General features: G+C 61.1%; 55 protein-coding genes and 1 pseudogene (2 of these 56 only partly in view). 17 read left to right on the top strand and 39 right to left on the bottom strand.

What is annotated here, in order from left to right; translation table 11 throughout:
• The 3 genes in view from N5A92_RS06635 to N5A92_RS06625 are tightly spaced (at most 51 nt apart) and all read right to left on the bottom strand, a layout consistent with a single transcriptional unit that may run on beyond the window.
• Window positions 1–677, bottom strand: partial view of a TRAP transporter large permease gene (locus N5A92_RS06635; RefSeq protein ID WP_260901209.1) — the 5' portion only. 610 nt of this gene lie to the left of the window's left edge; 677 of the gene's 1,287 nt are visible here — the first part of the coding sequence; it begins with the start codon at window positions 675–677; its stop codon lies beyond the left edge, outside the window.
• Between the two features lie 51 nt (window positions 678–728).
• The gene (locus tag N5A92_RS06630; RefSeq protein WP_260901208.1) at window positions 729–1,712 is read right to left on the bottom strand and encodes a TRAP transporter substrate-binding protein; all 984 of its coding nucleotides are present in this window, start codon (window positions 1,710–1,712) and stop codon (window positions 729–731) included.
• Between the two features lie 28 nt (window positions 1,713–1,740).
• Entirely contained in the window at window positions 1,741–2,658 is a 918-nt protein-coding gene (locus tag N5A92_RS06625; protein WP_260901207.1) for an NAD(P)-dependent oxidoreductase, read from the bottom strand.
• 170 nt (window positions 2,659–2,828) lie between these two features.
• Between N5A92_RS06625 and N5A92_RS06620 the strand changes: the two genes are divergently transcribed.
• A complete protein-coding gene (locus N5A92_RS06620) occupies window positions 2,829–3,572 on the top strand; it encodes a FadR/GntR family transcriptional regulator (protein ID WP_260901206.1) in 744 nt (247 codons plus the stop codon).
• Window positions 3,573–3,576: 4 nt separating this feature from the next.
• A complete protein-coding gene (locus N5A92_RS06615; protein WP_260902289.1) occupies window positions 3,577–5,232 on the top strand; it encodes a thiamine pyrophosphate-binding protein in 1,656 nt (551 codons plus the stop codon).
• A 175-nt stretch (window positions 5,233–5,407) separates the two neighbouring features.
• Here N5A92_RS06615 and N5A92_RS06610 read toward each other — a convergent pair whose 3' ends face one another.
• From N5A92_RS06610 to arsC, 4 genes are all read right to left on the bottom strand, one after another.
• Window positions 5,408–6,646, bottom strand: coding sequence for an MFS transporter (locus N5A92_RS06610; RefSeq protein ID WP_260901205.1), 1,239 nt, complete (start codon window positions 6,644–6,646; stop codon window positions 5,408–5,410).
• Window positions 6,647–6,698: 52 nt separating this feature from the next.
• Window positions 6,699–7,019 (bottom strand): ArsR/SmtB family transcription factor, encoded by a 321-nt coding sequence (locus N5A92_RS06605; RefSeq protein ID WP_260901203.1) that lies wholly within the window; start codon window positions 7,017–7,019, stop codon window positions 6,699–6,701.
• 81 nt (window positions 7,020–7,100) lie between these two features.
• A complete protein-coding gene (gene arsH / locus N5A92_RS06600) occupies window positions 7,101–7,832 on the bottom strand; it encodes an arsenical resistance protein ArsH (protein ID WP_260901202.1) in 732 nt (243 codons plus the stop codon).
• 115 nt (window positions 7,833–7,947) lie between these two features.
• The gene (gene arsC / locus N5A92_RS06595) at window positions 7,948–8,370 is read right to left on the bottom strand and encodes an arsenate reductase (glutaredoxin) (RefSeq protein WP_260901200.1); all 423 of its coding nucleotides are present in this window, start codon (window positions 8,368–8,370) and stop codon (window positions 7,948–7,950) included.
• A 295-nt stretch (window positions 8,371–8,665) separates the two neighbouring features.
• Here arsC and N5A92_RS06590 point away from each other — a divergent pair, with 295 nt between their 5' ends.
• Window positions 8,666–9,016 carry a cupredoxin domain-containing protein gene (locus N5A92_RS06590; RefSeq protein ID WP_313958390.1) on the top strand — a complete coding sequence of 117 codons (351 nt, stop codon included), beginning with the start codon at window positions 8,666–8,668 and terminating at the stop codon, window positions 9,014–9,016.
• The gene (locus tag N5A92_RS06585; RefSeq protein ID WP_260901195.1) at window positions 9,016–9,528 is read left to right on the top strand and encodes a cytochrome P460 family protein; all 513 of its coding nucleotides are present in this window, start codon (window positions 9,016–9,018) and stop codon (window positions 9,526–9,528) included. Before N5A92_RS06590 ends, N5A92_RS06585 begins: the two co-directional genes overlap by 1 nt.
• On the opposite strand, the gene N5A92_RS06580 is transcribed toward N5A92_RS06585, so the two are convergent.
• The 10 genes and pseudogenes from N5A92_RS06580 to N5A92_RS06540 form a co-directional block, all read right to left on the bottom strand.
• Entirely contained in the window at window positions 9,491–9,970 is a 480-nt protein-coding gene (locus tag N5A92_RS06580) for a hypothetical protein (protein ID WP_260901194.1), read from the bottom strand. The genes N5A92_RS06585 and N5A92_RS06580 overlap by 38 nt on opposite strands.
• 72 nt (window positions 9,971–10,042) lie before the next feature.
• Window positions 10,043–10,237: pseudogene (locus N5A92_RS27440) on the bottom strand (helix-turn-helix domain-containing protein); the annotation flags it as partial.
• Window positions 10,238–10,288: 51 nt separating this feature from the next.
• On the bottom strand, window positions 10,289–10,636 hold the full coding sequence (locus N5A92_RS06575; RefSeq protein ID WP_260901193.1) for a DUF1353 domain-containing protein: 348 nt from the start codon (window positions 10,634–10,636) through the stop codon (window positions 10,289–10,291).
• A 163-nt stretch (window positions 10,637–10,799) separates the two neighbouring features.
• Window positions 10,800–11,192 carry a VOC family protein gene (locus tag N5A92_RS06570; protein ID WP_260901192.1) on the bottom strand — a complete coding sequence of 131 codons (393 nt, stop codon included), beginning with the start codon at window positions 11,190–11,192 and terminating at the stop codon, window positions 10,800–10,802.
• A gap of 167 nt (window positions 11,193–11,359) precedes the next feature.
• Window positions 11,360–11,785 carry an OsmC family protein gene (locus tag N5A92_RS06565; RefSeq protein ID WP_260901191.1) on the bottom strand — a complete coding sequence of 142 codons (426 nt, stop codon included), beginning with the start codon at window positions 11,783–11,785 and terminating at the stop codon, window positions 11,360–11,362.
• Between the two features lie 144 nt (window positions 11,786–11,929).
• Window positions 11,930–13,444 (bottom strand): malonate--CoA ligase, encoded by a 1,515-nt coding sequence (locus N5A92_RS06560; RefSeq protein ID WP_260901190.1) that lies wholly within the window; start codon window positions 13,442–13,444, stop codon window positions 11,930–11,932.
• Window positions 13,444–14,880: a malonyl-CoA decarboxylase gene (locus N5A92_RS06555; protein WP_260901189.1), complete on the bottom strand. Its 1,437-nt coding sequence runs from the start codon at window positions 14,878–14,880 to the stop codon at window positions 13,444–13,446. The genes N5A92_RS06560 and N5A92_RS06555 overlap by 1 nt, the downstream gene beginning before the upstream one ends.
• Window positions 14,877–16,193: a TRAP transporter large permease gene (locus N5A92_RS06550; RefSeq protein WP_260901187.1), complete on the bottom strand. Its 1,317-nt coding sequence runs from the start codon at window positions 16,191–16,193 to the stop codon at window positions 14,877–14,879. Before N5A92_RS06550 ends, N5A92_RS06555 begins: the two co-directional genes overlap by 4 nt.
• 13 nt (window positions 16,194–16,206) lie before the next feature.
• Window positions 16,207–16,755: a TRAP transporter small permease subunit gene (locus N5A92_RS06545; protein ID WP_260901186.1), complete on the bottom strand. Its 549-nt coding sequence runs from the start codon at window positions 16,753–16,755 to the stop codon at window positions 16,207–16,209.
• Between the two features lie 72 nt (window positions 16,756–16,827).
• The gene (locus N5A92_RS06540) at window positions 16,828–17,832 is read right to left on the bottom strand and encodes a TRAP transporter substrate-binding protein (RefSeq protein WP_260901183.1); all 1,005 of its coding nucleotides are present in this window, start codon (window positions 17,830–17,832) and stop codon (window positions 16,828–16,830) included.
• Between the two features lie 135 nt (window positions 17,833–17,967).
• On the opposite strand from N5A92_RS06540, the gene N5A92_RS06535 reads away from it, so the two are divergent.
• Window positions 17,968–18,648, top strand: coding sequence for a GntR family transcriptional regulator (locus N5A92_RS06535; RefSeq protein WP_260901182.1), 681 nt, complete (start codon window positions 17,968–17,970; stop codon window positions 18,646–18,648).
• Window positions 18,649–18,712: 64 nt separating this feature from the next.
• Here the strand turns inward: N5A92_RS06535 and N5A92_RS06530 are convergent, their stop codons facing one another.
• Genes N5A92_RS06530 through N5A92_RS06520 form a run of 3 tightly spaced genes read right to left on the bottom strand, consistent with a single transcriptional unit; the run spans window position 18,713 to window position 23,200 of the window.
• On the bottom strand, window positions 18,713–19,801 hold the full coding sequence (locus N5A92_RS06530; RefSeq protein WP_260901181.1) for a siderophore-interacting protein: 1,089 nt from the start codon (window positions 19,799–19,801) through the stop codon (window positions 18,713–18,715).
• The gene (locus N5A92_RS06525) at window positions 19,798–21,078 is read right to left on the bottom strand and encodes an MFS transporter (RefSeq protein WP_260901180.1); all 1,281 of its coding nucleotides are present in this window, start codon (window positions 21,076–21,078) and stop codon (window positions 19,798–19,800) included. Before N5A92_RS06525 ends, N5A92_RS06530 begins: the two co-directional genes overlap by 4 nt.
• A gap of 4 nt (window positions 21,079–21,082) precedes the next feature.
• Complete coding sequence (locus tag N5A92_RS06520) at window positions 21,083–23,200, bottom strand: TonB-dependent siderophore receptor (protein WP_260901179.1); 2,118 nt, start codon at window positions 23,198–23,200, stop codon at window positions 21,083–21,085.
• A gap of 512 nt (window positions 23,201–23,712) precedes the next feature.
• Between N5A92_RS06520 and N5A92_RS06515 the strand changes: the two genes are divergently transcribed.
• Complete coding sequence (locus tag N5A92_RS06515; RefSeq protein ID WP_313958389.1) at window positions 23,713–24,708, top strand: DNA topoisomerase IB; 996 nt, start codon at window positions 23,713–23,715, stop codon at window positions 24,706–24,708.
• A gap of 50 nt (window positions 24,709–24,758) precedes the next feature.
• Here the strand turns inward: N5A92_RS06515 and N5A92_RS06510 are convergent, their stop codons facing one another.
• On the bottom strand, window positions 24,759–25,541 hold the full coding sequence (locus N5A92_RS06510; RefSeq protein ID WP_260901177.1) for an NAD(P)H-dependent oxidoreductase: 783 nt from the start codon (window positions 25,539–25,541) through the stop codon (window positions 24,759–24,761).
• A 123-nt stretch (window positions 25,542–25,664) separates the two neighbouring features.
• Here N5A92_RS06510 and N5A92_RS06505 point away from each other — a divergent pair, with 123 nt between their 5' ends.
• Window positions 25,665–26,567 (top strand): LysR family transcriptional regulator, encoded by a 903-nt coding sequence (locus tag N5A92_RS06505; RefSeq protein ID WP_425248556.1) that lies wholly within the window; start codon window positions 25,665–25,667, stop codon window positions 26,565–26,567.
• Between the two features lie 17 nt (window positions 26,568–26,584).
• On the opposite strand, the gene N5A92_RS06500 is transcribed toward N5A92_RS06505, so the two are convergent.
• Together N5A92_RS06500 and N5A92_RS06495 are read right to left on the bottom strand one after the other, a co-directional pair.
• Window positions 26,585–28,045, bottom strand: coding sequence for a RimK family protein (locus tag N5A92_RS06500; protein ID WP_260901174.1), 1,461 nt, complete (start codon window positions 28,043–28,045; stop codon window positions 26,585–26,587).
• A complete protein-coding gene (locus N5A92_RS06495) occupies window positions 28,042–28,524 on the bottom strand; it encodes a GNAT family N-acetyltransferase (RefSeq protein ID WP_260901173.1) in 483 nt (160 codons plus the stop codon). The genes N5A92_RS06500 and N5A92_RS06495 overlap by 4 nt, the downstream gene beginning before the upstream one ends.
• Window positions 28,525–28,661: 137 nt before the next feature.
• Here N5A92_RS06495 and N5A92_RS06490 point away from each other — a divergent pair, with 137 nt between their 5' ends.
• Together N5A92_RS06490 and N5A92_RS06485 are read left to right on the top strand one after the other, a co-directional pair.
• A complete protein-coding gene (locus N5A92_RS06490) occupies window positions 28,662–29,102 on the top strand; it encodes a hypothetical protein (RefSeq protein ID WP_260901172.1) in 441 nt (146 codons plus the stop codon).
• Between the two features lie 118 nt (window positions 29,103–29,220).
• Window positions 29,221–29,457 carry a hypothetical protein gene (locus N5A92_RS06485; protein ID WP_260901171.1) on the top strand — a complete coding sequence of 79 codons (237 nt, stop codon included), beginning with the start codon at window positions 29,221–29,223 and terminating at the stop codon, window positions 29,455–29,457.
• A gap of 96 nt (window positions 29,458–29,553) precedes the next feature.
• Here the strand turns inward: N5A92_RS06485 and N5A92_RS06480 are convergent, their stop codons facing one another.
• A complete protein-coding gene (locus N5A92_RS06480; protein WP_260901170.1) occupies window positions 29,554–31,071 on the bottom strand; it encodes a right-handed parallel beta-helix repeat-containing protein in 1,518 nt (505 codons plus the stop codon).
• A 497-nt stretch (window positions 31,072–31,568) separates the two neighbouring features.
• Here N5A92_RS06480 and N5A92_RS06475 point away from each other — a divergent pair, with 497 nt between their 5' ends.
• Complete coding sequence (locus tag N5A92_RS06475) at window positions 31,569–32,711, top strand: ATP-binding cassette domain-containing protein (protein WP_260901169.1); 1,143 nt, start codon at window positions 31,569–31,571, stop codon at window positions 32,709–32,711.
• A gap of 11 nt (window positions 32,712–32,722) precedes the next feature.
• On the top strand, window positions 32,723–32,941 hold the full coding sequence (locus N5A92_RS06470) for a hypothetical protein (RefSeq protein ID WP_260901167.1): 219 nt from the start codon (window positions 32,723–32,725) through the stop codon (window positions 32,939–32,941).
• Between the two features lie 26 nt (window positions 32,942–32,967).
• On the opposite strand, the gene N5A92_RS06465 is transcribed toward N5A92_RS06470, so the two are convergent.
• From N5A92_RS06465 to N5A92_RS06450, 4 genes are all read right to left on the bottom strand, one after another.
• Entirely contained in the window at window positions 32,968–33,936 is a 969-nt protein-coding gene (locus N5A92_RS06465) for an ABC transporter permease (protein ID WP_260901166.1), read from the bottom strand.
• A gap of 17 nt (window positions 33,937–33,953) precedes the next feature.
• The gene (locus N5A92_RS06460) at window positions 33,954–35,459 is read right to left on the bottom strand and encodes a sugar ABC transporter ATP-binding protein (protein ID WP_425248555.1); all 1,506 of its coding nucleotides are present in this window, start codon (window positions 35,457–35,459) and stop codon (window positions 33,954–33,956) included.
• Between the two features lie 101 nt (window positions 35,460–35,560).
• Entirely contained in the window at window positions 35,561–36,511 is a 951-nt protein-coding gene (locus N5A92_RS06455; RefSeq protein ID WP_260901164.1) for a sugar-binding protein, read from the bottom strand.
• 133 nt (window positions 36,512–36,644) lie between these two features.
• Complete coding sequence (locus tag N5A92_RS06450) at window positions 36,645–37,628, bottom strand: substrate-binding domain-containing protein (RefSeq protein ID WP_260902288.1); 984 nt, start codon at window positions 37,626–37,628, stop codon at window positions 36,645–36,647.
• A 462-nt stretch (window positions 37,629–38,090) separates the two neighbouring features.
• On the opposite strand from N5A92_RS06450, the gene N5A92_RS06445 reads away from it, so the two are divergent.
• From N5A92_RS06445 to N5A92_RS06435, 3 genes are all read left to right on the top strand, one after another.
• Window positions 38,091–38,831: an ATP-binding cassette domain-containing protein gene (locus N5A92_RS06445; RefSeq protein ID WP_260901163.1), complete on the top strand. Its 741-nt coding sequence runs from the start codon at window positions 38,091–38,093 to the stop codon at window positions 38,829–38,831.
• A 7-nt stretch (window positions 38,832–38,838) separates the two neighbouring features.
• Window positions 38,839–39,861: an ABC transporter permease gene (locus N5A92_RS06440; protein ID WP_260901162.1), complete on the top strand. Its 1,023-nt coding sequence runs from the start codon at window positions 38,839–38,841 to the stop codon at window positions 39,859–39,861.
• Between the two features lie 110 nt (window positions 39,862–39,971).
• Entirely contained in the window at window positions 39,972–40,682 is a 711-nt protein-coding gene (locus N5A92_RS06435; protein WP_260901161.1) for a FadR/GntR family transcriptional regulator, read from the top strand.
• Between the two features lie 264 nt (window positions 40,683–40,946).
• On the opposite strand, the gene N5A92_RS06430 is transcribed toward N5A92_RS06435, so the two are convergent.
• Window positions 40,947–42,692, bottom strand: a complete 1,746-nt coding sequence (locus tag N5A92_RS06430; protein WP_260901160.1) for a glycoside hydrolase family 15 protein — start codon at window positions 42,690–42,692, stop codon at window positions 40,947–40,949.
• A 377-nt stretch (window positions 42,693–43,069) separates the two neighbouring features.
• On the opposite strand from N5A92_RS06430, the gene N5A92_RS06425 reads away from it, so the two are divergent.
• Complete coding sequence (locus N5A92_RS06425; protein WP_260901159.1) at window positions 43,070–44,416, top strand: dihydrolipoyl dehydrogenase family protein; 1,347 nt, start codon at window positions 43,070–43,072, stop codon at window positions 44,414–44,416.
• A 153-nt stretch (window positions 44,417–44,569) separates the two neighbouring features.
• Here the strand turns inward: N5A92_RS06425 and N5A92_RS06420 are convergent, their stop codons facing one another.
• Window positions 44,570–45,430 carry a DMT family transporter gene (locus N5A92_RS06420; protein WP_260901156.1) on the bottom strand — a complete coding sequence of 287 codons (861 nt, stop codon included), beginning with the start codon at window positions 45,428–45,430 and terminating at the stop codon, window positions 44,570–44,572.
• Between the two features lie 159 nt (window positions 45,431–45,589).
• Here N5A92_RS06420 and N5A92_RS06415 point away from each other — a divergent pair, with 159 nt between their 5' ends.
• Window positions 45,590–46,951, top strand: coding sequence for an aminotransferase-like domain-containing protein (locus N5A92_RS06415; protein ID WP_260902287.1), 1,362 nt, complete (start codon window positions 45,590–45,592; stop codon window positions 46,949–46,951).
• A gap of 43 nt (window positions 46,952–46,994) precedes the next feature.
• On the opposite strand, the gene N5A92_RS06410 is transcribed toward N5A92_RS06415, so the two are convergent.
• From N5A92_RS06410 to N5A92_RS06395, 4 genes are all read right to left on the bottom strand, one after another.
• Window positions 46,995–47,852: a sigma-70 family RNA polymerase sigma factor gene (locus N5A92_RS06410; RefSeq protein WP_260901154.1), complete on the bottom strand. Its 858-nt coding sequence runs from the start codon at window positions 47,850–47,852 to the stop codon at window positions 46,995–46,997.
• Window positions 47,852–48,322, bottom strand: a complete 471-nt coding sequence (locus N5A92_RS06405) for a carboxymuconolactone decarboxylase family protein (RefSeq protein ID WP_260901153.1) — start codon at window positions 48,320–48,322, stop codon at window positions 47,852–47,854. Before N5A92_RS06405 ends, N5A92_RS06410 begins: the two co-directional genes overlap by 1 nt.
• Window positions 48,323–48,827: 505 nt before the next feature.
• Window positions 48,828–50,780 carry a putative bifunctional diguanylate cyclase/phosphodiesterase gene (locus N5A92_RS06400; protein WP_260901151.1) on the bottom strand — a complete coding sequence of 651 codons (1,953 nt, stop codon included), beginning with the start codon at window positions 50,778–50,780 and terminating at the stop codon, window positions 48,828–48,830.
• A gap of 60 nt (window positions 50,781–50,840) precedes the next feature.
• Window positions 50,841–51,371 (bottom strand): putative pterin-binding protein, encoded by a 531-nt coding sequence (locus N5A92_RS06395; RefSeq protein WP_260901150.1) that lies wholly within the window; start codon window positions 51,369–51,371, stop codon window positions 50,841–50,843.
• Between the two features lie 612 nt (window positions 51,372–51,983).
• Between N5A92_RS06395 and N5A92_RS06390 the strand changes: the two genes are divergently transcribed.
• On the top strand, window positions 51,984–52,682 hold the full coding sequence (locus N5A92_RS06390; protein WP_260901148.1) for an FkbM family methyltransferase: 699 nt from the start codon (window positions 51,984–51,986) through the stop codon (window positions 52,680–52,682).
• Between the two features lie 147 nt (window positions 52,683–52,829).
• On the opposite strand, the gene N5A92_RS06385 is transcribed toward N5A92_RS06390, so the two are convergent.
• The 5 genes from N5A92_RS06385 to N5A92_RS06365 all read right to left on the bottom strand — a co-directional run.
• Window positions 52,830–53,774, bottom strand: coding sequence for a type II secretion system F family protein (locus tag N5A92_RS06385; protein WP_260901147.1), 945 nt, complete (start codon window positions 53,772–53,774; stop codon window positions 52,830–52,832).
• Window positions 53,775–53,786: 12 nt separating this feature from the next.
• Window positions 53,787–54,740: a type II secretion system F family protein gene (locus N5A92_RS06380; protein ID WP_260901146.1), complete on the bottom strand. Its 954-nt coding sequence runs from the start codon at window positions 54,738–54,740 to the stop codon at window positions 53,787–53,789.
• 8 nt (window positions 54,741–54,748) lie between these two features.
• Window positions 54,749–56,185, bottom strand: coding sequence for a TadA family conjugal transfer-associated ATPase (locus N5A92_RS06375; RefSeq protein WP_260901145.1), 1,437 nt, complete (start codon window positions 56,183–56,185; stop codon window positions 54,749–54,751).
• Between the two features lie 19 nt (window positions 56,186–56,204).
• Window positions 56,205–56,750, bottom strand: coding sequence for a L,D-transpeptidase (locus N5A92_RS06370; protein WP_425248554.1), 546 nt, complete (start codon window positions 56,748–56,750; stop codon window positions 56,205–56,207).
• A gap of 71 nt (window positions 56,751–56,821) precedes the next feature.
• Window positions 56,822–56,841, bottom strand: the end of a protein-coding gene (locus N5A92_RS06365) for a response regulator (protein WP_260901144.1). 1,126 nt of this gene lie beyond the right edge of the window; 20 of the gene's 1,146 nt are visible here — the last part of the coding sequence; its start codon lies beyond the right edge, outside the window — the gene reads right to left on this strand; its stop codon occupies window positions 56,822–56,824.

Raw genomic sequence — 56,841 nt, 5'->3', positions numbered from 1 at the left:
ATGACCGGCGTGAACAGCGACAGCGCGGAATCGGCAAAGCTGACAGCGATTTCGCGCAGCGAGGCGCGCGGCTCGCGCGGCATGCGCGTGAGAACAGAGACCAGATAGACCGACACCATCAGGGCGCCGGCCATCAGCAGCCCAGGAACGACGCCGGCCAGAAAGAGCTTCGTGACGGAGACACCTGTGATCGATGAATAGAGCACGAAAGGAATGGACGGCGGGAAGACGGGGCCTATGGTCGAGGAGGCGGCGGTGATGGCAGCGGAAAACTCCGGATCGTAGCCGCGATCGGTCATAGCCTTGAACTCAACCTGACCAAGGCCGGCAGCATCGGCCACCGCGGCCCCCGACATGCCAGAAAAAATCAGGCTTGCCAGCACGTTCACTTGGCCGAGACCGCCGCGGATATGCCCGACGCAGGCATTGGCGAAGCGGAAGATGCGGCGGGTGATGCCGCCCGTGTTCATCAGGTTCCCGGCCAGGATGAAGAAGGGAATGGCAAGCAGCGTGAAGGCGGTGGTGGCCGAAAACATGCGCTGTGGCAGCATCGACAGAACGGCGAAGTCGCCAGAGACGATGTAGAATCCCGCGGCCACCACGCCGAGGGCGACCGCGACCGGCACGCCGAGGAAGATGAGCGCGAGCAGACAAAGGAGGATGACGAGGGCGAGCATGAAGCGGGTCCCGTTTGCCGGGAGGAAGGCGTCCTTCCTCCCGGCCCGTTGTTATTTCTGGAGGAAACCGAGGAAGGTTTTCATGTTCTCCTCGCCCGCATATTCGGCCACACGCTCATGCGCGGGGCCCATAAGTGCCGCAAATGCTGAAAGATCAGGCCGCGTCACCTTCATACCCGACGCCTCGAGCGCAGCGATCTCCTCCTCTTCCTGCTCTTGCACCAGCTTGCGCATCAGCGCGCCGGCGGTAGTGCTTTCCTCGCGGATGATGGCTTGTTGTTCCGGGGTCAACCTGTCCCATGACGACTTGGAAATCACATGCACCATGCTGTTGTAGACATGGCGGGTTAGCGCCAGGTGATCCTGGAGTTTGTTGAGCTTGAAGTGATAGATCACGCCGATCGGATTTTCCTGGCCGTCGACCACGCCTTGGTTGAGCGCGTTGGGCAGCTCGGGAAAGGCGATCTGCGCCGTGCTCGCGCCGAGTCCCTCAACGGCAGCGACGATCTGCAACTCCGGCGGCGTGCGCAGTTTCAGCCCCTTCACGTCGTCGGGCGTATTGATGGGGCGGACGCCGTTGGTGATGTTGCGGAAACCGTATTCCCAGTGGCTGAGCATGACGAGCCCGTCCTCCTCCAGCCTGGGCGCTGCCCATTCCGTAAACGGGCCATCGAGCACCTGATGGGCGTGCTCATAGTCGCGAAACGCGAATGGCGTCATCACGGTTGCGAAGGCCTTTTCGTATTTGTCGAGCCCGCCATGGGTCGGCAGGTTCATATCAACGACGCCCAGAACGGTCTGTTCGAGCTGTTCGGGCGGCGAGCCAAGCTCATTGGCGGGGTAGAGCTCGACCTCGACCGCGCCATCCGTGCGCTCGGCGACGCGTTCGGCAAACTGTTTCGCGGCAATGTGGCCCGGATGGGTCTCGGCCGCGAAGTGCGCCAGCTTGAGCGTCACGTCGGCGGCATGCGCCGCCAGCGGTGACATCATAGATATGGCGGCAATCGCAGCCACGGCAGTCCGTCTTCCAAGCATGGTTTTCCTCCCTGTTATGCTTGTCGGGTCAGGTTCTTGGATCGGGCAGTTTCGCCTCGACCCCCGTCAGTTGCTCATAGGCCTTGATCACCGCCGTGCAGCTTTCGCCGGCGTGTCCCATGATCGAGGCGAGCGCGTAGGTCTGATGGACCGATTCCGCCATGAAACCGGGCAGCCCCGCCTCCTCCAGCCAATGCGCGTAGTAGCGGATGTCCTTCTGGGCGTTGGCGAGTGACATGTGGGGCGTGAAATCGCGCCTGAGTGTCATCTCGCCGTAGAGATCCATCATGCCCGACTTGCCGCCGGCGGCGGAGATGATCGAAATCACCTTGCTCATGTCGAGCCCCTCCCGCGCGGCGAGCGCAAACCCTTCGCACCAGGAGGCGACGTTGGCGAAGGCGATGTAGTTGTGGATCAGCTTGAGGCGGATGGCGTGGCCGGCCGGACCGACATGGAAGATGTTTTCGGCGTAGCAGTCGAAGACCGGCCGTAGCCGCTCCAGAAGCTCGGCCTCGCCGCCGAACAGGACATTGACCTCGCCGCGATCGGCATGGGCCGGCGTGCGTGTCATCGGCGCCTCGGCATAGGCGAGCCCGCGTGCTGCGCATTCGCTGCGCATCAGGTCCACATGCTGCGGCGACACCGTGGTGTGATCCAGGAAGATCGCCCCCTTGCGCATCGCGTCGAGAACGCCGCCGGGCCTCAGCGCCATGTCGCGCACGGCTTCCGCCGTGGTGATGCAGACGGCGAAGACATCCGCCTCGCTGGCCATCGCCACCGGATCATCGCCGGCTCGCGCACCCTGCTCGACGGCGCGCGCGACGACGCTTGCGTCGAGATCATGCACCGTAACGGCTATGCCGTGCTTGAGCAGATTCTTGACGAGACCGCGGCCCATTCCCCCAAGACCGACAAACCCCACATGCGGCGAAGCAGGCTCCGGCATCGTTCCTCCCTATGGCTTGCAATGCGATTTCGCGGCCAGAAAAACATAAAACAGATTGTCAGACAACTGTTTTATCGCTATCCCCTAGGACGAGTGATTGTCCGGTGGCCGGAGACCGGGTACCAGGACAGCACAAAGAGCCGGACGCGAACCAGGCAGAAAGAGGTCCCGTGCAGCATCCAGAGCTATTTCCGAAGATCGACCGCCCGCGCCGACTGCCTGACGAGATCGCCAAGAACATCTCCTCAGCGATCGAGGCGGGCCAATTGAAGCCGGGGGACAGGCTGCCGACCGAGCAATCCCTCTCGGACCAATTCGGCGTCGCACGTACGGTGGTGCGGGAGGCGATCTCGCTTTTGAAATATGACGGCGTCATTCAGGCCCGCCAGGGCGTCGGTGCCTTCGTCACCGAGGCCCGGCAGCGCAGCGCCTTTCGCATCAGCCCCGCCTGCTTCGAAAAGCGCAAGCAGCTCGTGCAGTTGCTGCAACTGCGGACAGGTGTGCAAGCGGACGCCTCCGCCCTTGCCGCCACGGCACGCACCGCCGCCCAGCTCACCGGCATCCAGAGCTTTCTGCAGGAGATGGTTTCGGCCATCACCCAGGGCGACGACGCCGTCGAGCGGCGTGTCGACGCTGAATTCGCCTTCTACCGCGCCATCACCGAGGCTTCCGGCAACGACTACTATGTCGAGTTCATCGGCATGATCGAGGCAAAGATTTTCGAGAATCTGCGTTCCGTGGCGGTCAAGAACGCCAGGGCGACGGAGTGGGGAACGGCTGTGCTGGCCGAGCATCAAGCCGTCTTCGAGGCTATCCGAATCCGCGATACCGAAGCCGCCAGGAAAACCACCCGTGACCATTTCGAACGCGCGGCGCAACGGCTTGCCGACCGCGCCGATATTGCAGACGTGTGAGACCATGCTGAAACAGACTGAGGCCCGCCACGGCCTGCGTCACGGCGGCAAAATTTTAGTCGATCAGTTGAAGATACAGGGCGTGGAGCGTGTCTATTCCGTTCCTGGCGAAAGTTTCCTGGCCGCGCTCGACGGCCTCTACGAGAGTGACATAGACACCATCGTCTGCCGGCAGGAAGGCGGCGCTGCAATGATGGCCGAGGCCCACGGCAAGCTGACCGGACAGCCGGGCATCGCCTTCGTGACGCGCGGTCCCGGTGCCACCAATGCATCGGCCGGCGTCCACGTCGCCTATCAGGATTCGACGCCGATGATCCTCTTCATCGGCCAGGTGGCGCGCCACCAGCGTGACCGCGAGGCCTTTCAGGAAGTGGACTACCGGCAGATGTTCGGGCCGCTCGCCAAGTGGGTGGCGGAGATCGAACTCACCGAGCGCATCCCCGAATATATCAGCCACGCCTTTCATGTGGCGATGTCCGGTCGGCCGGGGCCCGTGGTGCTTGCTCTGCCAGAGGACATGCTGTCGGCGCACGCCGAGGTAGCTGATGCGCCGAAGGCCGCAGTTCCCCGCATGGAGGTCTCTCCGGAAGCGATCGACGAGATTCTCGTCGCCCTGAAGAATGCATCGCGCCCGCTCGCTATTGTCGGTGGCGGCGGCTGGTCGGCTGAAGCTGCGCACGATCTTGCCTGCTTCGCCGAAGCCTATGACCTGCCCGTCGGCGCCTCCTTCCGCTGCCAGGACTATTTGGACAACCGACGTCCTTGCTATGTCGGAGACATCGGCATCGGCATCAATCCGAAGCTGGCCCAGAGGGTGCGGGAGGCGGATCTGCTGCTGGTGCTGGGCGCACGGCTCGGCGAGATGACGACGAGCGGCTATTCGCTGGTGGACATCCCGCAGCCTGCGCAGGGTCTTATCCATGTCTATCCCGACCCTGACGAGCTCGGCCGCGTCTACCACCCGAGCCTCGGCATCGCCGCCCGGCCGCCCGCGCTTTTGAGGAAGCTTGCCGCCGCAACCTTCTCCGCTCCTCCCGCCTGGGCCAGATGGCGCCGCGAAGCCCGCGCTGACTACGAAGCATGGCACAAGACGGCCGAAACACCTGGTGCCCTGAAGATGGAAAACGTGATCCGGTATCTTTCCGAGACCCTGCCGGACGATGCCATCCTCACCAACGGCGCCGGCAATTATTCAGCCTGGCTGCATCGCTATTTCTCCTACAAGAGGTGGCGGACCCAGCTTGCCCCGACCTCGGGCTCGATGGGTTACGGCCTACCGGCGGCCGTCGCCGCCAAGCTCACCCACCCCGAGCGGGACGTCGTCTGTCTCGCCGGTGATGGCTGCTTCCAGATGTCGATGCAGGAGTTCGGCACCGCCTGCCAGTACGGCGCCGACATTATCGTTCTGGTCTCCAACAACGGCATGTATGGTACGATCAGGATGCATCAGGAGCGGCACTATCCTGGGCGCGTTTCGGGGACGACAATTGTCAACCCAGACTTTGCGGCACTCGCACAATCCTATGGCGCCTACGGCGAAACGGTATCGCGCGACGAGGACTTTCCCGCCGCCTTCTCTCGCGCCAAGGCGTCCGGGCGACCAGCTATCCTGGAGCTCCAGATCGACCCAAAAGCGCTGTCGCCAAGGCTGGTTCTGTAGGGAAGATTGCGCCGGCGCTCCCCGCCGGCGCAGCGGATTGTGACGCTTTAACAAAAAGTTGCCGCGGCGGCATGATTCAAACCTCGAAGTTGCTCGTGATCAACATGAACGCGCGTCGGCAAACGAATTTGGTCGGAGCGCAGGACTGGTGGTAGCGCCCTTCCGCTACATGACGTCATCGTACCCGCGCCAGAAGCGTCGCGGTCCAGAAGCCGATGCAGAGGATCATCGCGCCAATACCCACCGCAATCAGCACGGTGTCATACCCACCGCTGAGCGACCATAGCAAAGCGGCTGCCAGGGGCGCGACCGCCTGCATGAGGTTCATCGGCGCAACCAGAACGCCATTGATCGAACCGTAGGCTTCTCTGCTCACCATCTCCGGCACCGCCAAGCCGCGCACGATCGTGATCATGCCGTTCGCCGCACCGTAGAATGCAGCAATCGCCGCGATGACAATCACCTGCGGCGGCGCCCAGGCAAAACCGACAACGGCGAGCGGAAAGATAATGACGATCATAGAGCCGATCGATCGGACTGGCGCATGGGGCGCGAAGACCCAGATAAGGATGCGGCCCGCCACCTGTGCCGGCCCGATCACGGCCATGACGGCGACCACGCCGGTAGCATCGAGGCCGCGTTCAAGAAGCAGTGGGTAGAGGTGGAATGTTAGGGTCGAAAACGCTGCGGCGTAGGAGACGAAAGACAACATCAGCGCCCAGAACACCGGACGGCGGATGGCCCACACCACCGCCTTGCGCCTGGCGAGCGGCAGCGCCTCGTGCGGTTGGCGGGGAGGAAGTGAATGATCCTTGGCCGGATCGATCGCAAGAAAGTAGAGGCCACCACAGATGACGATGTTGATGGCGCCGAGCGCCATCAACGCACCGCGCCAACCATAGGCGTCGATCAGAAACTGAACGAGAGGGATGAAGACCGTGGAGGCGAAACCGCCCCACAGCGTCAGGGCGGTTATACCCCGCCTGGCCAGGCCTGCCCCGACGCGCCGCGTGATGACGGCAAAGGCGGGTTCATATAGCGTCGCGGCCTGAAGGCAGCCGATCCCTGCCAGGATGAAGTAGAAGGCCACAATGCTGGAGACCTGCGACCAGGCGAAAAGCAGGAAGCCGGCGGCAACTGCGGCGAGGCTCATCACATAACGCCCTCGCCCGCGGTCGATCGCCGCCCCTACCGGATAGGCCGCCATACCTGCGAGCGCCATGCCGAGTGTCGCTGCGCCGTAGATCTGCGGCTTTGACCAGCCGAGGTCGAAGCGCATGGCTTCGGCTATCAACGGAAAGCTGTAATAGAGCGAACCCCAGGAGCATATCTGGGCAACACCCAGGGCTGTTATCAGCCAGCCGGTCCCTGCATGGCGTCTTTCGGGTTCGTCTTCGATGACATTCGTCGTCACTGGGCGCTCCGGCAGCAGTTGGCCTGCCCACATGTTGGCTAATGAAAGTCGATCAGGATGCTGTTTCTCTTATCGTTGGAGGGCAGCTTCCATCGGCGCAGCACTCGTTCGCCAGGTAGCCGATGAGTGCCTGCATGCTGGGATAATTGGCACGGCAGATCAACGTCGTCGCGTGCCGCTCCTGGGTCACCAGGCCAGTCTCACACAGGCGCTTGCAATGGTGCGACAGCGTTGACGCCGGGATCCTAAGCTGTTCCTGCACCCCTCCCACGGACATTCCCTCCGCACCGGCGCGCACCAGGATGCGGTAGATCTTCAGCCGGGTCGGGTTACCCAACGCTTCGAGCTGTGCCGCAGCTTGTTCGTGTTTCATGGAACAAACCTATGTGAGCGTGTCAGACTGGTCAATCGAACTTCGACGGGCATCGAATTACTCCATTGGACTGGTCGCCGCTCACTGCGAGCGCTGATTCACCCGCTTCGCCACCTCCTCCGCACTCTCTACCCGCTCGGAGTAGCGATCCGTCAGATAAGCGGCGCGGTCGCGCAGGAGCAGCGTGAATTTCATCAACTCCTCCATCACGTCGACGATACGGTTGTAGTAGGAAGACGGCTTCATTCGCCCACCTTCATCGAACTCCGCAAAGGCCTTTGCAACGGATGACTGGTTGGGAATGGTGAACATGCGCATCCAGCGGCCGAGGACGCGAAGCTGGTTGACGGCGTTGAAGCTCTGCGAGCCGCCACAGACCTGCATGACGGCGAGCGTGCGCCCTTGAGTGGGCCGGATGCCGCCCATGGACAGCGGTAGCCAGTCTATCTGCGCCTTCATGATACCAGTCATGGACCCGTGGCGCTCTGGTGAGCACCAGACATGCCCTTCCGACCAGAGTGAAAGCTCACGCAATTCCTTCACCTTCGGATGATCGGCCGATGTGGAGTCGGGTAGCGGCAGACCGGAAGGATTAAAGATGCGCACTTCCGCCCCCAGTCGGCGAAGAATCCGCGCCGCCTCCTCTGTCGCAAGCCGCGAATAGGAGCGTTCGCGCAGAGAACCGTAGAGCATGAGAATTCGGGGAGGATGGGCGGAACGTGGGGCACCGAACAATGCTGTGGGATCGACCTGATGGAACTGCTCTTCGAGGATGTTGGGAAAGGTGTCCATCGGGCGGGCGGAATCGGTCATTCTGTTCTCCTGAGCGCGGAACCCCACGCGCCACTACTCATATTTCGATTTTATCCGAAATATGGATAGTAGCTCAGAAAGGTGCGGTCAAGGATATTTCTAACAAAACCGAAATTTAGCGGACGCGACGGCCTTCCGTATCGATGACGACCTCGCCATCATCCTTCGTGAAGGGACCGATGTCGGGATTGGGCAGAATATCCAAGACGGTCTCCGAGGGGCGGCACAACTTTGCACCAAGGGGCGTGACGACGACCGGCCGGTTGATCAGGATCGGATGCGCCATCATGAAATCGATCAGTTCCTCGTCGGTCCATTTCGGATCGTCGAGCCCGAGTTCATCATAGGGCGTGCCCTTCTTGCGCAAAAGTTCGCGCGGCGTGATGCCTATCGCCGCGATCAACTCCCGGAGTCTCTCCCGCGATGGCGGGTTCTTCAGGTATTCGATCACCTCGGGCTCCTCGCCGGACTGACGGATCATCGCCAGAGTATTACGCGAGGTGCCGCAGTCAGGATTGTGGTAGATGGTAGTGGTCAACGGTGCCTCCTGCCAATTTTCCGGTATGCATTGTCCGCCCTTCCCTCCTTCCCGGACGGCGCCCGGCATTCACACGTGACAGCATTGAGATGGGCGGCCAAGGGGAAACCCCCTTTTTTCACTTGTGCGGTGCAATAGCGCTCGCGACCATACACGACAAAGTTCCGTACCTAAGACATATGGCGTCCACTGGAACATCCGACGGTTGCGGACGGTCGCCCGCGAGGGGGTCCTCCGATATAAGTTGTCAATTGACAACTTATATCGTGTCCGGCACACTCAGCGCTTGCGGAGGATGTACTTAGAACTGGCCGATCGGGAGGGATGGATGCACAAAAGCCCCCTCAGCTTAGCAGCAGTTGTTTTTCTTGTAGCTCCCCACGCCCTGGCTGCGGAGCATACGGTCACGATGGCGGGAAGTACTTATGAGCCCGCCAGGATCAACGCGGCGGTTGGCGACACGATCCGCTTCGTCAACGACGACACCGCCACGCACGACGTGTTCGTGCCAACGGCCGGATACGCGCTCGATCTGGGTGCTCAGGAGCCGGGCGAAGAGATCGTTCTTACCCTTCGCAAGGCCGGTGCATTCGAAGTGGAATGCGTGTTCCATTCCCATATGCTGACGGTCGTGGAGGTGGAGTGATGCGCGGCTTTGTTTTTGGACTGATCACCGCATCGGCGCTTGTTCTTGCCGCCGACAAATCCTCCTCCGGTCCGGACGAGGTTTCCTTGCCCGAGAATTACCAGGACGAATTTCTGAACTATCTGGATGTCGACCATCTCGATCGAAAGCGGGTGCGCAAAATGTACGTGAACCGGGAAGCGCATGCCGCCGCCGTGGCGGGTGAAGACCTTCCCGACGGCACGCTCCTGATCATGGAAGATCACGACGCGACAACGGATGCGGACGGAAATCTTGTTTGGGGTGATGATGGCCGCCTGATCGCGCTTGACGCCATTACCAATATCTTTGTGATGGAAAAGAATGCGGCTTGGACAACTGCAAATGGCCATTGGGACTACGCGTGGTACCTGCCGGACGGAAGCCCCAGGCCGGATGCAAGCTTCGACGGATGCTTTTCCTGCCACGCGAATCGCGCGGACCGCGACTTTACCTTCACCTATTGGAAGTTCGTCTCCGATCGGAAGAGATAGCTTCGGCGGGTTCTTCCGGCAGCGGCGCAAGGAGCGTGACCTTGAGGCTCTCTTCCCCGGCTTCGTGCAAGCGACGGATCGCCGGCAGGGCACCTTCGACAAAGGTCCTTACATAGAGGCTGACAACGTCATCCAGATTGCTCGGCATCGGCATTCCGTAGATATGACGGCGAATACCGAGAAAAACCATTGAAGCGTGAAGCATCATGACCAGTTCACGCTCGCCGCGCATCGCCGGCTGCTCTTCGAGGCCTGGTAGCGAAGCGGCTTTCCGCAAGGCAGCAATTGCAGGAAGAAACAGCCGCCCGGTGAGAGTGTTTCCCCGCCTGGTCGGCCACGAATGCCCGTCCAGGCCGGCGCGAATGAACAGGCGCATTCGCGGTTCGCTCGAGCCGGCAACAAATCGTTTGTAGAACCGATGGAGTGACTGCTCGAGCGGCACGCCCGCGTCAAGCCAGGGCGATTGGTCCATTGATCCGCCAAAAGCGGCTTCGAGCGTCTTCTCGATTAGATCGTTCTTCGACTTGAAATACTTGTAGAGCAGCGCTTGCGTGACGCCGAGGCTTGACGCCAGATTCCGCGTCGAAGCGGAAAATCCGTGTTGGGCGAAATAGTCTGCGGCTTGCCGCAATATCTCGGCGCGGCGTTCTTCCTCCGGGAGTCGGCGGCGCCCTGCTGGTCTGGCCTCCGGCGGACCTGCTTTCTTCATCCTTGTTCGCTTTCCTTGGCGTATGCCGGTTCGACAGAATACCACATGACCCTACCGGTACTTCCAAAGCGCGACGGACAGAAACATTATCAGGCGGCGCAGTGCCGGCACGCCGTCAGCCATCAGGGCGTTGTGGAACTCGGCAGCCGCGGTGATCCGTGACCAGTCAGCTTCCAGCATGTGATCGTGCAGGGCGGCCGCCTTGAAATACCGCTTATCATGCGGGTCGGTAAGCCAGCGGAGCGGTGCCGGCACCGATACGTCGAAGATATAGCCCGCCGGCACAGTATAGGCTGGCCCGTCCTCCACGCCGATATGCCAGATAAGCGGGTCGGTAAGCGTGTAACGGATGCCGTCCACGTGGTGGACGGTGCCGGTGAACTCCGTATAGGCGCTCATTGCCAGTGCCCCCTCGCCGGTCCGGCTTACCGTAGTGCGGAAGGCGCGAGCTTGTCACGCCGATCTCTCGCAACAACTCATCAGCGCTTGGCATTAGTTATGCAGTTTCGATGAGGCGCGGTCTTTTGGATTTCAAATCCTTTCCCGAGCGTGATCCGTTTCGTTACGGCTGCCAGCCGCCGCTGCCATAGGGGCGCGTAATGATTTCCAGGAGATGGCCGTTCAGGTCCTCGAAATACAGCCCCCGCCCGCCGTCGTGGGTGTTGATTTCTCCATCCTTTTGTTGGGCAGGATCGGCCCAATACGGCAAGCCCTTTGCGCGAATGCGGCTGAGAATCTCGTCGAACTCCACTTCATTGACGAGGAACGCATAGTGCTGCGCGGAAATTTCTCCCGCCTTCTCCGCAAAGTCCACATTGACGCCGTTGTTGGTCTTAACGACATCGAACGGTCCGAACTTGCTTGGCGCGGGAAGCCCCAGCATCTCGGCAAGAAAGGCCGCGGATGCGGAGCGATCCCTCGACCAGACGATGGTATGATTGAAATCGACCGCCATCGGCATCACTCATTTTTTGCGGGCATGAACCGTCGTCCGACTCGTTCCTCGAACGGTCCTACACCTCGAGGAGTTCCACCCATTGAGCTTCTGGGGATCACTGCTCAGGCCATCTGCGGCCCAAGCCGGTATTCCAAGCGCGCCACCCGGTGACAGGCGTGCGGAAATTAGGTCGCGGTAGTGTCGACGATCTCAAAATCGTGGGTGATCGTCGCCGTCTTTGCAAGCATCGCAGACGCCGAACAATATTTTTCGACCGACAGCCCAATGGCACGTTCAACCTTGTTCGTCGCCAGGCCACGGCCTTTGACCACGAAATGCATATGAATGCTGGTAAACACCTTCGGGTCCTGTTCTGCACGCTCTGCATCCATCTCCACGACGCAGTCCTCGACCGCCTCGCGGCCCTTTTCGAGGATGTGCACGACATCGAAGGCCGAGCAGCCTCCCGTCCCGATCAGTACCATCTCCATCGGGCTCGGCCCCGGGGTTCGCCCCTCCGGCCCAAAAGCCGTCCCAAGCACGACTTTGTGCCCGCTCCCCGACTCGCCGATGAAGGTCCTGTCCTCGACCCATTTGATGCGTGCTTTCATGAGATTCGCCTCTATCGTCACAATGCATCCATCATAGCCCGGAGGACCCCGTCATCCGCAACACATCGCCGCATACGCTGATCGCCTGGCCCAAAATACTCGAGCCCAAGGGCGGGGCGAGGTAGGCGGCCATGGAGGCGGGCTTCAGCCGCCGGAGTAGAGCGACTTGTAGCTTTCGCGCAGCACGTTTTTTTGCACCTTGCCCATCGTGTTGCGCGGCAGATCATCGATGAAGATCACGCGCTTGGGCTGCTTGTAGCGCGCGAGCCGCTCCTTGAGGCCCTTAAGCACCGTGTCCTCGTTGACCTCAGCATCCGGCTTGCGCACGACGATCGCCGTGACGCCCTCGCCGAAATCCGGATGCGGCACGCCGATGACCGCACTTTCGACGACGCCTGGAAGCTGGTCGATCTCCGTTTCGACCTCCTTGGGATAGATGTTGTACCCGCCGGAAATCACGAGGTCCTTGCCGCGCCCGACGATGTGGACATACCCCTTCGCATCGATCTTCCCGAGGTCACCTGTGATGAAGAACCCGTCGGGGCGGAATTCGGCCTCCGTCTTTTCCGGCATCTGCCAATAGCCCTTGAAGACGTTGGGGCCCCTCACCTCGATCATGCCCGTCTCATCGATACCGAGCGGGCCGCCCGTTTCAGGGTCTGTGATGCGCAATGAAACGCCAGGCAGAGGAAAGCCAACAGTGCCGGCAATGCGCTCGCCGTCATAGGGGTTGGACGTGTTCATGTTGGTTTCGGTCATGCCGTAGCGCTCGAGGATCGCATGGCCAGTCATCTCACGGAAGCGCGTATACGTCTCGGCAAGCAGCGGTGCCGAACCGGAAACGAAGAGGCGCATGCCAGCGGCCACCTCGTGGTTGAGACCCTCGTGCTGCACGAGCCGCACATAGAAGGTCGGCACCCCCATCATCGCGGTCGCCTTCGGCATCAGCCGCAACACCTCGTCAGCGTCGAATTTCGGCAGGAAGTACATCGACGCGCCGGACAAAAGGACCACGTTGGAAGCGACGAACAGTCCGTGTGTGTGGAAGATCGGCAGGGCATGGATCAGCCGGTCGGCTGCGGTGAAATGCCAGTAGTCCCGCAGCGCCAGGGCGTTGGAGAGCAGATTGTCATGTGTCAGCATCGCTCCCTTCGAACGGCCGGTCGTGCCGGAGGTGTAGAGGATGGCGGCCAAATCCTCCGGCCCGCGCACTGCATTCTTGAAATCGGGCTCCATCTCCCGCGCAAGCTGCGGCAGGCTGCCACCGCCCCTGTCGTCGAGCGTTTCGACGTGTGCCCCATGTTTCGCTGCGATTGCGCGAACGCCTTCGGCCGCATCGGGCGTCGACACAACCAGCCGCGGTTCGGCGTCCCCGATGAAATAATCAAGCTCGGCTATCGTGTAGGCGGTGTTGAGCGGCAGGTAGACGGCGCCTGCGCGCAGGCAGGCGAGATAGAGCATCAGGGCCTCAGGGCTCTTTTCCACCTGCACGGCGACACGGTCGCCCGGTTTTACCGACAATCTTTCCAGCGTGGCTGCGAGCCGGCTGGAAGTCGCGAGCATCTCGTCATATGTCCACACCCGCCCATCGAGCGTCTCGATGAAGGTGGCGCCCGGCCTTGCAGCCTCACCGATGGCGTCGAACATATGGTTGCTCATCAAGAAAGCTCCTTGCTGTCTTTTGTTCTTATAGGTTCGCCTACCGGGCCTTCACCCTCCGGTACGCCGGTTACCGGCACAGAGCTTCGCAGGGTGCGGCCTGCCGGCGCCAGCCGGCGGATCGGCTGCGCCGCCACCACCTCGCCGCGCGCAGCGAAGGCCTCGTGGTTGGCTTCGATGTCCTCGAGCTTATAAAGATAGTTGACCATCAGACCGTGCGCCTGGCGCATGGCTCGCGGGGAGCGGTCGGCGAGAAAGTTGATCTTCTCGAGCCGTGCGCCGTTGCCGAGATGAAAGCGGGCAACCGGATCGACGACCTTGCCCTTGGCTGTTCGCGCCCGCAGGAAATAGCGGGCGGCAAGCGCCGTCATGACCGGCCTCAGATGCGCGGCGACATCCTGCTTGTCGGCCCATTCGGGATCATCCAGCGCCTCCAACCGCTCGCGCTCCTCGGCATTCAGTATGCCGGAAGCTTCCGCCCGGCGCTCGCGCGACAGCCAATCGGCGAAGCCCGGCACGGGGGAAAGAGTGACGAAGGTGTTCAATTTCGGCAGCTCGCGGCGCAAATCCTCGACCACCTGCTTGATCAGGAAGTTTCCGAACGAGACCCCGCGCAGTCCCGCCTGACAATTGGAGATGGAATAGAAGACGGCTGTCGTCGCGTCTTGAGCGGGCAGTGGCGCCCGGTCCTCCTGCAGAACGTCGGCGATGTTTGCCGGCACCTCCCTCGTCAGCGCGACCTCCACAAAGATCAGCGGTTCATCGACGAGCTGCGGGTGAAAGAAGGCAAAGCAGCGCCGGTCCTCCGGCTTGAGCCGCCGGCGCAATTCGTCCCAGCCGTCGATGTGATGCACCGCCTCGTAGCGGATCACCTTTTCCAGGATATCGGCCGGCGTCGACCAGCTTATCGGCAGCAGCATCAGGAAGCCGCGATTGAACCAGGATGTGAAAAGATGCGCGAAATCGGCATCGACGGCCGCAAGCTCCGGCTCCTCTGCCTTGAGGTTCAAAAGCGTCTCACGCATGCGCACCAGGATGGAAATGCCCTTCGGCGCCAGATTGAGGCGGCGGATCAGCTCCTGCCGGCGCGGCTCCGCCGCCGTGTGCAACCCCAAGAGTGCCCTCGGCGTCGGGTCGGCGCGGTAGGCGTCGATTGCTCCCTCCAGCCGCTCCGCATCCGGCCCGAAGCGCAGAAGCAGCATCATCATGAAATCGCGCCGTTGTGCCTGGTCGAAATGTTCCCAGCGATCCAGAATATCCTTTGCGAGCGCCATGCCGGACGCCTCGCCCCGGCTTGAAAGCAGCGTCTCGCAGGCCGCTTCCACGGCTCCCATGCCTGTGCGTGCAGCGCCATCGCGCGGACTAAGGGACAGCACCCGGCGCCCGCGATCGGTGATGGCCTGGAGCATATCGCTGAAAAAGGTCGCACCGTTCATTGGATAACACCCATCATCTGGTTGGGCAGCCAGGTGGCGATACTAGGAAAGATGCACAGGATGATGATGGCCAGGAACATGACCAACACATAGGGAAGCGCACCCCACAGGATATCCCTGGTGGGCACGTCGGGTGCGATCGCGTTGATGACAAACAGGTTGAGGCCGATGGGCGGGGTGATCAGCCCTACTTCCATATTGATCGTCAGCACGATCGCGAACCAGTAGGGGTCGAAGCCCGCCTGGGTGATGATCGGAAACAGCATAGGCGCCGTCATGACGATGACGGCCACCGGCGGCAGAAACATCCCTGCCACCAGAAGGAAGAGATTGATGATCCCCATCAGAACCCAACGATTGACCTCCATGTCGGCGATGGCCGCCGCAACCGTTTGGGTGATGAAGAGCGAGGACAGGGCGAAGGCAAACAGCTCCGCCGCCGCCATGATCATCATGATCATGACGCTCTCTCGCATGGCGGAACCGAAAATGCCGGCGATGGGGCGGAAGCGGAACAGCCGGTAAGCGATGACGACGACGAGAAGCGTCAGCATTGCCCCCACGCCCGCCGCCTCGGACGGCGTCGCGATCCCGCCATAGAGCACATAGAGCGTGCCGGCGATGATCAGCAGGAATGGCAGGACACGCGGCAGCCCGGCCAGCCTTTCGCGCATCGTGAAACGCAAGGCGCGGGTATTGAACTCATATCCCTTCCGCTTGCAGTCGACGATCGCCCAGATCATGAACATGAAGGTCAGCATGATCCCCGGAAACACGCCGGCCATGAACAGTCGTCCGATCGAAGTCTCTGTGGCGATGCCGTAGACGATCAGCGTCACCGAAGGCGGGATGAGGATGCCGAGCGTGCCGCCTGCGGCGATGGAGCCTGTTGCGACCGAGGTCGGATAGCCACGCCGCAGCATCTCGGGGATGCCCATCTTGCCGATTGCCGCGCAGGTGGCAGGCGACGAACCTGTCATGCCCGAGAAGATGCCGCAGGCGCCGATATTGGAAAGGACCAGCCCGCCAGGCACGCGGTTCAGCCAGCGGTCGAGCGATGTGTAGAGGTCTGCGCCTGCCGGCGAGGATGCAACCGCAGCGCCCATGAGGACGAACATCGGGATCGCCACATAGGCTAGATTGGCGATGCCTGAAAACATCGTATCGCCAAGGACGTAAAAGATACCGACACCGCTCTCCAGAAACAGGGCGAGGAAGGCGGCAAGCCCAAGCGCGAAGGCAATCGGCATGCCAGTGCCCAGAAGCACGAACAGGGCGGCGATGATGGTCAGGCCAGCGAAAGTCGGGCTCATCGGACGTCCCCTCTCATGGCAGGTCTGTGCTTGCAGGAGTTTCCGGATCTATTCCCGCGGGGGTGATAGGCTCCTCCACAAGACCGGAAAGTTGCGCTGCAATTTCCGCGACATATTGCAGGCAGAGCATGGCAAAGCTCAGCGGCAAGGCCGATAGCGGTATCCAGAGCGGCGGCCCCCAGACACTCGAATGACGCCAATTGCCGGCCCAGGCGTCGTGGAACTGTATCCAGGTCGCCGCCAGCATGACGGCGCAGAAGGAAAGGCCGAGCAGGCTCGCAACAAGACGCAGCCGCCGGCGAACGCCCTCGCTGACCATCAGTTCGACAACGTCGACGCCGACATGACCGCCTCTAAGCAGCACGTATGGCGCGCCGAGAAACATCGCTCCGGTCGCCGCGAAGACAACGAAGTCGTTTTGCCAGATCGTCGGCAGCCGAAAGACGTACCGCATCAGGATCATCTGGCAGACGACCACCATGGCCGAGATCATCAGCCCTGTCGCCAGCACTGCAAATGCGCGCGACATCTGGCCGACGACCCGGATATAGACCTGCACCATTCTCGAATACCTTGTCGTGGGAAGAAGCCGGTCGGCGGCGCACCTCCCGCATGCCGCCGACCTCTACCGACCCTATTCCACTGCCAAGGCCTTCTCGATCAGCTTGTCACCACCCGGCACTTTTTCGGCGAAGTTCTTGTAGGCGGAATCCTTGGCTACCTCGAGCCAGGCGTCGTAATCCGCCTTCGACATTTCGACCACTTCGACACCGGCATTCTCGTAGGTCTCGACCATCAACTCATCACCGCTTCTGATCTCTTCGTTGAAAAAAGCCTCGGCCTTCTCGCCGGCATCCAGGATAGCCTGCTGCTGCTCCGGCGTCAGCTTGTCGAACACGCTCTTGGACATCAGCACCGGCTCGTACATGAACCACAAGGCGTTCTCGCCGGGCGCCGTCAGGCACTTCACCTGCTCGAACAACCGGTAGGAGACGAAACTCGCCGAAGACGTGTTGGTGGCGTCGAGGACGTTCGTCTGCATGCCTGTGTAGATTTCCGACGACGGCATCGAGGTGATCGACGCACCGGCAGCCGCAAGCATTTCCTCGAACGCCGGGCCCGCCGCACGGATCACCTGCCCCTTCACGGTGTCCGGTGAAGTGATGCAATTCTTTTTGGATGCGAAAGCGCCCGACAGCCACGCATCCGAAATCACCATGGCGCCCGCATCCTCAATGACCTGCTTAATGTCCTGCATGAACTCGGAATCATTCAGGCGCATGGCGCGGTCGAAATTGCCGACAAGGCCAGGCATCAGCGTCGCAGAAAACTCCGGGTGACGGCCCGATGCGTAGTCGAGCGGAAAGGAGGTCAGGTCGAGCAGTCCGCGGGTGACGGCGTTCCACTGGTCATTCGGCTTATAGAGGGACGCGCCGGGAAAGACCTGTATCTCGATACCCACATCGGCGGCTGCAACCTCGCGCGCGATCAGCTGCACCATCTCGTCCCGTATGTCGCCCTTTCCACCCGGAAACTGGTGCGACGCCTTCAAAACTGTTTGCGCTCCGGCGGCACTGGCGGCAATACAGCCAACAGCGACACAGGTCGCCAATTTCAGCATGCTTAAGAGTTTCTGCATTTTGTCCTCCCTGGTATTGCGGCCCTCCCGCCGCATGAGCATTGCAGCTTGCCGATCTTGTGCTCAGAGTCAAATTCTTTGTATACAAGAGCGATTATTTTGTATTTGATCTGGCTCTCGCATTCGAGGAACAGCATGGCTGAAAGCACATTCCACAAGCTGCGCGACGAGATCGAAAACGGCATCGTCACCGGGATTTTCGAACCTGGAGAACGCCTCGATGAGGCACAGCTTGCCGCCCGTTTCGGCGTGTCACGCACGCCGATTCGAGAAGCGCTGATGCAGCTTAGCGCCATCGGGCTGGTCGAGATCCGGCCGAGGCGTGGCGCGGTCGTCGTCGATCCCGGGCCGAACCGCATATTTGAAATGTTCGAGGTGATGGCCGAACTCGAAAGCATGGCGGGGGCATTTGCAGCGCGCCGCCATACCGAAGAGGATAAGACCGCCATCCTGGAGAGCCACGCGCGCTGCGAACGCTCGGCGGCTAGCGAGGACACCGATTCCTATTACTACAACAACGAGGTATTCCACTACGCAATCTACGAGGCCAGTCACAGCGGCTTCCTCGCCGAGCAGTGTGTAGCCATGCACCGACGCCTGCGCCCCTACCGGCGCCTGCAACTACGGGTGCGCAACCGCATGAAGGTCTCCTTCAGCGAGCATGCGGCCATCGTCGAAGCGATCCTTGCCGGCGACGCCGAGGCGGCGCGGTCCCGCCTGCGCGACCATGTCGCCGTGCAGGGCGACCGCTTCAGCGATCTGGTCTCGAACCTCAGCAAGCGCGAGTCGACAGGCGCCGGCGGTCAGCGCCGATGAAGCGCCGCGGGTATGCCGGCATGGCTATCGCCGCGGCTCGGTCTGTTCGTTAGTCGCAGCGACTTCAATCACTGCCTTCGACCTCGCCGGAGATTCCCCGCCGCCAGTACGCAGCCACGAGGCAATCCCGGCGCGGCAGGCCCCGCTCCTTGCGCAAATAAGCGCGGATCTCGCGGGCGGCGGCGTGCTCGCAGCCCGTCCAGACGAAGACCAAAGTGTTGTCGCCAAGGAAAGGAAGCGCCCTGACCGCATCGGCAAGCAGCGTCGTCGTGCCGGCCGGCCTGCCCTCGCGCGAGAGCCAGCGCAGGTCGAGATCCGCTTTCGTCGGAAGTTCCTGACGCTCGGCGTCGTCGGCAACTTCAATCAAGGCGACGACTTGCTTGCCGGCAGGCATTTCCTCCAGCATGCGGCCGATCGCCGGCAGCGCGGTCTCGTCCCCGGCAAGGAGATACCAGTCGGCCTCGCCCAACTCACCCCCACCTGGGCCGGTCATGCCGACTACGTCGCCACATCTGGCTTCAAGCGCGAAGCTCGCGCCGGGCGTTTCGACGCCTTCGTGAAGCACGAAATCGATGTCGATCTCGCCCGCAGCCACGTCGATGCGTCGGATCGTGTAGACGCGAGCAACCGGCCGAGGTCCCTCCGGCCAAGCCTGGCGGCCGTCGGCACCCATCACTGGCCAGACCGGCCTCACGCCCTCTTCCGGCGCAAGCAGCAGCCGCACATGCATGCCGTCGTGGCTGAAGCGCTGCAGATCGTCGCCAACAAGGGTCAGACGTCGCATGCGCGGAGTCAGCTGCGCGGCACGCAGAACGCGCATCTCGCGAAAATAGGGCAACGGCGCACCCGGTGCGATGCCGCCCTGCCAGTCGATCTCAGGCGCCTTGCCGGGCGTGAACTCGCAGACATGCTCGACCACGCCCCATTGCAGATAGGCCAGCGAGGTTGCATCGGCAGCGGAGACTCGAAACTGCATTGCACCGTCATCCGCGACCGCATCAACCGTCCCGATGTCGAACTCGACGCTCCACCGATCGTCGGAGCCGGAAACGGTGCCATGCTCGATAAAATGGTCGCGCAGCTTCGCCATGACGTCCAGCGGTGAAGCCGATGCAATGGTGGTTTCGGCGTGGAGCGGGAGGCTTCTGCTCATTTGTTCTCCCCAACCGGCATGAACGTAGCGGGACGAGCGGTTTCCGGCGTGGCGCCTTCAGTTGTCGTGGACCGTCCGGTGACGATCATGATCGCCGGCACGATAGCGACGGCGATTAAGCCGGCAGCGGCAAAGAAGATGCTGTAGCCGAGATGCTGCGCGGCATAACCGGCCACCACGCCGCCGGCCATTGAGACCAGCGCATCCATTGACTGGAACAGAGTGAAATCGATGCCGCCCTGGCGCGGGTCCGACCAGTGCATGAACTGGGCATAAAGTGCGACGAACCCGAGTGCCATGATGCCGGAGGAGCTTGCCACCGCCACGACAACGAGCACCGAAGCCGGGGTATCCGGGAAGAGATCGTGGGTTGCGAAGAAGAAGAGCGCGCCCGCCTGCAGCACCAGAGCAATCACAAGCATGGTGCGCGCGCCGAGCCTTCTTACCAACGCACCTCCTGCAAGCGCCGCCGCGAGTCCGATGAACATGCTACCGACGCCGTTGAGGATGCCTAGCGTCGCAAGGTCCAACCCCGCGTCGATAAGGAACGGACCGAGCATCACCATGGCCGTCTTCTGCGCAAGCACGTAGAGAGCCGCGGCCAGCAGCCCACGGCGGATCTCGGACCGGCGCAAAGCCGATGCGAGCGAGGGGACATGCGAGCGGGTCTCCGTCGCGGCAAGACCGCGCGAGCGCAGCAGGAAAGGCAGTCCGAGAAGCACGAGAAGCGCGGCCATGCTCCAAGTGGCGAGGCCCCACCCATAGGTGGCGACAAGGACGAGAAATAATCCCCCGCCAATGGCGGACCCCAGATAGGCGCCACCTACCTGGGCTGCATTGCCCCACCCATGGTGCTTTCGGGCAAGGCTTTCCACGGCGTAACCGTCACAGGCGATGTCGACGGTCGCGGCAGCCAGGGCAACCAATGTAAGACAAGCGAGGACGGGGCCAATCGTACTGGGGCCCATCAGGCCTATAGCGGCCAGCCCCGCGATGCAGATGCCGCCGCCTATCATCACGATCACAGCAGACCGGTTGCGACCGGTGGAGGGCAGTCTGAACCGTTCCACCATCGGTGCCCACAGGAACTTCAGTGCCCATGGCAGCGCGATGAGCGAAAGCAATCCGACGCTGTCGAGAGGCAACCCGCTGTCGCGCAGCACTGCCGGCAAGCCGGCCCAGGTGATGCCGCCGATGACGCTCTGCGCGACATAGAGGCCGCCCACCGCCAGGACGACGGCGGCAGGCGACGGCGAAGTGGAGGAGTTTGCGGCCATCCGCTCAGAACCTGTAGCGCAGGCTGCCGAAGACCGAGCGGCCTTCGTCCCAGTAGCAGTTGCCGGCCGTGCAGATCGGCTTGCGCTCGTCGAACAGGTTCTTGGCGTTGACCTGCAGCATCAGTCCTTCGAGCTTCGGATTTCTCGCGCCGAAATCGTAGGACAGCGCCGCATCGACGAAGATGCGATCGTCGTTCTCGAACGAATTGAGATCATCGCCATAGCTCTCACCGACATAGCGGATGCCGGCGCCCAGACCGAGGCCCGCCAGTTCATCGCTTTGGAATTTGTAGTTGCCCCAGAGCGAGAAGATATGGTTGGGTGTGGAGGACAGCTCGTTGCCTTCCGTGCCCGGGGCGCCCTTCTCGATCTTCATGCGCATGTAAGTGTAGGAGGCAATGAGCTCCAAGCCGTTGTCGAAGGATGCTGCGGCCTCAAGTTCCAGGCCGCGCGAGTTCAGGTCGAGCTGGCGCTGCCGCTGGTTGCCGGCATCGTCGAAGGTGCCATCGTAGACGACGCCGTCCTTCTGGTCGATGTTGAAAACGGCTGCGCTGAGAACGGCGTTGGAGTCCGGGATTTCGTATTTGACGCCAATCTCCACCTGCTCGCCCTTGGTCGGCCGCGCGACCCGTCTCTCATTGGTCACGCCGTCATAGACGAAGCCGAGATTGGGTGAGAACGAGGTCGAGTAGTTTGCGTAGGGAACGATGCCCCACTCCGTCCGGTAAGAAAGGCCGACGCGGCCGGAAAATGCCTTGTCGGTCTGGTCGATCTCCGTGAACTGGTGATCGACGCTTTGGGTATCCACCCAGTCGTAGCGCCCGCTGGTGAAGAGGGTAAAGTCGTTCCACTGCATCTGGTCGTGCAGGTAGACGCCGACCTGATGCATCGTCTGACTGCCCGAGAAGGACAGCGGCATCGTGGCGACGTCATCAACGGAGGAGTAGGACGTCCCGTTGTAGGCTTCGTAGTCCGACCAACCGTAGTCGGCGCCGGCAACGGCCACGTGACTGACCGGACCAGTGTCGAATTCGAACTGCGCCATGTTGTCCACGACGAAGTTCCTCATGTCCTCCTTGTAATGGCCCCAATAGCGGGCAAGCACGTCGGGCTCGTCCGGGTCGGCTGCGTAGTGGCCGCTATACTCCAAATCGGCATCGACGCCGCTGAAACGCAGGTTCTGGCGAACCGTGAGCACATCGTTGAAGCGGTGCTCGAACTCGTAGCCGATGCGGCCCTGCTTTCCCGTGAAGTCGTTCCATGCCGGATCGCCGCTATAGATATTCGAAACTTCACCGTAAGCGGGGTTGTAGAAGAATGCAGTGCCTCCAGTGACCGCGCGGGAGATTTCGCCAAGCACTGTCAGCTTCGTGTCCTCGTCCGGCTTCCAAGTCATGGCGGGAGCCAGATACAGCTTATCGTCGGGATAGCCGGGGAGCTCAGTCTCGGATAGTCGCCCGAGACCGGTCAGGCGGTAAAGGAGCGTGCCTTCATTGTTAACGGGCCCGGAGAAGTCGAATGCCACTTGGGAGCGTTCATGCGTGCCGCCAAGCAGCTCGATTTCGCGGAACCGTTCGTCCTTCGGCCGCTTCGTCACCAGGTTCACAATGCCGCCCGGGCCACTGACGCCGTAAAGGGAAGAGGCTGGCCCCTTGAGCACCGTGAGGCCCTCGATGCCGTGGGGTTCCGTCTTGAACCAGGCGGAGGGGCCGTTGTACTGGCGCAGGCCGTCGCGGAACAGTCCATTGTAATGGGCCGGGAAACCGCGGAGATAGAAAGCGTCATAGCGGCTGTCGAAGCCGTAGCTGTTCGGATTGGCGCTTGCCGTGTAGCCGAGGGTCTCGTTGAGCGTGCGCGGTTTCTGGTCCTCGATCTGGTCCTGCGTCACCACCGAGATCGCCTGCGGGATCTCAGCGATCGGCGTATCCACCTTGGTGCCGATGCGGTCCTGCTTTGCGACATAGCCGTCCTGGACCAGGATGTCGTCGCTCTCGGCCTCCACCTCCAGACGTTCAAGCTGCGTCGGCGCCTCCTGCGCGACTGCCTGCAACACGGGCCAGGACGGCGAACTGGCCGCGAGCAGAGCAAGGTTGAAAGGACGGAAGAACGAATGGACAGGCACAGCACGCCCCCTGCGATCAAAGCAACTGATTCTTTTTCTCTGGGTTGCTTCGCCTACGGCGGCTGCCTGGCAGGGACCGTTATAAAAGATGATATTTGATGTCAACTTAACCCTGGGGAGATCGGCAGCCGGTCGGGAAGGGACTAGGCCGATGGAGGGGTGGCGGATACATCACCTTGACCGCGCCACTACACATCCGTCGAATGGGCGCGAAGGGGATCGCGCTATTGTGGGAGACGCAATGGCAAGGTTCGCTCCTATAGAAGAGCCTAGACCCGTAAGAGATGTGGCGCGTTTTGTTGAAGGCAGCCTGCGGCAATTCTCTCCATCGCATTCCGGTGGCCAAAAGGAGGTTCTCCTGGCCGAAAAGGCGGAACAATCCACGCCTGCCGCTCATTAGTGACCGCACGCCGTTGTGCCGGACGAGGAGTACGAACCTGAACAAAATGGATGTCCCCACTCGGGCCCCGGAGGGTCCGATTGCAGACGCGCAACGGGCGAAGCTCACCTATGTGAGTGATACCGAACCGGGCATCCGCCGCCGGCGCGCCGGCAAGGGTTTCACCTATATCGCCGCTGACGGCACCAGGGTGGAAGACGCGGAAACGCGAGCACGCATCCGCACGCTCGCCATTCCGCCAGCATGGACGGATGTGTGGATTTCTCCCGATCCCGAGGGGCATATCCAGGCAACCGGGCGCGACCAGCGGGGGCGCAAGCAGTATCGCTACCATCTCGACTGGCATACCCTCCGGGACGAAGCCAAGTTCACGAGCCTTGTCGCCTTCGGCCAAGGCCTACCCAAGCTGAGGGCGCAGGTGGAAAAGGACCTCGCAAGACACGGCATCCCGCGCGAGCGCGCCATCGCCTCAATTGTAATGCTTCTCGACCGCACGATGATCCGGATCGGCAACGACACGTACCGGCGCCAGAACATGAGCTTTGGCCTCACCACGCTGGAAAACCACCATGTGAAGGTGGAAGGAACCCGGCTGCGTTTCTCCTTCGTCGGAAAATCCGGGAAGGAATGGAAACTGAAGCTCCATGACCGCCGATTGGGGCGCATCATCCGTTCCATCCAGGAACTGCCAGGACAGCAGTTGTTTCAATATATCGATGAGCAGGGCGAGCGCCGGCCCGTGCACTCGCACGATGTCAATGCTTATATCCATGACCATGCAGGCGAAACCTTCACCTCAAAGCACTTCCGCACCTGGGGTGCTACGCGTGCGGCTGCCATGATGCTGGCCTCCGTGGAACTGCCCCCAACAAAGCGGCTTGCGGCGCGCGAGCTCAACGCGGTGATCGACCGCGTGGCACGCCGGCTGCGCAATACGCGCGCCACATGTCGCCGCTGCTACATCCACCCCGCTGTGATCGAGGCGTGGACCGAGGGACGTCTCGCCCCCGAACTCGCCGAGATCCGCCGCAGCAACAGGCGCCTCCTGAAGGGTCTCGACGAGGAGGAATCGCTCGTGCTGCGCTGGTTAGGCGCACGAGAGGCATAGACCACAGATCACCCTGTCACGCTTCGTTGGCGAGGCCAGGTCGATTGTTCCTACGCGTCCACGTGAAGGGCTAAGCCGGTCACACCCGGTTTGCCCAGGTCGGGGCGGAGCTGCATGCTCGGGATCAGATAATCGCCGCCGTTCTGCCGCCGATAGGGAATGGGCGGGATGGTCGCCAGCGTACGCATTCTCTCGCGCAGGCGCTCAGCCACGGGTTCGAAGCCGGTCTCATCGAGACTATCGACCCTGTAGGCCACAAACGGCGGAAGGACATCGTAGCCCGGATAATAGAGGATGCCATGATTGATGGGGAACAACAGGTCGTCGATTGATCCGTTGATCCCACGCTCGGCGTAGTGCTCCGCCCAGCCGCCGGCGGTCACGATCAGCATCGCGCGCTTCCCAGCTAAGGTCCCCTCGCCGTAACGATCACCCCAACGCTTATCGCTGTGCTCGCCGACGCCATAGGCGAACCCGTAGGCATACACGCGATCGACCCAGCCCTTGAGGATCGCCGGCATGGAGAACCACCAGAGAGGAAACTGAAGGATCAGAACGTCGGCCCACCGGAGTTTCGCCTGCTCGGCTCTAACGTCGTCGGTCAGCGCATCAGCGGCGAAGGCCTCTCCGGAAGCCGCGGCCGGCTTGAGCCGTGCGTCCGGCGCCAGCGGCGGAAAGTCGGCGCGGTCGACCTCGGATTTCCAGCGGTCGGCATACAGATCCGACACCTTCACCTGTTGGCCTTGGGCCTCAAGCTCCTTGATAGCAACGTCGCGCAGCGCCCCATTAAGCGAGCGCGGTTCGGGATGAGCGAAAACAAGCAGAACTTTCATAGGGTCGGCTCCGATAGTGGGAAACGGACCCACAGGTAGACAATGCAAAATCGATCCGCTAGAGACTGGTAATGCATATGATTATGCCGAATAGTGGATAGATTGGACGTATCGCTCGAACGCATGCGCACCTTCGTTCGTGTGGCGGAGCGTGGCAGCCTTTCGGCAGTGGCGCGGGAGCTGGGCGTTGGACAGTCGACGGTCACGCGGCATCTGCAAGAACTCGAGGAAGCCGTCGGCGTGCCCCTGCTCAGCAGGACCACCCGGCGTGTCACGATGACCGATGAAGGCAGCCGCTACTATGCCAACAGCGTCCAGATCCTCCGTCTCGTGGAGCAGGCCGGTGATGAAGCACGGGGCACGCGCGGAGCGCCGGCCGGCACGATCCGGATATCCTGCACGGCGGCTTTCGGTATCTTGCATGTCACCCGGCTGATCTTCGCGTTTCAGGACCGCTATCCCGACATCCAGGTGGACCTCAGCCTCACCGACGAGCGGATCGATCTTGTCCGAGAAGGTGTCGATGTCGCGCTTCGCCTGGGTCCGCTCATCGACAGTTCGCTGAAGCTGCGGTCTCTCGGCCAGTCCCGGCGACTGCTCGTGGCGGCACCAGATTATCTTTCGGCGCGGGGTACGCCGGCTGTCCCGCAGGAGCTGTCAGGTCATGAAGGCATCCGGATGTCGAACATAGCGGGAAGCGACACCCTCGCACTGCAGGGACCAGGCGGCGAGCACCATGCGGTGCCCTTCGGAGGACGGTTTCGTGTCAACCACGGACTTGCCGTGCGCGAGGCGCTTATCGCTGGGCGCGGCATTGCACCTGCCCATCAATGGCTTGTCGACGATCTCTTGGCGACCGGCCGGCTCATGGCCATCCTGCCGGACCATTCACCGCCGCCCGTCGCCCTGAGTATGCTGATCGTCCCGGAGCGCGCGGGGATTGCGCGGGTCCGGCTGCTGGTTGACTTCCTCACCGAGCAGATCGGAGGCATCCCTGGGATCGAACAGTCACGGCCGGGGCGCTAGCCCGCATTCTACCGCCACTACCGTCCCACCCGCTCCAGCCGGTCGATGAACCACTGCGTAAGGCGGATCCAGACCTCATCCTTCTCGCCGGTATCCTCGCAGCCATGGTCGAGATTCGGGTTATCGTTTACCTCTATGACGTAGACGCCGTCATCCGTCTCCTTCAGGTCGACACCATAAAGGCCGTCGCCGATGCAGCTTGCCGCCTTGACAGCGGTGTCGACGACGATTGCTGGTGCATCTCGCAGGCTGACGGTACGGATGCCGCCCTGGTCGGGCCGCCCGCGACGATCGTGATTGACGATCTGCCAGTGCTTCTTAGCCATCAGGTAGTGGACGGCGAAGAGTGGCCGGCCACCGAGCACGCCGATACGCCAGTCGAAATCGGTGGGGACGAACTTCTGAGCGATCAGCAGATCGGACTTCTCGAGCCATCGTGTCGCGAGCTCGGTCAGCTCGGCTAGGTTCGACGCCTTCTTCACGCCACGGGAGAACGAGCCGTCGGGAATCTTCAGAACCAGGGGAAAGCCAAGCGTCTGGGCCGCAGCTTGCAGATCGCCCGGCCCGGCGATCATCACCGTCGGCGGCACCGGCACCTTGGTGGCCGTCATCAACTCGTTGAGATAGACCTTGTTGGTGCAGCGGATCATCGACAAGGGATCGTCAATCACCGGCATGCCTTCCTGCTGCGCACGGCGCGCGAAGCGATAGGTATGGTTGGAGATCGATGTGGTCTCGCGGATGAAGAGCGCATCGTAATTGGCTAACCTTGCCAGGTCTTTCCTTGAAATCGGCTCGACCTCGACACCCATCTTCTCTGCAATCCGCGACCAGTACTTCAGCGAGGCAACCGAGGAGGGAGGCAACTCCTCCTGCGGATCGATCAGAGTGGCGAAAGTATAGCGTGCCGGCGTGCGCGCCTTGCTGTCGCGCCATTCGCGGGCTGTATATCGGCCCAGACAGGTGATGAAGCGCGCCTTTTGGTCGGCATCCATGCGGCCGAGCGGTAGAAAGCCGATCTTCTTGATGGAGTTCTGCTGATCGTCATTGATGATCACCTCGAGGGCCGGCGCCCGAAACCAGTCGAAGAGGAGCCGCGCGAAGCGGTCCCAGGCCTTGGACGGGCCGATGCCGAAGAAGACCGTCACCGTTCTCGGCAGCGTGCCGCCCAGCTCTTTGCGGCATTTGTTGAGCGCCTGTTCGAGCTCCGGCAGCGCCGCCTCGTAGAGCTTTCGCTCTGACAAGTCGATCATCGTCTCCACGGTGGGGATCACGCGGTGGCCGCGCGAGCTCGCCAGCAGTGAAGCATAGTAGCCGCGGCTCTGATAGGCATAGCTGTTGGACAGGTTGATGATCTTCGGCCGCTGGTTCCGAAAAAGGGTGGGATGGGACAGATAGTCCCGGTTGGTAATGATCTTGTGAGGGGTAGCGACCTGATCGAGGTCGCTCTGTCTGCCGGTGAGGATGACCCAGCTCATAGTGCAGCCTCTATCTCCTCCGATGTTGCGTGTTCAAGGCACTTTTCCATTTTGATAGCGGCCACGCCATCTTCGTAATAGCCGGGCTTGCTGCCTAGGCGACGATAGCCGCTCCGTTCGTAGAGCCCGATGGCGCGAAGATTGTCCTCGCGGACCTCGAGACGGAGTGAAAGGCGTCCCTGCCTGCGCGCGGCCTCCTCGGCGGCGGCAAGCAGGATCCGACCGAGGCCGGAACCGGCATGAGATGGCGCGACGGCTAAGGAATAGAGCCGCGCGATGCGGCTGCTCTTGCGGAAAAGGACAAGACAATACCCGACGAGCGTGCCGTCGCGATCGGCGACGATCATCTGCGCCGTCTCCCGCCGGATGGAGCCTCGCAAGGAGCGGCGGGAAAGGCGGTCATGCGCGAAGGCGCTCTGTTCGATCGCGTCGAGCTGTTCTACATCGGAGACGCAGGCTAAGCGCAGTATCAGGGCCATTTTCGGCTGCCTACCTCGAGCCAGAAGGCCAAAATCCCCCGGCGGCGAGGGGTGCTTGCGAGTCGCCTTCTGCCGCGCAAGCCGAATTGCGCTAACGCTCCCGAATTTCGGCCGAATTGTGGCAGCGTGAGGCAGCAGTGCCGCACCCGTCGATTCCGTATCGCCAAGAGCTCCAGCATGCGATAAATAGCGTACGATTTCCTGCGGACGATCTTCCGATGATTCCGGTCCCATTGCGCCGTGCTTGTGTGCTGTTCCTGGCGATCTGCTGTCTGGGCCTGAATGCGCGGCTTTCGCCACCGGATATCGCTCCCCTCGACGAGCCCCGCCTTACCCGCGCCGAACAGCATGAAGTTTCGGCAGTTCTTCAGGAGATCATCGCGCACGTCAAAGCGCTGTCCCGGCACACGCCCGCGGAGGGCGGTACGGGCTCGGGAAACGCGGCGGTGCATCCTGTCGAATCCATTCTCCTGCCGGTAGAATTTTCGCAATGGGCACGCCTGCCCACCTCCTCTGATAGGCATCTCTCCGGCGTTACTTCCTCGCATCAGGCGAGAGCTCCGCCGCTGCCCAGCTGACGATCCCGGCATCGGTCGGAATCTTTCCAACGCGCACGGAACGCTTCGTGTGCCTCCATTGTCGGCCACAACATGGCCGGCGCTCTCGTCACGTCCGAGTGGACGGGCAGGATTTTCCATGAAACGCGTCGTCAATTTCTGGAGCCTACTGGGCTTCATCTCCGTCTCGGTCTTCGTAGCTACCGAGATCACCGCAGGCGTGGCCGCGGCGGTCTGGTCGATTTCCGGCGTTCTACATCTTGGTACGTTCCCCACGATCCTTCTGGGAACTCTGATCGGCATTCCAGGCCTCTACGGCATCATCAAGTCCACGATGATGGCTTTCGAGGCTGAAACGGATCCTGAAAACAACTGAGATAGTGGCGCTGGATCAAAAAGCGCGGACTTTCCTCCCACAGGATCTCCCGGGTTGGTGCTAAAGCAGTGCGAGGCCCACCCGGGCAGTCCCCGGCTAGTCTGCGGTCCACCGCCACTCCGACCAGTCGACATTCAGGACATCAGGCTCCTCGACGACACTTCCCTCGTCGCCGCTGGCGGCCTTGAACGCATCGAAATCGCCTCCGGACCTGCCGTCGTTGTAGAAATTCCGGTCGACCCAGAACCAGCGCGTGCGATCGCTGCCGGGAGAGGCAGAGTAGTGGTTATGCCTGATCGTCACGGAACTCGACTTGGCCGGAGAGAACCTGGTGATCACGTAGCCTTTAGGGCCGGCAAGAAGGATGTTGTCCTCGAAGCGGACATCGCTCGCATGGTGGCCGATCTGAAGCTCGCCCGAATGGATGCCGGACACGTCGCGGCTGTTGTTCCTGAAAAGCGTGTTGTGCACGATCGTGCAGTTGTCAGCGCCGCCGGAATGGACTTCGTCATAACCGCCGACCAGGATGCCGGCGTCGCGATTGAAGCGCACGAGGTTGTTGCGGACGATCACATTGCTGGTATCCTTCCCAGGATGCTCGCTCAAGAGCCAGATACCGCCGTCGTTAGCCTCGACCCTGTTGCGCTCGATGGTGATGTCGTGGCCGCCATCGACATAAATGCCGACCGCAGCGGCAACGAAGGTCAGAGCCTGATTTTCCGCGCTTGAGAGATTGTAGACGGCGTTCCCGGCGATCCAGCCCCGGCGTGCGCGATCGGATTCGGTACCGTTGACATAATAGCCGGTCGCGTCGATGCCGATGAAATTGTTATCGCGCACGACATTGTTCGTGACCTGCCAGCCCTCGACATTGCCGCCGATGGTCAGCGCCTCGCTTCTGCCGGTCTTGAGGTCAAAAAGCTCATTGCCGTCGACTATGACATTGCGAAGAGGAAGCTCGGTTTGCCCGTAGACGGCGATGCCCAGGCCATCGGCATTTCCCCTCAATGGGATGTTGTTGGCTTCGATCTGATGGATCACGTTGTTTCGTATCTCGATGCGCTCGCCTGCTCCCTGTACGAGAACGCCGACCACGATGAATTCGCTGTCCGATTTGTAGTTGCGAATCTCGAAATCTTTCACGCGGACATAGCTGACGTCGGCAAGGGTGATCAGACCGCTCATTCCGAAGGGCTGCCGGACCAGTCCGGCACCGTCGATGATCGCTCTCTCTCCCGGTGCCTCCGCAAGCGTGATGTAGCCGCCTTCGGCCGAGCCCGAGCGCGTTATCATCACCGTCTCGTTATAGACGCCCCCGTGAACCAGGACCTTGTCTCCCGGCTTAGCCTGGTCGACCGCGTGCTGGATGGTGCGCCATGGGGCGTCGGACGTCCCCTGGGCAGAATCGAATCCGATGGTCGCCACGTGGTGGGTATCGCCGGGCCGGACAAAAAGTTCATTGCAGACGGCCCAGCTTTTGGACTCTCCAGAGCCGTTTGCCGAAGCTGCCGTGACCGTGACGTCCACGGCTCCGTGCACATTTGCCGGCGCGGTGTAACGTCCCTTATCGTTGATGATCCCGATCGTCGGTGCCCCGCCGGGAACTCCTTCCACGGTCCAAACGACATCCGCACTTCCGGCGCCCGGCGCCTGAAACTGATGAGCTTCATTGGGCTTCAGGGACAGGCACTCTGACGCAAAGGCAACAGGCGCAAGGAACAGCATTACCGTTGGAAGTATGAGCCATGCCGCCCGAATTGCGATTTGGAGTCCCGCATTCCCCGCGGAAGGTCTGGGATCGGAAGTGGGCCTCGCCGCTCCTCCACGCGGGCCGACAGCCAATTCCCTCGTTCGCATCTGCTTCCGTCCCCATCATCAAACTACGCGGCTGCACGCTGCTTGGCAGCAGAAGCCAGGCCTCTAATCATGCTGAGTTGCAGTCCGGCTAGGGCCTCTTCGCCGCAGATCGTTGCGTCTGACAGTACAACAGACTCGTTTACAGTAAGTGGACCTTGACCTCGAGATTCTCTTTTCCACGACAAGAGCTTTGACTTCGCCTCCTGCTAAAGGAAGGGGAGATCCTGGCCGGGACCAACCTCGACTGGCATCAGGTGGACGAGACGCGCATTCTTTTTGAACCTTATGAGCCTAGTGAAGGCCCCACCGCCGGCGCGATCGGAAAATATATCTTCCATCCCATCCGCAGTCTGATGCGGCAGGCGCTCTTGTTCCAACTCATGCTTTCGCTTGCGAGCTCGCTGCTCTTCATCACCAATTTCAACGTTCTGGCTTTTGCGGTCCCGAGCCAGTCCATCGGTGCCTTCTGGGCCGCATCCTGGCTCATCGCAGGCGTTGCAGTCACCGTCTTTCTCACTCAGCTCCTCGTTCAGCGGGCGCAGCTCTATCTCGATTCACTTGCCCAGGAGCGCGAGGAGATCCTGAGGCTCTCGCTCATGTGGTCGCTCAGGCCGCAGTTCGTCGCGGCTCACGGGCCGGTTGCGGCGCATCAGCTTTGCGCTGTCCTTGCCCGCTCCGGAAAGGCGGCTGCCGAGGCGCTGCTCTTTGCAGCAGGCTCGCTTTCCATCCTGCCCATGCTCGTCCTCATGTACATCCGCTTGCCGACATTCCTCTTCGTCGTCACCATCGCCATCGCCATTCTCGGCGCGCTGCCGCAGGTCGTCCTTCAGCTTCAACGGCACCGCCAGCACAGGGGGCTGGAGACCGCGCGTGCCGCGGCGTCCGGCATCCTCTGCCGGATCACGACCAACATCGCGCGGCTGAAATTTATAACCATGTCGGCCGCGGCCGATGGCCCGGAGGAAGCAATGGCGTCCCTCCAGCCTAGCCGCTTAGAGCTTCCGGCCAGTGACGCGGTCATTGAGGCGTGCACCGTCGATTTCGGCTTCAACGGCGTTGATGCCAACCTCTTCAAGAACTTCAGCTTGCGCATCGCAGCAGGCCACCTGGTGGCGATCTGCGGGGCGAGCGGCTCCGGCAAGACCACCCTCCTCGAGCTTCTTTCCGGCCAACGGCAGCCGATAGACGGCGCTGTCTATTACAAGGGCAAGAGGTTGATGGGGCCGGCCCCTGCCGGCTTCGTCTTCGCCGACGACGAATTCGTGGAGGCTCGCTTGCAAGCTTCATCGCCGGCGAAGAAGAGGTGGACAGGGAACGCCTGGTCCGGGCACTCAACCGCGCCGAGTTATCGGGACGGCTCGGCTTCTTCGTGGATTCCGATGGCCGCGAGCGCTTAGAGAACCAAGGCTTGAATCGCGGCGAAATCCAGCGTCTCCTGCTTGCGCAGGCTCTTTATCACTCCAACGAAGTGCGCTTCTTCGACGAGGCATTCACCCATCTTTCCGCCGAACAGAGCGCCCGCATCATGGAAAATCTGCGCCACGACGGCTTGACCATGGTGCTTGCCACCCACCGTCCGGAGATCGTCGCCCTCTGCGATTACCGGGTCGAGATCTCAAGACGTTAAATGACGGATTGAGCCCGGGGGTCACCTCATGCGACTGATCGAGCGCGGACGATACGCTGTCGCCTCTGCGCAAATTGCTGGTCGACGAGCACGCCGATCAGGATCACGGAGCCCATCACAGCGAAATTGAGCGAGCTCGGGATCCCCAGCAGGTTGACGAGGTTCTGCAGAACCTGAAGCAAAACGGTACCGAGCACGACTCCTAAGATGGAACCCTCTCCGCCTCGCAGGGAGCAGCCGCCGAGGACCGCAGCCGCAATGGCATACAGCTCGTAAAAATTGCCGTGCGAGGAAGGTGAAATCGAGCGGGTGTACATGGCGATGAAGATAGCGGCGACTGCCGTCAGTCCGCAGCAGATCACATAGGCGGTCACGGTAGTGCGTACCGTGTCGATGCCGCTGTAGCGCGCCGCTTCCTCGTTCTTCCCGACAGCGAAGAGACGGCGCCCGAAGACCGAGCGGTGCAGCACGACAGCCATTATCCCCGCGAGGATGACGAACATGACGAGGCTGTGCGGGATGCCGTAGAAGCGGCCGGCAGTCAGCCATTCGAGCCAAGGAAAACTTGCGCCGAAGGGAAAACCCGCGGTGGCGTCGTTGGTATAGTAACGGGCGATGCCGCGATAGACGAGCAGACCGCAAAGGGTAACCACGAAGGGCTGCAGTCCCATTCGCGTGACGAGGAAGCCGTGGACGAGACCCATCAGGCAGCCGAGCGCAATGACGACGATCATCGCCGCGCCCCAGGGCATGGTGTTGCCAGCGACGAGATCGAGGAAGACAACGCCAAGCAGAGCAATGATCGATCCGACCGAAAGCTCAATGCCGCCCGAGATGATGACGAAGGCCTGGCCGAGGGCGAAGATGCCGAAGAGCCCGATCAGGTTCGCCGTGTTCGACAGGTTGACCGGCGACAGAAAGCGCGGATTGATCAACGCCACCACGATGCCAATGACGAGAATGAGGACAAGGAGCCCCAGATCCTTACGATTCACTGCAAAGCCCCCGAATCTCAATTCAACACCCGCCCGACTGCCAATGAGAGAATGTTCTCCTCGCTGAAACAGTCGCGGGTCAAAGTGCCGGATATCGCCCCTTCATGCATGACCGCGATACAGTCGCTGACGCCGATCACCTCCTCCATGTCGCTGGAGATCATCAATATGGCCGTACCGCTATCGGCAAGCGATCGCATCAGCGTGTAGATCTCATGCTTGGCCCCGACATCGATGCCGCGCGTCGGCTCGTCGAAAATGAGCACGCGCGGCGTCATCGACAGCCATTTTGCCAGCACCACTTTCTGCTGGTTGCCGCCCGACAGAGAAGCGGCCGGCACTTTCGTGTCGGAACACCTGATCGCCAGGCGGTCCTTCCATTTCCAGGCAAGCCTCGTTTCCGCAGCAGCATCGAATAGACCGCGAGAGACGACAGCAGACAGATTGGCAAGGCTCACATTCTTTGCGACTGAGAAGTCGAGCAAAAGGCCGGAGCGTTTACGATCCTCTGGAACCAGGTAAAGTCCGAGGGCAATGGCTGCGGCTGGCTTGTTTATCGCAACGGTCTCGCCGCCGACACGGATTTCGCCGGCGAGCGGCGGTTCGATACCGAACACCGTGCGAGCAAGCTCGGTACGGCCCGAACCGACGAGGCCCGCCAAGCCCAGAATCTCTCCCTGCCGGACATCCAGCGAAATGCTGCGGTCGGGCCGGTAGGCGGTGCGCAGCCCAACCAATTCCAGCATCTTGTCGCCGACAGGCTCCGCGGGCGGACGATAGAGCATTTTCAGCTCGCGCCCGATCATGTGGCGGATCATTATTTCCTGCTCGATCATTTCGTGACCCAACTCGGCGACGACGCGACCATCCCGCAGCACGATCACGCGGTCTGCGCAGCGCTTCACCTCGCCCAGGCGGTGCGAAATGAAAATGACGCCGACACCATTTGCCTTCAGCCGGGCGACGACGCGGAGCAGACGGTCAGTCTCGGTGACGGTAAGGCTGGAGGTCGGCTCGTCCAGGATAAGGATACGTGCGTTGAGCGAGAGCGCCTTGGCGATTTCGACCAACTGCCTTTGCGCCAGCGTCAGTTCGGCGACCAGCGTGTCGGTCCCAAAATCGGCACCAAGCTGGACAAGGAGCGGCTCGGCAAGCTCCCGAAGGCGCTTGCGATCCACCAAACGCAACGGACCTCCCACCAGCGGTTCGCGGCCGATCATGATGTTGGCCGCCACCGACAGGTTCTCGAACAGGTTCAATTCCTGATGGACGAACGCGATGCCGCCCTTGATCGCGTCCGGAACCGTAAGATTCGGCCTTTCTTCGCCATTGAGGTGGATCGTGCCCGAACTCGGCACGGTCACCCCGCCCAGTATATTCATGAGCGTGGACTTGCCCGCCCCGTTCTCGCCGATAAGGCCCACCACCTCGCCCGCCGAGACGGAAAGGTCGACATCCCGAAGTGCGGTTACGCCGGGGTAGTGCTTGGTCACCCGGCTGAGCGAGAAGAGCGTTTCAGCTATGGAAGGGTTTTGCGGTCGCCATTGCATCATCGCTTGCATATCCGGTGGAGAGAGCAGGCAGGGCCGGCGGGGAGGTCTCGCCGGCCCGCTCCAACGAGGCCTCAGCCGCCAATCCGTGCTTTCAGCTCAGCCTCGAAGGCATCGACGTTCGACTTGTCGATGATTTTGGTCGGAACGATCACCAGCTTGTCCTGCGGAATCATCGTCTTATCGCCCTGGAGAAAGGCAGCCATCAGCTTCATGCCCTGATATCCCCATTCATAAGGCTGCTGAACAACCGTTCCCGCAATCGTCCCTTCGCGCACGCCCCCCAGCGTGATTGGGTCTTCGTCAAAGGCGACGACGGTGACCTCCCCCAGCTTACCCGCCTCCTTCAGCACCTCGTAGATCCGCGGCGGGTTGTAGGAGTAAAAGCCGACCATGCAGTCGATGCCGGGGTTCGCGGCGAGCGCATCCTCGACGTTGCGTTTGGCGCGCGTCATGTCGATATCGTCACCGCGCACATCGATCAGTTCGACCTTCGAGCCGGTGATCACTTCCTTCATGCCCTCGATACGCTCGCGCGCATTGTCGGCGCCCGGAAGCCCGACGAAGCCGATGCATTTGCCACCTTCCGGCAGCGCCTTCAGAGCAATCTCGCCAGCCTGCCGGCCCGCATCGGTGTTGGACGATCCGATATAGGCGACGCGGTTGGTATCCGGCGCATCGCTGTCTGTGGTGAAGAGCGGGACTTCGCTGCCTATACGGTTGAGCGCGTCGGTCGAGGTTTTAGGGTCGACCGCGCTCACCATAATGGCGGAGATGCCGGCGGCAACCAGATCTTCCATGAGGCGTTGCTGGACGGCCGCGGCGGCCTGCTCGGGATATTTGAACTGTAGACTGTAGTTCGGGAGTTCCTCCTGTGCCTTCTTGACCCCGGCCTCGGCGAGCTTCCAGAAGTCGGATGCGCCATTTACGACAAAGGCAAGTGCCTTCTTGTCCTGTGCGACCGCGCCGGTGGACGCGAATGCGGAAGCAAGAAGGAGTGCTGAAGCGACTACTCTCAATTTCATGATCGTTTCCTCCAGGTGTTCGTCTCTTTTCGTTGCAATGCAGCGGCCCTTCACCGGCGCGATGCGACGACGGCGTTGCGGTTCGTCACGACCGTGCCTTACGCGGCCGTATGTCGGTGCGGGGGCGACCTTCCTATTGCGCAATGCAGGTGTCGACGTTCTCCTGCGTGCACTCGTCGAGTCCTGTATAGATGACGGGCTTGACTGCCTTGCCCTCGATCAGGTCGACCATGACTGAAGGCGCGCGATAACCCATCTCGAACGGGCGCTGGCCGACTTGGACATGGCTCCTGCCGGCCTTGAGCGCCTCGATCTGCGGCGGCAGCGTGTCGCCGGCCACGATGATCAGCTCCTTGGCATCGAGCTTGTCCATCACCTGACCCGTGACCTGGGCATAAGCCTGCGGTGCGAACTGCGCCCAGCCGCCCTCGAGCACGAAGGCATCGAGGTCGGGATTGGCGGTGAAGGTATCGGCCATCTGCTGGTTGGCGAGATCCACTTGGTCGTTGGTGAAGACCGGGCAGCCCTCGATTTCCGTCCAGCCATTCTGGCCAGTGAGCCGCTCGATTCCCTTTTCGCCGGCCAGCGTATCGCGGGTGCCGGCCGCGCGCGCGTTGATGTTATCTGCCGCGACATTTCCGAGCTGCAGGCAGATGCTTCCACCGTCAGGCTTCAGCTCTTGCAGGTACTCGGCGAATTTCACGCCCATCAGGTAGTTGTCAGTACCGAGATAAGTCTTGCGCAGATCTGCGTCGTCCTGCGACAGGTCGGCGTCGATGGTCATGACAGGTATTTTCGGCGCTTTCTCCCGCAACAGCTTGGCCATTAGTGGAGCGTTCGACGGTGAGATCGCGATCGCCGCCACATCGGGGCGTGTCAGCAAATCATCCACGATCTGCACCTCGCCGGTCTCGTCGGCGCTGGAGGCGGGACCTGTGTAGAAGCATTTATATCCGGAGTTCGCGTTCTCGTTGTTCCACTTCTGGCAGCCGAGATTGATCTGCTCGAAGAAGGGATTGTCGAGTCCCTTCACCACAATCGCGAGCGTCTTTTCCTGCGCTAGCGCCGTTCCGTCGAGAAAACCCACAAGTGCTGCGGCCAGAAGGCCGATCTTGATTCTTTTCACCACTTCCTCCCTTTCATAATTGCGCTTTATGCGCGTGTTCACGGCCGCGCTTGCACTTGCAGCCGCCTTCCTCAGCCGGGTACAGGGTTTTTGTCGGCCCCTCCCACCGAGCTTTGGTACGCCCCAGGCGAGTTCGATCGGTTTTTCGAAATAGTGGCGCGCGCCAATCGGCGCTCCGCTTTGGCGCTTCTGTTGCCCATCCGGTTTCTGAGATAGGGCCGACATGTGGCGGTTCAGGCGAGGCAAAGCTGCAGCGGCGCTCACCTGTCCGACCTTGCCTGTCGCCCCGGTAACCAGAACGTGCATGCCGACTATCTCCTCCCAGGCCGAAGATAGACAGAGCATTTGGTCTCCGTCAATATATTGTCTGATAAAACCTACAAATTTGTCTTTTCATACTATTGACCGAAGGCGCAATCCGGCCGCACATTGCGGTCAGGCCGGGAGGGAAAAATGACTGTTCTGAGGTTGGAGTGGATTTCCAAGCGCTTCGGGGCCATCCAGGCGCTGGAAGAGGTTTCGTTGTCGCTCGACGCCGGCGAGGTGCTTGGCCTTATGGGGGACAATGGTGCCGGCAAGTCGACGCTGGTGAAGATCATAGCCGGCAATTACCGGCCCTCGGGTGGCCGCATCTACATCGGCGGCGCGCAGAAAGATTTCCATCACCCGATCGAGGCGCGCGAGAGCGGAATCGAGATCGTCTATCAAGACCTTGCGCTCTGCGACAACCTGACGGCCGCGACGAACGTCTTCCTCGGCCGCGAGTTGACCCGCTCCTTCGGCCCGTTTCGGATCATGGATTACGCCTCCATGAACGCTGTAGCAGCGAAACTGTTCAAGGAGCTTAAATCGGAGACGCGGCCGAAGGATTTCGTAAAAGACATGTCCGGCGGCCAGCGACAGGCCGTGGCGATCGCCCGCACGCGCCTCGCATCGGCCAAGATCGTGCTGATGGACGAGCCGACGGCCGCGATCTCCGTGCGCCAGGTGGCCGAGGTTCTTAATCTCATACGGGAACTGAAACGCCAGCAGATCGCCGTGATCCTGATCAGCCACCGCATGCCGGACGTCTTCGCGGTCGCCGATCGCATCACTGTGTTGAGACGCGGGCGGAAGGTGGCAGACAAGCCGGTCTCGGAGACGACGCCGGAAGAGATTACCGGTCTGATCACAGGCGCAATACAGGCGGCATGAGGACCCAATGACGACCGAGGACAAACCGAAAGAATTCGCCAGCCTTGACGAGGCGATCGACTGGCAGACGCATTCACATCTCTCGCGCATTTTCAACAAGCAGTCGTTTTGGGTGTTTGTTGCCGCAGTGATCGCCTGCGCCGTCCTTGCAAGCGTGACCGACACGTTCGCCACGCAGCAGAATCTCTTCAACGTCACACGCAACTTCGCCTTCGTTGCGATCGTCGCGCTCGGAATGACGGTCGTTATCATTTCCGGCGGCATCGACCTTTCCGTAGGGTCAACGCTATGCCTTTCCGCCATGGTGCTCGCTATCCTCATGAACGCCGGCAATCCGCTATGGTTGTCGGCGCTGGCGGCGATCGCCGCCGCGCTCCTGGTTGGACTGGTCAATGGGTTATTGATCGCCTATCTGCGCATCCCACCCTTCGTGGTCACGCTTGGCATGCTGTCGCTTGCCCGAAGTGCGGCCATGGTGCTGTCGAACAACAAGATGGTTTTCCAGTTCGGCCCCGACGAAAAGCTCCTGTTCTGGCTCGGCGGAGGATCGAGCTTCGGGATCGCCCATCCTGTCATCGCGCTTGTACTGCTCGCGCTACTGACGGGCTTCATGCTGAAATGGACCCGCTGGGGTACTCACGTGTTCGCGATTGGCAGTAACGAGAGGGCAGCAGGTCTCACCGGCATCAACGTGCTCGGCCTGAAGGTAAGCGTCTACATGTGTTCGGCCTTCTTTGCAGGCGTGGCAGGCGTTCTCGAGGCGGGATGGCTCGGCGGCGTCACAACGAATCTCGGCCAGTCAATGGAGCTCAGCGTCATCGCTGCCTCGGTGATCGGCGGTGCCAATCTGATGGGGGGTGCCGGTACGGTGTTCGGCTCGGTCGTTGGCGCAGCGCTCATCGAGGTGATACGCAATAGCCTGATTCTGCTGGGCATCAGCACATTCTGGCAGGGGGCATTCGTGGGCAGCTTCATTATACTGGCGGTGGCGTTCGACCGCCTGCGGGCTTTGCGCGACGAGTCGAGGTGAACGGGCACCGCCGGATAGTGAAATCGATTGAACAGGCAAAAATGACGCTCAACAAAGAAAAGAACCGGGCACCGACAGGAACCGTATCGCGGACGGAGCCTCCATCTCAGTTGCCGAGATTTGCGGGGGCCAGCGTACACGCAGCCATTGCGAACGAGATCGGGCTGCGGATCGTGCGCGGCGATTATCCGCCTGGCACTGTCCTGCCGAATGAGGCGAAATGGTCCGAAACCTTCAATGTAAGTCGCTCGGCCGTACGCGAGGCGATCAAGATGCTGATGGCCAAGAGCCTGCTCAGCTCTCGGCCCAAGGTAGGTAGCCGGGTGGAGCCGCGCGAGCACTGGAACCTGCTCGATCGGGATGTGCTGTCCTGGTACGCGATGTCACCCGACCGTGAGAAGTTCCTAGCGACGGTTCAGGAGTTCCGGCATATCGTAGAGCCTGAAGCTGCGGCACTTGCGGCCGCCCGCAGGACGGACGAGCAGATGGCCGAAATCAGCGGGGCCTGCCATGAGATGGGAACCGCTACTACCCTGAGAGCCCGTACCGCGGCGGACACTCGCTTCCATATGGCGATCTTGCGGGCCGCCGGCAACGACCTCCTGATTCCCCTCGGGGTGCTTATCGAGTCCGGCCTGGAATCTCTCTTCGTCTATGTCACGCGGGAGGTGAACGACCTTCGGCACGCACAGCAGCTTCACGAAGAGATCGAGCGACAAATCAGGCTGCAAAAGCCTGAAAGGGCGCGCGCCGCCGTTAGCAAGCTACTGGCGAACACGGATGAGATCATCGTCGGGCGGGGCGAACGACCGCAGACGTAAGCGGATAAACCCGGCAATAGCGAAGTTCAGCTTGTGGCGCTGCCTGAGGCGGCCGTTGCCGTGGCTTTGGAATTATAATGATTTTGTGAAATCTCGCCTGGAACCTCATCAGACAAATTGAAATTATTAAGTTTTTGACTTTTCTTGCATTTATCTTTGGAAAGAAAGCTACTTCAACATTTTAATTCTGCATTTCCTGCAAACGGCAAAGCCGCGTCGATGTAGACACGGGTCGGTTGGTGATCCTGTCGTTGAGCTTGTCCATTATGCTTTTTCTCCCCCAGCTTCGCCTTCAAGCGCCGCCTTCAGGTCGATCACCGCACCGATGAAAGCGGCATGCGCGAAGGCTTGAGGGAAGTTGCCAAGCATGCGCCCGGTTTGAGGGTCGCCTTCCTCGGCAAACAGTCCCAGATCGTTGGCGCAGGCGAGGCCCGCATCGAAGATGCGCCGTGCCCGCTCGAGATCGCCGCGCATGATCCAGTATTGGGCGACCCAGAATGTGCCTGCAAGGAAAGCGCCCTCCTTGCGGGAATCGGAGCATTCGAGCCGCCGCCAGTAGAGCAGACCTTTCCGGGACCAATCGCGTTCCAGTGCCGCCATTGTCGCTAGCATCTCCGGCGTGTCGGGCGCCGTATAAGCCCACACCGGGAAAAGCGCCGCCGAGACGTCCACCTCCTCGCTGCCTGCATAGACGGCGTAAGCGCCTGTCGAGGTCATGCATTCTTTCGACACGAAGTCGCGAATCTCGCCCACGGCGGTGCGCCAGCGCTCAGCCTGCCCCGGATCTGACGAGAACTCGGCGATAGAGCCAAGGCCGCAGGCGACGATCACCTTACCGGCGGTGTACTGGCGTGTAACAGGCTCTTCCCAGATGCCGTGATCCGGCTCGCGCCAGTGTTCTGCCAGAAAATCCGCGATGGCCGACACCGTCTCCCAGTGCGGCCGGCGCTCGGACCGTTGATAGATAAGCTTGGCGGCGAGCAAGACATTGGCGAAAGCGTCGAGCTGCATCTGGTCGCGCGCGCCATTGCCGATCCGTACGGGGCGGCTGCCAACATAGCCCGCCCAGTCGAGCGTCTCTTCCTCGGGCGCCCGCTCATAATCAAGCGTGGAGAAGACGGGCACCGGGTAACGCGGGGAACTGCCGCGCGACGAGCAGATGAACTCCAGATAGCGTTCGCCTTCAGCGAGGTCGCCGTCCAACCGGGTAAGCGCGCTGACGATCATGCCGGCATCGCGCAGCCAGACGTAGCGGTAGTCCCAGTTCGCCACCCCGCCAGGGATCTCGGGAAGCGACGTGGTGGCTGCGGCGACGATGCCGCCCGTCTGCTCGTGAGTGAGAAGCCTCAATGCTCGGAGGGAGGCCGCCACCTCGCGCACATACGGACCCGAATAGGATGCGCCCTCAAATGTCCTGCGCCAATGCGCGAGCGTGGCCGTAAGCCAGCGCTCAATCTCCCCGCTATTTGGCGGATCAGTTTCACGTTCAGCCAGCACGGCCCATCCTTGCCGGCCCGCCGGCAATGTAAATGCGACCTCTCCGTCTGCGACCTCCAGCGGACAGGAGGCGTGGACGTTGTATCGCCCGTTTATGACGACGGCATTGCCGGCAGTTTTAAGCACCACTCGGTCGCGACCGTAGTTCGGCCGTGGGCGCAGGAAGACCCGGACATCTGTGGGTGGCGCGGAAAAGAGCCTGCAGACGAGCCCTTCGGGTGCGTTCGGGCCGATAGGCATGAAATCGGTGATGGTCCATTCGCCTTGCGGTGCAGCCAGCACGGTGCGGAGCACGCCGCTGTCATCGAGATAGCTGCGGTGAACGGGACGAACATCGGGCATGTCAAGGCGCCACGCGCCAAGCTTTGGGTCGAGAAGCGCGGCGAAGAGGCTCGGACAGTCGAACCGGCCAGGGCAGTACCAGAGGATATCGCCTTTCCGGTCGACCAAAGCAGCTGTACGCCTGTCGCCGATTATGGCCAGGTCGCTTATCATTTCGCCATTTTCTCCCATCCGGACATATGCTGGTGCAGGATCGCGGCTAACATCTGCCGGGCATCATGAGGACGACACCCTGCCCTTACAGGCGCAGCCCCGGTCTTCGGCGCAAGATAACTTGTGCGATCACCGGCCGCACACGCTGCGAAAGTGGGCTGAACCTGCCGCCCACGCTTCATCGCGCCTCTCCATCTAAAGGTCCGCTTCATGGAACCGTTCCCCGATCACGCCGATTTTGAATGAAGTTGCCCCACCGAATGTGCGCCATTGTCCTGGCAAGGAGAGGGGCGCAACCTTGGTGGAAGTTGCGAGCCGATTGAGCAAGTGACTAGCAGATCGTGTCCAAGGAACAGCGCGTTCCGAATTGTACAAGAATACGTGGTTGGTGAGCTATGAGTAACCAGTTCGATCTAATTGTCATTGGCACCGGAACGGCGGCGCGCGTGGCTGCCACGCGCATACGTGCGGCGGGGTGGTCGGTGGCCATAGTAGATTATCGCCCCTTTGGCGGTACCTGTGCCCTGCGCGGCTGCGACCCGAAGAAAATACTGGTCGGTGCGGCTTCCGCGATCGATCATACAAGGCGGATGCAGGACCACGGCGTTGCCGGTGTGGCCCATCTCAACTGGCCGGAACTAAATGCCTTCAAGCGCAGCTTTACCGACCCCGTGCCGGCGAAGCAGGAGAAGAGCTACGCCGAGAAGGGCATTCACGCTTTTCACGGGCATGCCCGTTTCACCGGCCCGAACAGTTTGAATGTGGAAGGAAACAGCCTAGAGGCACGGCGTGCGCTGATCGCAGCCGGCGCAGAGCCGGTGCGGCTTGGTATCCCCGGAGAGGAACATCTCATTACGAGCGAACAGTTCCTTGCCCTTAAAAGCCTACCTGAACGCATTGTTATGGTCGGCGGCGGCTATATCGCCGCCGAATTTTCCCACATTGCAGCACTGGCTGGTGCGCAGGTTACGATCCTGCAGCGGGGCGAACGCCTGCTGAAGCATTTCGAGCCGGAGCTCGTTGATTGGCTAATGGAGAAGTTTCGGGCGCTGGGGATCGACACACAGACCAAGACGAGTGTCGAGGCCGTTGATAAGACCAGCACCGGATACCGCGTTACGGCCGCATCAGCGGCAGGTGAGGTGACAATCGAAGCCGACCTCGTAGTGCATGCCGCCGGACGCGTACCAAACTTGGGGAGCCTCGATCTCGACCGCGCCGGTACCTCGGTCAAGGATGGACGCCTGCAGCTCAACGATTACCTCCAAAGCGTATCGAATCCTGCCGTCTACGCGGCAGGGGATGCCGCGCAGCTTGGCCCGCCGCTTACTCCCGTCTCCAGCCATGACGCCGAGGTGGTCGCAAGAAACCTGCTCGACGGTAACCGGCACAAGCCCGACTATCGCGGCGTGCCCAGTGTCGCCTTCACCATTCCGCCAATAGCCGCGGTGGGGCTGAGCGAGGAGGAAGCCAGTCGTAAGGGGCTAAAATTTCGAAAAAATATAGGAAAAGCCTCGGATTGGTTCACCGCCCGGCAGACAGCCGAATCCGTTTACGGCTTCAAAATGATCGTGGAGGAAGGTAGCGGACGCATTCTCGGCGCCCATCTTGTTGGCCCGCATGTGGATGAGGTCATAAACCTGTTCGCCCTCGCGATTCGAAACAATCTAACGGCTTCAGCCCTTAAGCAGACGATCTTCGCCTATCCAACGGGCGCATCCGACATAGGACACATGCTTTAGCCAAGGTGGCTTGGGCGCTGCTTCGGCAAAAAAGCGGCGGCTGGCAACGTTCAGCGTCGGCATTTCACGCGAAGGAGATCGATTGGCCATTAGTGCAGGATGACATCACCACCGATCGCAGCTCGGAAGCAGGCGTTCGTCACCAATGTTGACTCACGCGAAGCGTTTGGCACCGGCGACGCAAAGTACGACTAGCCCCGTGACGGCGATCATCGTCCAGGCGACCGGCTCACCAAGAAGCAACCCGGCTAGCGCAAGTCCGAAAAAGGGTTGGAGGAGTTGCAATTGTCCAACCCCGGCGATGCCGCCGAGCGCAAGCCCGCGATACCAGAAAACGAAACCGATCAGCATGCTGAACACTGAGACATAGGCGAGCGAAATCCAGGCAGGTGTTCCGACCCCGCTCCAGTTCACGGGAATTGTCACCAGCGCGAGGATGGCCATAACCGGCAGCGCCAGCACCAACGCCCACGAGATCACCTGCCAGCCGCCGAGACGGCGCGAGAGCGTGGCGCCTTCGGCATAACCAAGCCCGCAGAGCAGAATCGCCGCAATCATCAGAAGATCGCCCGTCAGCGACGCTGAACCGCTCTCGGCCAGCGCGAAGCCAGCAACCAGAAGACTGCCGGCGATCGAGAACAGCCAGAAGGCCAGCTTCGGCCGCTCCCCGCCGCGCAGCACACCGAAAATCGCGGTGCAAAGCGGCAGCAGGCCTATAAAGACAATTGAATGCGCCGAAGTGATATGCTGCAGCGCAAGCGCCGTCAGGAGCGGGAAGCCAACCACGACGCCCAGAGCAACGACGGTGAGCGAGCCGATGTCGCCCCGCGCAGGCCGCTTCTGCCGCAGCATCCAGAGCAACACCAGCCCGAGCAGCGCGGCGATCACCGCGCGCGCCGAAGTCAGGAACATCGGCGAAAAGCCGCCGACGGCCACCCGTGTCGCCGGGAGCGAACCGCTGAATATCATCACGCCGAGGAACCCGCTCCCCCAACCTGCTGTAGCCGCTTTCATGAAGCCTCCGATCTCGGATAGCTCGTAGCCGCCGGTGGCTGGCAGAGATAGAAACAATCCAGTACAATTCTCCCAAACTGTATGGATCAAGGTGACCATACGGATAAGGGGAGACGGCGTTTGCTGCAAAGACGTCCAGGAACGCGCACGGTCGAGGTGATGGAGGCGATCCGTGGAAGGATAGCAAGCCGTGCGCTGACAACCGGTGACCGGCTGCCCTCCATCCGCAGCTTCGCGGCGACCATGGGCGTCTCCCCATCCACCGTGGTCGAAGCCTATGACCGTCTCGCCGCCGAAGGGATGATCCGCGCCCGGCGGGGCTCGGGCTTCTATGTCGCGAGCGCCGCGCCCCCACCGACTCTCGCCGAAATCGGGCCGAAGCTCGACCGGGCGATCGATCCGCTATGGGTATCGCGCCAGTCGCTCGATGCGGACGCGATCGTGGCGAAGCCCGGCTGCGGCTGGCTGCCAGCCGACTGGATGCCGAACTCCGCGATCCGCCGCGCCGTTCGCAAACTTGCCAGAGCTAACGACGGGGTACTCTCTGACTATGGCGCCACGCGCGGCCACCTCACACTGCGCCGCCTGCTCGCACGTCAGTTTGCCGGTGAAGGGCTGGAGGCGAGCCCCGACCAGATCCTCCTCACGGGATCAGGCACCCAGTCGATCGACCTCATCTGCCGCCTCCTTATCAGACCTGGCGACACTGTGGTGGTCGACGATCCGTGCTACTTCAACTTTCAGGCACTTCTGCGCGCTCACCAGGCAACGATGGTCGGAGTTCCCTACACGCTCACCGGACCGGACATGGACCGCTTCGGCGAGGTGGTAGCGACATACCGTCCGCGCCTCTACATCACCAACTCTGCCCTCCATAACCCTACCGGCGCAACGCTCTCGCCACAGGTTGCCCATCGGTTGCTGAACGTCGCGGCCGCGCATGACGTGACGATCGTCGAGGATGAGATTTTTGCCGATTTTGAGCCCGAACCGTCGCCGCGCTTGGCAGCGCTCGACGGGCTTTCGCGTGTCATACGCATCGGCAGCTATTCAAAGACGCTGTCAGCCTCGATCCGCTGCGGCTACATCGCCGCGCGTGCGGGGTGGATCGAGGCACTAATCGACCTCCAGGTCGCAACGAACTTTGGGGGCGTCAGTCCGGCTGCCGCGGAGGTGGTCTTCGCGGCCCTCAGCGATGGGAGCTATCGCAAGCATTTGGAGGCTGTGCGCCGACGGCTTGCCCGCGCCCGGCGCGATACGGCAGCAAGGCTGGAGAACCTCCACATCTCGCCCTGGCTGATGCCGCGCGGCGGCTTCTATCTCTGGTGCAGCCTGCCGGATGGCCGGGATGCTGCGACGATCGCCCGTGCTGCCCTTACCGAAGATCTCGTACTTGCGCCCGGCGACGTCTTCAGCGTCTCGCAAACCGCCTCCAGCTTCATGCGCTTCAACGTCTCCCAGATGAGCGACCTTCGAGTATTCGACGTGCTGGAACGCGCATTGGCGGCGGCAAAGGAATAAACTTCAGCACAACGCGCGCGCCCGGAGAGCCTAACAGTGGAACCTAGTGCAAATGCCTCAGCTTGTCCGGGTTCCGCACCACATAGATCGCGGTGACCTTTCCGTCCTCGATTTCAAGGGCAGTCGTCTGGATTTCACCGTCAGCCTCTAGCGTGACAAAGCCCGGCAGCCCGTTTACGAATCCAGCGCGAATAAGCTTCGAACCATTCGTTCTGAACAGAGCCGCCAGCTTTTCGTGCACTTTCATCACGGCGTGGAAACCGACGATCGGCTCCGTAGCTGCTGGACGCTTGCCTCCACCATCAGCATGGACGCTGACATCGGCCGCCAACATCGTACCAAGCGTCTTCATGTCGCCGCTGCGGGAGGCGGTGAAGAATGCCTTCGCAAGCTCGATGCCTCGTTGTGTGTCGACCTGAAACCGCGGCCTCGCCTCTCGGACATGGCTGCGCGCGCGGCTGGCCAGCTGACGGCAGGCAGCTGGGTCGCGCTGGACCGTGGCCGCTACTTCCTCGAAACCCATCCCGAACACGTCGTGCAGCAAGAAGGCGGCCCGCTCGAGCGGGGAAAGGCGTTCCAACGCAAGCATCAGCGGCAAGGTAACGTCTTCCTCTTCCTCATCTTCCACAACGGGATCGGGAAGCCAGGGACCGATATATATTTCGCGCTTGCGTCGCGCCGATTTGAGCTGATCAAGGCAGAGCCGCGTGACCGTGCGGCGCAAGAATGCCTCGGGCTCTCGCACCTCGCCGCGGTCAGTCCTCATCCAGCGGATAAAGGCCTCCTGGACAATATCCTCGGCATCGGCAACAGAGCCGAGCATGCGATAGGCAACGCGCATGAGTTTTGGGCGCAGCGGGTCGAAACCCGCCGCTGCGTCCTCGTTCGCGACCTCCGCCATCAGGCAGCCGCCTGAGCATTGGCCTTTGCAACCGCTGGATCGACCCACAGGCCGAAGCCGACTGCGAGGCGGTTCCACCCGTTGATGACATTGATCATCAATGTGAGATTGACCTGCTCCTCTTCCGTGAACAGAGCCTCCAAAGGTTCATATGCGCTTTCTTGGTTGTGCCCCTCTGAGAGCCGTGTCAGCGCCTCGGTCCAGCCGAGCGCAGCCCGTTCCCGATCGGTATAGCAAGGTGCCTCACGCCAGGCCGACAAGAGGTGGATGCGCTGTTCGGTCTCCCCCTTCGCGCGCGCTTCCACTGTATGCATATTGATGCAATTGGCGCAGCCATTGATCTGCGAGGCGCGGATCTTGACGAGTTCGATGAGGCTCGGCTCTAGGCTGGAAGCGATGGCAACCGAAGTGCCAGTCCAGCTCTTCATGAGCGACGGGGCCGCGGTAAAGGGATCGAGTTTGGCAGTCATGATTGGATCCTCCGTTAGTTTCGACACCATGACGAGACAGAATCTACAAGTGTGACATGCAGGGTCGATTTTTTGTTCCCTACGTTCCCCTGCCGTGTCCAAATTGGGCATAGCGCATGAGCCTGGCTGCTTGTGTCTGCTGACCTTCGCCGCCCCTGGTGCCATAGGCCCCTCCTCCCCCGCCGGACGTCTGCGACCGACATTTCTCAGTCTAACCGCTTGCGATGACGACTTTCAGGTCCGGACTCCGTGGAGTTTCAGCCGGCTTTGCCTTGACGGTGTCGGTAGGAAGTCGGCAGCGGCGATCGTTTCCTCTTCGAGCAGCAGTTCTGCCGTCATGCTCAAGATCGGCACGGCACTCGGTGAGGATCCTCTCGGTGTGCTGGAAGGCCTCCTCGACCTACTTCAACATCGCCAGGTCGATCTCCCATGCCGCCGCCTCCGAATAGGGTACCGCCGAGGGATGCGCACGCGCGAAAACCGCTCAGCGATCGACCCGCGCTGGCTAAGCGACCCTCAGCTTCCAGCCTCGGCGGGCGAGGAATTCCTTGATCTCGTCTTCTGGAACTGGCGGGCTGAAGAGATATCCCTGAGCCTCGTCGCAACCGCTGGCGCGGATGAGCAACAGTTGTTCCTCGGTTTCCAGCCCCTCAGCGACCGAAGTCATCCCCAGTGCATGAGTGAGCCCGACAATTGCCTGCACGATCGCAAGGTGATCGGGGTCGCCCACAATATCAGCCACGAAAGATCGGTCGATCTTTACCTTATCGACTGTAAACCTTCTCAGATAGGCAAGCGAGGAATATCCGGTGCCGAAGTCGTCGAGTGAAATGCGTACGCCGAGCGCGCGCAACTGGCGAAGCGCCGAATTGACCTCCCTGTTGTCGTCAAGCAGGAGAGTTTCAGTGATTTCGACCTCAAGTCGATCGGGTGACAAGCCGGTCTCCGAGAGAATTGTGGAGATGGTGTCGACGACGTTGGAACGACGTATCTGTGTGGCTGAAAGGTTGACGGCGACGTTGATGTATGGGGGAAGATCCGATGCCAGTGTACAGGCCTTTTCCAACACCCATGCGCCAAGGGGGACAATCAAGCCGCTATCTTCAGCGATAGGGATGAATTCGTCTGGAGCGACAGTCCCGTGAAACGTGCTGGTCCACCGCAATAGCGCCTCGATTGTGGTGACCTTCTTCGTTTGCAGATCAACGAGCGGCTGGAAGAGCAGCTCGAAGTCCGTGTCGAAGTTCGCCGAGCGAAGCTGAAGCTCGAGCATGCGCCTGCGCTGCAGTTGTGCATCCATCTCGGGTTCAAAAAAACGATAGGTTCCGCGACCATCGTCCTTAGCGCGGTAGAGCGCCAGATCGGCGTCCTTCAACAGGCTGTCCGGATCCCCGGCTGCGTCGGGTGCAAATGCTATTCCAATGCTCGTTCCGACAACGACCTGATGATCTTCAAGTTCGTATGGTTTCCCTATCGCTTCAACCAAGCTCCCTGCAAGCGCAGCGGCGTCCTCAACTCCGATATTCGATAGAATGATGACGAACTCGTCGCCACCAAGGCGAGCGACCATGCCGTTTTGGCTGACGAGGTTGGTAATGCGTGTGGCAACCTCGCGTAACAGCGCATCTCCGGCCGGATGGCCGAGGGTGTCGTTAACGTTCTTGAAGTTATCCAAGTCGAGGCACATGAGCGCTCTGCTGCCTCGGGCGATCCTACCGCCGGCACTGGTGTACATCTCCTCCAAATGCTTGCGCAGCAGCAGACGGTTAGGCAGCCCAGTCAACAGATCGTAGTGCGCCATGCGGGTCAGATCATCGGAGGCGCGTCGAAGATCCCGATTGGCTGCTCTGAGCCTCAGATGCGTTCTTGTCAGCAGGCGATTGTGCCAGCCAAGTAGCGCAATAAAAGCCAGGCCGCACAGAAAGAAGCCCAACGCTACTAGAGAAAAATTCCGGTGGAGTTGCAGGAGCTCATTCTCAAATTGAGTGATTTCAACACTGCTGAAATAGGCGGCTTCGGAGGCCAGGCCGACTAGATCGGCTTCCAACGGTGCCATCAAACGCAGGATGCGCTGCGCCGTCTCCGGATCATCGACACGACCGATCATTTCGTCCAACTGCTCAACGAGGTCGTTCAACCGCCCCACGATCGCCTGCCGCTCCTCCGTTTGGTTGACGAACCTCTCGAAATCACCGCTCCTGAAGAGATTCAGACGCCCCTTCAGGATATCGAAGCGCAGCTGCACCTCCTCCTGGCGCGGTGTGGTGGGCTCCTCAGCCAGCGCGGTAACGCGCTGAAGCAGCCGTACGAACTCGTTGACGCCTTGACTGGCACTCCAGGAGACATCGTAGCGGGAAGCCTTGCTCAAGGATTCCTGCCGCTCGAAAATCAGAAAAGACATGTAGCCGGCGGCGAGCGCGAAGATGATGATCGTGGCGATGAGAATTGCCTCCAGCATCCTGAAGGCAATCCCTTGGCGCAGACGTGAAGGGGGGGGCATTGACACGACCAAACAGGTTTAGCGCACGATTAGTCGTGCCAGTTGCCAAACCGAACGCGCATAGAATTGCTGGCTGTGGAGTTGCGGATCGCTGTCGTACGGATAGACAATGAACAGTGGCCCTTTGTCGCTCACTTGCATGTATTCACCACCGCGCTTGAGCGCCAGGATCACCCCATGTTCCTCGAAATCGGCCAGCGGGATTGTTGTGCGGTAGTCATTCAGCGCGACTGCAACGACTTCTGTCCCATCGGCGGCAACCACCTCCATGATCCGGTCCGCCGGCACGCCTTCAAATTTGACCGGACCGTCGAACCAAGGCGTCGTGGTTTCAATGGTGGCCATACCCATCGCTTCAAGCATGGGGCGGTCGAAAAGCGCCTTGCCTTCCGCGTTTGTCACTCCGATATTTCCTTCAATCGTAAGGATCGGCTGCTCCGTCGGTGGGGCAAGCTCACCACCCTCCGATCTTGCAGAGGCGAAAGAGGTCGATAGAATCGCCAGACACAGAAGTGCGGGTTGGAGGAACGAAAACTGGAGCCGGAGCATAGCGAGATTCCTTCCTAAGCCGATGCTTTCCCGTGTGGATCCTAGATCCACATCAAAAAAGTATTGGCACTGCGATAGGGTTTTTGCAATCGGATATGAGCGTCTCTCAGATCGCTCTCATTCCACCATCAGTAATAGATCAACTTGGAAAGGTTTTATATACTACCTATGGGTTGTGATCATGTCGCATTCAATCGCCAGCAATTTTCTTATTCTAAGAAATAATCCAATCGCCTTGAATGGACCTCACACTTACACGCGATCAATTCTCATGGCGATAAACGGACTACGGAAATGATATACAACTTGGCTCCCATTCTTCACAATATCATTTCTCAACGACTTCTGACGCACCCATACCATGTCTGAACTAGGTCAGCGGTGCACCAAAATCTTTCATAGCCAAATTTCACTATCTGAGGCTGCCTGTACATGAGTAGAAAACCTGAACAATTCACGCCCGCGACAGCCTGGAACGAACTATGAAAGATTTGCAGGCAAGCGGGCAAACCGTTCAGTATCGACTCCGCTGCATATGAAGGAATACGGAAGGCGAGCCAACGGCGAAACTGTTCAGGCAGGGCCATTTATACAACAAAAGGATCTGCAACCATGACACTGACCGTGCACGGGGTCAAAGTGCCGCTTGATCCAACGGAGCTTTCTCCTGAAATCTGGCAGGCGTTGTCAAACGGCACGTACGAGGCCAAAGAAGCGCGGTGGGTTTTCAAATCAGTGCGCCCGCATGATCGCGTGCTCGAGCTGGGCAGCGGTATCGGCATCCTTACCGCGCTGATCGCTGGCATCGAGGGCGTTCACGTTTGGAGCTTCGAAGCAAACCCTTCGTCCGTTCGCCTCGCACGACGCGTCATCGAAGCGAACAATCTCGAAAATGTAACCCTTACCCAAGGCATTCTAGCCGCCGGACCACCACGAGACTTCATATTCTATGCGCGCAAGGATCTGTGGATGTCATCGATTGTGGAGCACCAAGGTCCCTATGACGAGATTCTGACGATACCCTCGGTCAACATTGATCAATTCATTTCTCAACACGAGATCGACGTCATCGTCATGGATATCGAGGGGGCGGAACGGGATCTCCTGATCGAGGCGGAGCTACCCGGTGTCGAGCGAATCTTCCTAGAATTGCACGACCACCTTTACGGACTCGCCGGCATCCGCGATATCACGCAAGCGCTGGCGTCCAAGGGCTTCGGCTACGACCCACGCGGATCAAGTGGACCCTGCGTTCTTTTCTCCCGAGGCAATGAACCGCGCCTCTATCAATCAGAGGGTCCTGATTTTTAGTTTCGGACGGCTCTAGGTGCAGATTCCTCCCATTGGGGACGCATTGTTACCTCAGGCCCGCCAGCGGCTGCAGTCGGACTCAACGCGTCGCCTTGTGGACCGAGACAACGTGGTTCGTCTCCGCCCGCCTCCCCTCGCCCCACTACCTCACAGAGCTGGCGACAAGCCGACCAGCAGCGAGACGACGCGCATCACGATGGGTACCAGCACGATAATCAGACTCATCGGGAACAAGAAGGCAGCGAGCGGGAACAGCATCTTGATTGGAAGCGCGTTCGCCTTCTCCTCCGCCCGGACAATCCGCATCTGGCGCATCTCCTTGCTGTAGACGCGCAGGCTCTTGGTCACACTTGAACCGAGCTCCTCTGACTGCCGGAACAGGACCGCGAGCGACTTGGCTTCGTCGATACGCAGCCTGTCGGCCAGATTGGACAGCGCATCGCGCAGCCGCCGTCCGCCGCGCACCTCGAGCATCATGATCGAAAGATGGATGCCGAAGTCGGGGCGTGTCGACATGAATTCGCGTGCCACCCGATCCGCCGCTGCCTCTATGCTGAGGCCCGCATCCACACAGACGATCAGCATGTCCATGAAGTCCGGAAACAGCCGCCGGTAATCCCGCTCCTTGGCCACGCCCATCCGCTCCAGCACGACATTGGTGATGAAGAAGGCGAAGGCGCCAGCGAACATTGAGACAATGATGGCAACCGTTCTGGAGGCCGAGATCACATAGGCGTCGACGAGGAAGAACGCGGCCAGGAATGTCAAAAGTCCGACCGATGCCCGCACGAGGTGGAAAATTGGAAGCGCCTGGGGGGAGAAGAACCCCGCGCGGATCAGTCGGTTCGAAAGCGAGTCAGGATTCGTGTCCGTGCGGATCACATCGAAATAGTGCTTGATCAGACGGCTGTCCTTTTCCAAGACGTCTGAAAGGTCCTCTTCGGAGAACAGCGAGGTGCCCGCAGCCTCCTCTTGCGTCACCTCTGCAAGGCGGCTCGTAACCTCGCGCCGGCTCGTGATACCGCGGAGGACGACGGTCGAAAGCAGAAGGACCCCGACGAAGGTGGCCAGCAGTATGAGAGATTCGTTCATCGCCGCCACCTGCTAGAAATCGAAGTGGACGAGTTTGTAGAGGATGAAGTTGCCGATCAGCATCACAACGACACCGACCGACAAGACCACATGCGCGTATCCGCTCTCCCAGACCGGGTTGAAATAGGTGGGCGAAAGCGCGTTAATCATGAAGTATAGCAGGAGCGGGAAGGCGGACATGACAATCGCGGTTATCCTCCCCTCCGCCGAAAGCGCTCTCACCTTCGCCCGAAGCATCGCCCTGTCACGGATGACATTGGCGAGGTTCTCCAGTATCTCCACGAAATTGCCGCCCGTGCCTCGCTGCACGCTCATGGAGATGGCGAGCAATTTAAGGTCTTCAGCCCCCACGCGCTCGATCATGTTCAGCATGGCATCGTCGAGATCCGTGCCGTAGGTGAGTTCGTCGCTCAGCATACCAAACTCCGTACCCACCGGATCCGGCAGCTCACGCGAGACCAGTGCGATTGCCGACGGCAGCGGATGGCCCGAGGCCAGACTTCGGTTGACCACGTCGAGGGCGCCGGGAAGCTGTACGGTGAATTTGCCGATGCGCTTCGAGCGCGCGCGATACATGATGAAGATGGGCAGGCCCGCCAGTGTGGCGGCGATCAGCACGAGCTTGATCATCGTCGAGCTCGTGAGAAGCCCGAGTCCCAGCCAAAGAACGGCGGCACCGCCGATCCCGTAGAGCGCGATGCGCAGAAGGTTCACTCTCAGGCCCGACTGAGCAAAGAGGCGCCGCAGCCACAGGACGAGCCGAGTCGAATGGCGGTTGTAGTCGAGCGCACGCTCCTTGACCATGCTCTGATACACGGCCAAGTGGTCCTCCTCCGTATCCAGCAGCTTCAGCCGGCGATTAAGCGCCTTGCTGCGGCTCGTCGTCCTGAAGAGCGTCCGCAAGAGCCGGTCGAACAGGATCAGCCCGGCAACGAAGACAGCGGCATAGATGAGAATGATTTCCATGATGGCACCTATGCAAGAGGCCGCGACGGGTCGAAGATCTCGCTCGGGATCTCGAAGCCCAGTTCCGCGATCCGCTCCAGGAAGCGGGGCCGGATGCCGGTTGCCCGAAACACACCCTTGACCCGGTTCTGCTCATCGACACCGAGCTTCTGGAAGCGCATGATCTCCTGCATCTGCACCACTTCGCCTTCCATGCCGGTGAGTTCGGAGATGGATACCAGCCTGCGGCTGCCGTCATGCAGGCGCTCCACCTGAACGATCAGGTTGATGGCCGAGGCGATCTGGCCGCGGATGCTGAGCTGCGACATCGGCATGCCGGCCATGCCGACCATCTGCTCCAGTCTCGAAATCGCATCGCGCGGGTTGTTTGCGTGGATGGTCGTCATGGAGCCTTCATGGCCGGTGTTCATGGCCTGCAGCATGTCGAAGGCCTCCTCGCCGCGCACCTCGCCGACAATGATGCGGTCCGGCCGCATGCGCAGCGCATTCTTGAGTAGCTCGCGTTGCCTTATCTCGTTGCGCCCGTCCAGCGTCGGCGGGCGGGTCTCCAGCCTACCCACATGCGGCTGCTGAAGCTGCAGCTCCGCCGCATCCTCGATCGTGATCAATCGTTCCTTGTGGGATATCTGCGAGGAAAGCGCGTTCATCATTGTCGTCTTGCCGGAGCCGGTGCCGCCCGAGACGATGATGGAAATGCGCCCCTTGACCGCCGCCGACAGCAGGATCTGCATAGCCTTGGCCATCGAGTGGCTCTCGACGAGGCGCTCCAGTGTATAGGGCCGGCGCGAAAACTTGCGGATCGACACCAGCGGACCGTCCACGGCCACGGGCCTGATCGCCACGTTGACGCGGGAACCGTCCGCCAGGCGTGCGTCGACCAGCGGCGTGGCCTCGTCCACGCGGCGGCCCACCGCCGTGACGATCTTGTTGATCACGCGTAAGAGATGATCCTCGTCCTTAAACCGGATGGGCGTGTTTTCGAGCTGGCCGAACCGCTCGATAAAGACCCGCCCATGGCCGTTGATGAGAATGTCGGAGATCATGTCGTCCTTCAGCAGCGGCTCGATCGGCCCGAGCCCCAGCATCTCATCTGTTATGTCGCTGATGAGGGCATCGAGCTCGCGCGCGTTCAGCGGGAAGTTCCTAGCCCGCACATAATCGCGCACGAGCGGACGGATTTCGTTTGCAAGCTCCTCGTTTTCCATAGTGTCGAGGAAGGAGAGATTGATCTTGTCGAGCAGGTGGCGATGCAGATTGACCCGCTCGGCCACCATGTCGGGACCGGTCGCGGCGGCCACAGCTGCCGCAGGTTTGGCAGCTTCCTGGGCCGGCACTGCCTGCGGCTCGCCGCGTGCCTCATCGGCCGCTGCCGGACGCTCCTCCAGAACTGCGGCCACGCCGTCGCCCCGTGTCTTGTAGAACCTGCCGATGATACCGTTCGTCATGCCAGCCCCCTACACACTGCTACTCGACAACGACCTTGGCCCCGATCGGCACATTCCGGTAAAGCTCCATCACGTCGGCATTCGTCATCCGGAAGCAGCCGGAAGAGACGAAGCCGCCGACCGAGGGCGCGTCGTTTGTGCCGTGGATGCGATAGAGCGTGTCCTTGCCGTTCTTGAAGAGATAGATCGCCCGCGCGCCCAACGGATTGTACGGCCCCGCCGGCACCATCTCGGGCAGACTCGGGTCGCGCCGGCGCATCTCCGCCGGTGGCCGCCAATCGGGCCATTCCGCCTTGGCGCCCACGCGCACGGTGCCCGACCATACAAACCCGTCCCGCGCCACTCCGATCGAATAACGCGCAACCTTCTGCGGGCCGAGGACGAAGTCGAGAGCGCGGGCCGCGTGCGAGATCAGGATGGTGCCCGGCGCTTCCCCAGTCTGGCGCTCGACGATCCGCTTCGTCACCGGCCCATGGGTGCGCGGGACGCTGTCGGCATAGGCCTCGCCGGGAATCGGCGCGGAAAGCAGCAGTGTCAGAAGAGAGAAGCCGGAGGCCGTTCGCACCCCCTTCGGGGCTGCCCAACCGGCAAGGCTCCTCGCCCCTCGAACTAGCCGGAATACGGCGCTCGACGCGCTCACTTCACGCCCTCCGCCA

This window comes from Chelativorans salis, assembly GCF_025336525.1.
Classification (GTDB): domain Bacteria; phylum Pseudomonadota; class Alphaproteobacteria; order Rhizobiales; family Rhizobiaceae; genus Chelativorans; species Chelativorans salis.
The sequence above is the reverse complement of the archived record's forward strand: the minus strand, read 5'-3'. Positions and strand labels throughout refer to the sequence as shown.

Bases quoted from the DNA above. Each gene is read 5' to 3' on its own strand.
- N5A92_RS06630 (WP_260901208.1), bottom strand. From the start codon at position 1,712: ATGCTTGGAAGACGGACTGCCGTGGCTGCGATTGCCGCCATATCTATG.
- N5A92_RS06625 (WP_260901207.1), bottom strand. From the start codon at position 2,658: ATGCCGGAGCCTGCTTCGCCGCATGTGGGGTTTGTCGGTCTTGGGGGA.
- N5A92_RS06615 (WP_260902289.1), top strand. From the start codon at position 3,577: ATGCTGAAACAGACTGAGGCCCGCCACGGCCTGCGTCACGGCGGCAAA.
- N5A92_RS06605 (WP_260901203.1), bottom strand. From the start codon at position 7,019: ATGAAACACGAACAAGCTGCGGCACAGCTCGAAGCGTTGGGTAACCCG.
- arsH (WP_260901202.1), bottom strand. From the start codon at position 7,832: ATGACCGATTCCGCCCGCCCGATGGACACCTTTCCCAACATCCTCGAA.
- N5A92_RS06590 (WP_313958390.1), top strand. From the start codon at position 8,666: ATGTACTTAGAACTGGCCGATCGGGAGGGATGGATGCACAAAAGCCCC.
- N5A92_RS06585 (WP_260901195.1), top strand. From the start codon at position 9,016: ATGCGCGGCTTTGTTTTTGGACTGATCACCGCATCGGCGCTTGTTCTT.
- N5A92_RS06575 (WP_260901193.1), bottom strand. From the start codon at position 10,636: ATGAGCGCCTATACGGAGTTCACCGGCACCGTCCACCACGTGGACGGC.
- N5A92_RS06570 (WP_260901192.1), bottom strand. From the start codon at position 11,192: ATGGCGGTCGATTTCAATCATACCATCGTCTGGTCGAGGGATCGCTCC.
- N5A92_RS06565 (WP_260901191.1), bottom strand. From the start codon at position 11,785: ATGAAAGCACGCATCAAATGGGTCGAGGACAGGACCTTCATCGGCGAG.
- N5A92_RS06560 (WP_260901190.1), bottom strand. From the start codon at position 13,444: ATGAGCAACCATATGTTCGACGCCATCGGTGAGGCTGCAAGGCCGGGC.
- N5A92_RS06555 (WP_260901189.1), bottom strand. From the start codon at position 14,880: ATGAACGGTGCGACCTTTTTCAGCGATATGCTCCAGGCCATCACCGAT.
- N5A92_RS06550 (WP_260901187.1), bottom strand. From the start codon at position 16,193: ATGAGCCCGACTTTCGCTGGCCTGACCATCATCGCCGCCCTGTTCGTG.
- N5A92_RS06545 (WP_260901186.1), bottom strand. From the start codon at position 16,755: ATGGTGCAGGTCTATATCCGGGTCGTCGGCCAGATGTCGCGCGCATTT.
- N5A92_RS06540 (WP_260901183.1), bottom strand. From the start codon at position 17,832: ATGCAGAAACTCTTAAGCATGCTGAAATTGGCGACCTGTGTCGCTGTT.
- N5A92_RS06535 (WP_260901182.1), top strand. From the start codon at position 17,968: ATGGCTGAAAGCACATTCCACAAGCTGCGCGACGAGATCGAAAACGGC.
- N5A92_RS06530 (WP_260901181.1), bottom strand. From the start codon at position 19,801: ATGAGCAGAAGCCTCCCGCTCCACGCCGAAACCACCATTGCATCGGCT.
- N5A92_RS06525 (WP_260901180.1), bottom strand. From the start codon at position 21,078: ATGGCCGCAAACTCCTCCACTTCGCCGTCGCCTGCCGCCGTCGTCCTG.
- N5A92_RS06510 (WP_260901177.1), bottom strand. From the start codon at position 25,541: ATGAAAGTTCTGCTTGTTTTCGCTCATCCCGAACCGCGCTCGCTTAAT.
- N5A92_RS06505 (WP_425248556.1), top strand. From the start codon at position 25,665: ATGCGCACCTTCGTTCGTGTGGCGGAGCGTGGCAGCCTTTCGGCAGTG.
- N5A92_RS06500 (WP_260901174.1), bottom strand. From the start codon at position 28,045: ATGAGCTGGGTCATCCTCACCGGCAGACAGAGCGACCTCGATCAGGTC.
- N5A92_RS06495 (WP_260901173.1), bottom strand. From the start codon at position 28,524: ATGGCCCTGATACTGCGCTTAGCCTGCGTCTCCGATGTAGAACAGCTC.
- N5A92_RS06485 (WP_260901171.1), top strand. From the start codon at position 29,221: ATGAAACGCGTCGTCAATTTCTGGAGCCTACTGGGCTTCATCTCCGTC.
- N5A92_RS06455 (WP_260901164.1), bottom strand. From the start codon at position 36,511: ATGAAATTGAGAGTAGTCGCTTCAGCACTCCTTCTTGCTTCCGCATTC.
- N5A92_RS06445 (WP_260901163.1), top strand. From the start codon at position 38,091: ATGACTGTTCTGAGGTTGGAGTGGATTTCCAAGCGCTTCGGGGCCATC.
- N5A92_RS06440 (WP_260901162.1), top strand. From the start codon at position 38,839: ATGACGACCGAGGACAAACCGAAAGAATTCGCCAGCCTTGACGAGGCG.
- N5A92_RS06430 (WP_260901160.1), bottom strand. From the start codon at position 42,692: ATGGGAGAAAATGGCGAAATGATAAGCGACCTGGCCATAATCGGCGAC.
- N5A92_RS06425 (WP_260901159.1), top strand. From the start codon at position 43,070: ATGAGTAACCAGTTCGATCTAATTGTCATTGGCACCGGAACGGCGGCG.
- N5A92_RS06420 (WP_260901156.1), bottom strand. From the start codon at position 45,430: ATGAAAGCGGCTACAGCAGGTTGGGGGAGCGGGTTCCTCGGCGTGATG.
- N5A92_RS06415 (WP_260902287.1), top strand. From the start codon at position 45,590: ATGGAGGCGATCCGTGGAAGGATAGCAAGCCGTGCGCTGACAACCGGT.
- N5A92_RS06410 (WP_260901154.1), bottom strand. From the start codon at position 47,852: ATGGCGGAGGTCGCGAACGAGGACGCAGCGGCGGGTTTCGACCCGCTG.
- N5A92_RS06405 (WP_260901153.1), bottom strand. From the start codon at position 48,322: ATGACTGCCAAACTCGATCCCTTTACCGCGGCCCCGTCGCTCATGAAG.
- N5A92_RS06400 (WP_260901151.1), bottom strand. From the start codon at position 50,780: ATGCTGGAGGCAATTCTCATCGCCACGATCATCATCTTCGCGCTCGCC.
- N5A92_RS06395 (WP_260901150.1), bottom strand. From the start codon at position 51,371: ATGCTCCGGCTCCAGTTTTCGTTCCTCCAACCCGCACTTCTGTGTCTG.
- N5A92_RS06390 (WP_260901148.1), top strand. From the start codon at position 51,984: ATGACACTGACCGTGCACGGGGTCAAAGTGCCGCTTGATCCAACGGAG.
- N5A92_RS06385 (WP_260901147.1), bottom strand. From the start codon at position 53,774: ATGAACGAATCTCTCATACTGCTGGCCACCTTCGTCGGGGTCCTTCTG.
- N5A92_RS06380 (WP_260901146.1), bottom strand. From the start codon at position 54,740: ATGGAAATCATTCTCATCTATGCCGCTGTCTTCGTTGCCGGGCTGATC.
- N5A92_RS06375 (WP_260901145.1), bottom strand. From the start codon at position 56,185: ATGACGAACGGTATCATCGGCAGGTTCTACAAGACACGGGGCGACGGC.